Origin of the sequence: Paenibacillus physcomitrellae, assembly GCF_002240225.1 — a bacterium.
Lineage (GTDB): Bacteria > Bacillota > Bacilli > Paenibacillales > Paenibacillaceae > Fontibacillus > Fontibacillus physcomitrellae.
The window spans coordinates 1,441,787-1,499,457 of sequence record NZ_CP022584.1 but is presented as its reverse complement, the minus strand read 5'-3'; the positions used below and the strand labels follow the sequence as shown (position 1 = coordinate 1,499,457).

53 protein-coding genes (2 of these 53 running past the window's edge) are annotated in these 57,671 nt (G+C 49.8%); 49 read left to right on the top strand and 4 right to left on the bottom strand.

All coding sequences use genetic code 11. The features are described 5' to 3' along the window. A protein-coding gene (locus CBE73_RS06900) for a S8 family peptidase (protein WP_094096178.1) crosses the window boundary here: on the bottom strand, nt 1–1,420 show its 5' portion. 506 nt of this gene lie to the left of the window's left edge; 1,420 of the gene's 1,926 nt are visible here — the first part of the coding sequence; it begins with the start codon at nt 1,418–1,420; its stop codon lies beyond the left edge, outside the window. Between the two features lie 262 nt (nt 1,421–1,682). On the opposite strand from CBE73_RS06900, the gene CBE73_RS06895 reads away from it, so the two are divergent. The 6 genes from CBE73_RS06895 to thiI all read left to right on the top strand — a co-directional run bounded on the left by CBE73_RS06895 (nt 1,683) and on the right by thiI (nt 6,689). Continuing rightward, entirely contained in the window at nt 1,683–2,183 is a 501-nt protein-coding gene (locus CBE73_RS06895) for a DUF3907 family protein (RefSeq protein WP_094093605.1), read from the top strand. A gap of 222 nt (nt 2,184–2,405) precedes the next feature. Beyond that, nucleotides 2,406–2,633, top strand: a complete 228-nt coding sequence (locus CBE73_RS06890; protein WP_094093604.1) for a DUF1540 domain-containing protein — start codon at nt 2,406–2,408, stop codon at nt 2,631–2,633. A 29-nt stretch (nt 2,634–2,662) separates the two neighbouring features. Next, complete coding sequence (locus CBE73_RS06885; RefSeq protein WP_229752474.1) at nt 2,663–3,097, top strand: DUF4190 domain-containing protein; 435 nt, start codon at nt 2,663–2,665, stop codon at nt 3,095–3,097. Between the two features lie 212 nt (nt 3,098–3,309). Then, the gene (locus CBE73_RS06880) at nt 3,310–4,089 is read left to right on the top strand and encodes a lytic transglycosylase domain-containing protein (protein ID WP_094093603.1); all 780 of its coding nucleotides are present in this window, start codon (nt 3,310–3,312) and stop codon (nt 4,087–4,089) included. A gap of 159 nt (nt 4,090–4,248) precedes the next feature. Further along, on the top strand, nt 4,249–5,400 hold the full coding sequence (locus CBE73_RS06875) for a cysteine desulfurase family protein (protein ID WP_094093602.1): 1,152 nt from the start codon (nt 4,249–4,251) through the stop codon (nt 5,398–5,400). Between the two features lie 5 nt (nt 5,401–5,405). After that, on the top strand, nt 5,406–6,689 hold the full coding sequence (thiI, locus tag CBE73_RS06870) for a tRNA uracil 4-sulfurtransferase ThiI (RefSeq protein ID WP_094093601.1): 1,284 nt from the start codon (nt 5,406–5,408) through the stop codon (nt 6,687–6,689). A 195-nt stretch (nt 6,690–6,884) separates the two neighbouring features. Here the strand turns inward: thiI and CBE73_RS06865 are convergent, their stop codons facing one another. Next, entirely contained in the window at nt 6,885–7,592 is a 708-nt protein-coding gene (locus tag CBE73_RS06865) for a TerC family protein (protein WP_094093600.1), read from the bottom strand. 198 nt (nt 7,593–7,790) lie between these two features. Here CBE73_RS06865 and CBE73_RS06860 point away from each other — a divergent pair, with 198 nt between their 5' ends. From CBE73_RS06860 to CBE73_RS06845, 4 genes are all read left to right on the top strand, one after another. Further along, on the top strand, nt 7,791–8,450 hold the full coding sequence (locus tag CBE73_RS06860) for a TerC family protein (protein WP_094093599.1): 660 nt from the start codon (nt 7,791–7,793) through the stop codon (nt 8,448–8,450). A gap of 296 nt (nt 8,451–8,746) precedes the next feature. Then, nucleotides 8,747–9,241, top strand: a complete 495-nt coding sequence (locus CBE73_RS06855; RefSeq protein WP_094093598.1) for a hypothetical protein — start codon at nt 8,747–8,749, stop codon at nt 9,239–9,241. Between the two features lie 131 nt (nt 9,242–9,372). Continuing rightward, on the top strand, nt 9,373–11,214 hold the full coding sequence (typA, locus tag CBE73_RS06850; protein ID WP_094093597.1) for a translational GTPase TypA: 1,842 nt from the start codon (nt 9,373–9,375) through the stop codon (nt 11,212–11,214). Between the two features lie 181 nt (nt 11,215–11,395). Then, a complete protein-coding gene (locus tag CBE73_RS06845) occupies nt 11,396–12,502 on the top strand; it encodes an LCP family protein (RefSeq protein ID WP_094093596.1) in 1,107 nt (368 codons plus the stop codon). Between the two features lie 116 nt (nt 12,503–12,618). On the opposite strand, the gene CBE73_RS06840 is transcribed toward CBE73_RS06845, so the two are convergent. After that, nucleotides 12,619–13,305 (bottom strand): YhcN/YlaJ family sporulation lipoprotein, encoded by a 687-nt coding sequence (locus tag CBE73_RS06840; RefSeq protein WP_094093595.1) that lies wholly within the window; start codon nt 13,303–13,305, stop codon nt 12,619–12,621. A 125-nt stretch (nt 13,306–13,430) separates the two neighbouring features. Between CBE73_RS06840 and CBE73_RS06835 the strand changes: the two genes are divergently transcribed. Together CBE73_RS06835 and CBE73_RS06830 are read left to right on the top strand one after the other, a co-directional pair. Continuing rightward, complete coding sequence (locus CBE73_RS06835) at nt 13,431–14,768, top strand: PhoH family protein (protein ID WP_094093594.1); 1,338 nt, start codon at nt 13,431–13,433, stop codon at nt 14,766–14,768. Between the two features lie 149 nt (nt 14,769–14,917). After that, nucleotides 14,918–16,195 carry an ABC transporter substrate-binding protein gene (locus CBE73_RS06830; RefSeq protein WP_094093593.1) on the top strand — a complete coding sequence of 426 codons (1,278 nt, stop codon included), beginning with the start codon at nt 14,918–14,920 and terminating at the stop codon, nt 16,193–16,195. A gap of 63 nt (nt 16,196–16,258) precedes the next feature. Here the strand turns inward: CBE73_RS06830 and CBE73_RS06825 are convergent, their stop codons facing one another. Next, nucleotides 16,259–17,338 carry a coiled-coil domain-containing protein gene (locus tag CBE73_RS06825; RefSeq protein WP_094093592.1) on the bottom strand — a complete coding sequence of 360 codons (1,080 nt, stop codon included), beginning with the start codon at nt 17,336–17,338 and terminating at the stop codon, nt 16,259–16,261. 314 nt (nt 17,339–17,652) lie between these two features. Here CBE73_RS06825 and CBE73_RS06820 point away from each other — a divergent pair, with 314 nt between their 5' ends. From CBE73_RS06820 to ileS, 37 genes are all read left to right on the top strand, one after another. Continuing rightward, a complete protein-coding gene (locus CBE73_RS06820; RefSeq protein ID WP_094093591.1) occupies nt 17,653–18,303 on the top strand; it encodes an RsfA family transcriptional regulator in 651 nt (216 codons plus the stop codon). A 142-nt stretch (nt 18,304–18,445) separates the two neighbouring features. Beyond that, nucleotides 18,446–19,378 (top strand): ketopantoate reductase family protein, encoded by a 933-nt coding sequence (locus CBE73_RS06815; RefSeq protein ID WP_157739430.1) that lies wholly within the window; start codon nt 18,446–18,448, stop codon nt 19,376–19,378. Nucleotides 19,379–19,399: 21 nt separating this feature from the next. Further along, nucleotides 19,400–19,780: a DUF3397 domain-containing protein gene (locus tag CBE73_RS06810; RefSeq protein WP_094093589.1), complete on the top strand. Its 381-nt coding sequence runs from the start codon at nt 19,400–19,402 to the stop codon at nt 19,778–19,780. 249 nt (nt 19,781–20,029) lie between these two features. Further along, nucleotides 20,030–21,733 (top strand): peptide ABC transporter substrate-binding protein, encoded by a 1,704-nt coding sequence (locus CBE73_RS06805; protein ID WP_094093588.1) that lies wholly within the window; start codon nt 20,030–20,032, stop codon nt 21,731–21,733. Between the two features lie 172 nt (nt 21,734–21,905). Continuing rightward, nucleotides 21,906–22,838, top strand: a complete 933-nt coding sequence (locus tag CBE73_RS06800) for an ABC transporter permease (RefSeq protein WP_094093587.1) — start codon at nt 21,906–21,908, stop codon at nt 22,836–22,838. Nucleotides 22,839–22,841: 3 nt separating this feature from the next. Continuing rightward, a complete protein-coding gene (locus CBE73_RS06795) occupies nt 22,842–23,792 on the top strand; it encodes an ABC transporter permease (RefSeq protein ID WP_094093586.1) in 951 nt (316 codons plus the stop codon). A gap of 11 nt (nt 23,793–23,803) precedes the next feature. Next, nucleotides 23,804–24,799: an ABC transporter ATP-binding protein gene (locus tag CBE73_RS06790; protein WP_094093585.1), complete on the top strand. Its 996-nt coding sequence runs from the start codon at nt 23,804–23,806 to the stop codon at nt 24,797–24,799. Next, nucleotides 24,796–25,731 (top strand): ABC transporter ATP-binding protein, encoded by a 936-nt coding sequence (locus CBE73_RS06785; RefSeq protein WP_094093584.1) that lies wholly within the window; start codon nt 24,796–24,798, stop codon nt 25,729–25,731. Before CBE73_RS06790 ends, CBE73_RS06785 begins: the two co-directional genes overlap by 4 nt. 147 nt (nt 25,732–25,878) lie before the next feature. Then, nucleotides 25,879–27,504 carry a bacillithiol biosynthesis cysteine-adding enzyme BshC gene (gene bshC, locus CBE73_RS06780; protein ID WP_094093583.1) on the top strand — a complete coding sequence of 542 codons (1,626 nt, stop codon included), beginning with the start codon at nt 25,879–25,881 and terminating at the stop codon, nt 27,502–27,504. Between the two features lie 21 nt (nt 27,505–27,525). Further along, nucleotides 27,526–28,791 carry an adenosylhomocysteinase gene (locus CBE73_RS06775; RefSeq protein WP_094093582.1) on the top strand — a complete coding sequence of 422 codons (1,266 nt, stop codon included), beginning with the start codon at nt 27,526–27,528 and terminating at the stop codon, nt 28,789–28,791. Nucleotides 28,792–29,027: 236 nt separating this feature from the next. After that, complete coding sequence (mraZ, locus tag CBE73_RS06770; protein ID WP_068696449.1) at nt 29,028–29,465, top strand: division/cell wall cluster transcriptional repressor MraZ; 438 nt, start codon at nt 29,028–29,030, stop codon at nt 29,463–29,465. Nucleotides 29,466–29,526: 61 nt separating this feature from the next. Continuing rightward, nucleotides 29,527–30,486: a 16S rRNA (cytosine(1402)-N(4))-methyltransferase RsmH gene (gene rsmH / locus CBE73_RS06765; RefSeq protein ID WP_094093581.1), complete on the top strand. Its 960-nt coding sequence runs from the start codon at nt 29,527–29,529 to the stop codon at nt 30,484–30,486. A 52-nt stretch (nt 30,487–30,538) separates the two neighbouring features. After that, nucleotides 30,539–30,967 (top strand): hypothetical protein, encoded by a 429-nt coding sequence (locus CBE73_RS06760; protein ID WP_094093580.1) that lies wholly within the window; start codon nt 30,539–30,541, stop codon nt 30,965–30,967. Nucleotides 30,968–30,988: 21 nt separating this feature from the next. Then, on the top strand, nt 30,989–33,217 hold the full coding sequence (locus CBE73_RS06755) for a PASTA domain-containing penicillin-binding protein (protein ID WP_094093579.1): 2,229 nt from the start codon (nt 30,989–30,991) through the stop codon (nt 33,215–33,217). A gap of 130 nt (nt 33,218–33,347) precedes the next feature. Further along, complete coding sequence (locus CBE73_RS06750; protein ID WP_094096176.1) at nt 33,348–35,321, top strand: stage V sporulation protein D; 1,974 nt, start codon at nt 33,348–33,350, stop codon at nt 35,319–35,321. A gap of 53 nt (nt 35,322–35,374) precedes the next feature. Further along, nucleotides 35,375–36,865 (top strand): UDP-N-acetylmuramoyl-L-alanyl-D-glutamate--2,6-diaminopimelate ligase, encoded by a 1,491-nt coding sequence (locus CBE73_RS06745; protein WP_094093578.1) that lies wholly within the window; start codon nt 35,375–35,377, stop codon nt 36,863–36,865. Continuing rightward, entirely contained in the window at nt 36,865–38,286 is a 1,422-nt protein-coding gene (locus tag CBE73_RS06740; protein ID WP_308420914.1) for a UDP-N-acetylmuramoyl-tripeptide--D-alanyl-D-alanine ligase, read from the top strand. The genes CBE73_RS06745 and CBE73_RS06740 overlap by 1 nt, the downstream gene beginning before the upstream one ends. Before the next feature lie 16 nt (nt 38,287–38,302). Next, nucleotides 38,303–39,271, top strand: a complete 969-nt coding sequence (gene mraY, locus CBE73_RS06735) for a phospho-N-acetylmuramoyl-pentapeptide-transferase (RefSeq protein WP_094093576.1) — start codon at nt 38,303–38,305, stop codon at nt 39,269–39,271. A 3-nt stretch (nt 39,272–39,274) separates the two neighbouring features. After that, nucleotides 39,275–40,699: a UDP-N-acetylmuramoyl-L-alanine--D-glutamate ligase gene (gene murD, locus CBE73_RS06730; RefSeq protein ID WP_094093575.1), complete on the top strand. Its 1,425-nt coding sequence runs from the start codon at nt 39,275–39,277 to the stop codon at nt 40,697–40,699. Between the two features lie 53 nt (nt 40,700–40,752). Next, the gene (spoVE, locus tag CBE73_RS06725; RefSeq protein WP_094093574.1) at nt 40,753–41,850 is read left to right on the top strand and encodes a stage V sporulation protein E; all 1,098 of its coding nucleotides are present in this window, start codon (nt 40,753–40,755) and stop codon (nt 41,848–41,850) included. Between the two features lie 4 nt (nt 41,851–41,854). Then, the gene (murG, locus tag CBE73_RS06720; RefSeq protein WP_094093573.1) at nt 41,855–42,967 is read left to right on the top strand and encodes an undecaprenyldiphospho-muramoylpentapeptide beta-N-acetylglucosaminyltransferase; all 1,113 of its coding nucleotides are present in this window, start codon (nt 41,855–41,857) and stop codon (nt 42,965–42,967) included. Between the two features lie 274 nt (nt 42,968–43,241). Beyond that, nucleotides 43,242–44,147, top strand: coding sequence for a UDP-N-acetylmuramate dehydrogenase (murB, locus tag CBE73_RS06715; RefSeq protein ID WP_094093572.1), 906 nt, complete (start codon nt 43,242–43,244; stop codon nt 44,145–44,147). A gap of 16 nt (nt 44,148–44,163) precedes the next feature. After that, nucleotides 44,164–45,444 carry a UDP-N-acetylglucosamine 1-carboxyvinyltransferase gene (gene murA, locus CBE73_RS06710; protein ID WP_094093571.1) on the top strand — a complete coding sequence of 427 codons (1,281 nt, stop codon included), beginning with the start codon at nt 44,164–44,166 and terminating at the stop codon, nt 45,442–45,444. Nucleotides 45,445–45,505: 61 nt separating this feature from the next. Beyond that, a complete protein-coding gene (locus tag CBE73_RS06705; protein WP_094096175.1) occupies nt 45,506–46,270 on the top strand; it encodes a cell division protein FtsQ/DivIB in 765 nt (254 codons plus the stop codon). A gap of 220 nt (nt 46,271–46,490) precedes the next feature. Then, nucleotides 46,491–47,753, top strand: coding sequence for a cell division protein FtsA (gene ftsA, locus CBE73_RS06700; protein ID WP_094093570.1), 1,263 nt, complete (start codon nt 46,491–46,493; stop codon nt 47,751–47,753). Nucleotides 47,754–47,812: 59 nt separating this feature from the next. After that, nucleotides 47,813–48,922, top strand: coding sequence for a cell division protein FtsZ (ftsZ, locus tag CBE73_RS06695; protein WP_094093569.1), 1,110 nt, complete (start codon nt 47,813–47,815; stop codon nt 48,920–48,922). A gap of 241 nt (nt 48,923–49,163) precedes the next feature. Then, nucleotides 49,164–50,168, top strand: coding sequence for a sigma-E processing peptidase SpoIIGA (spoIIGA, locus tag CBE73_RS06690; protein ID WP_094093568.1), 1,005 nt, complete (start codon nt 49,164–49,166; stop codon nt 50,166–50,168). A 32-nt stretch (nt 50,169–50,200) separates the two neighbouring features. Then, entirely contained in the window at nt 50,201–50,923 is a 723-nt protein-coding gene (gene sigE / locus CBE73_RS06685) for an RNA polymerase sporulation sigma factor SigE (protein ID WP_068696417.1), read from the top strand. A gap of 105 nt (nt 50,924–51,028) precedes the next feature. After that, nucleotides 51,029–51,811, top strand: a complete 783-nt coding sequence (gene sigG / locus CBE73_RS06680) for an RNA polymerase sporulation sigma factor SigG (RefSeq protein ID WP_094093567.1) — start codon at nt 51,029–51,031, stop codon at nt 51,809–51,811. 216 nt (nt 51,812–52,027) lie between these two features. Beyond that, on the top strand, nt 52,028–52,372 hold the full coding sequence (locus CBE73_RS06675) for a YlmC/YmxH family sporulation protein (protein ID WP_094093566.1): 345 nt from the start codon (nt 52,028–52,030) through the stop codon (nt 52,370–52,372). 104 nt (nt 52,373–52,476) lie between these two features. After that, the gene (gene pgeF, locus CBE73_RS06670; protein WP_094093565.1) at nt 52,477–53,343 is read left to right on the top strand and encodes a peptidoglycan editing factor PgeF; all 867 of its coding nucleotides are present in this window, start codon (nt 52,477–52,479) and stop codon (nt 53,341–53,343) included. Between the two features lie 6 nt (nt 53,344–53,349). Then, nucleotides 53,350–54,048 carry a YggS family pyridoxal phosphate-dependent enzyme gene (locus CBE73_RS06665; protein ID WP_094093564.1) on the top strand — a complete coding sequence of 233 codons (699 nt, stop codon included), beginning with the start codon at nt 53,350–53,352 and terminating at the stop codon, nt 54,046–54,048. Further along, nucleotides 54,045–54,494, top strand: a complete 450-nt coding sequence (locus CBE73_RS06660) for a cell division protein SepF (protein ID WP_094093563.1) — start codon at nt 54,045–54,047, stop codon at nt 54,492–54,494. Before CBE73_RS06665 ends, CBE73_RS06660 begins: the two co-directional genes overlap by 4 nt. 2 nt (nt 54,495–54,496) lie before the next feature. Then, entirely contained in the window at nt 54,497–54,766 is a 270-nt protein-coding gene (locus CBE73_RS06655) for a YggT family protein (RefSeq protein ID WP_373286337.1), read from the top strand. A 1-nt stretch (nt 54,767) separates the two neighbouring features. Continuing rightward, nucleotides 54,768–55,556, top strand: coding sequence for a YlmH family RNA-binding protein (locus CBE73_RS06650; protein ID WP_094093561.1), 789 nt, complete (start codon nt 54,768–54,770; stop codon nt 55,554–55,556). A 166-nt stretch (nt 55,557–55,722) separates the two neighbouring features. Continuing rightward, entirely contained in the window at nt 55,723–56,235 is a 513-nt protein-coding gene (locus CBE73_RS06645; RefSeq protein ID WP_094093560.1) for a DivIVA domain-containing protein, read from the top strand. A gap of 475 nt (nt 56,236–56,710) precedes the next feature. Next, nucleotides 56,711–57,671: the beginning of an isoleucine--tRNA ligase gene (gene ileS, locus CBE73_RS06640; RefSeq protein ID WP_094093559.1), read on the top strand. 2,138 nt of this gene lie beyond the right edge of the window; only the first 961 of its 3,099 coding nucleotides appear in the window; it begins with the start codon at nt 56,711–56,713; the stop codon falls past the right edge of the window.

The following is a 57,671-nucleotide window of genomic DNA, read 5'->3' as shown; positions in this document are numbered from 1 at the left end:
TCACTACCACATCATGATCGAAAGCGTATTGGATCGCATCGTGCAGAAACTGGGCTTCGGCATAGTTGCCAAGGCTTAAGTTAATTACCTTCGCGCCATGATCTGTGGCCCAAATAATTCCCTGGGCAACAGAGTAAGTGGTGCCTGACCCGCTGCTGTCCAGCGCTTTGACCGGCAGAATTTTGGTGTTCCACGTCATACCGGCGATGCCTTCACGGTTATTGACATTAGCGGCTATAATGCCGGCTACGTGAGTACCGTGTCCGACATCATCCATCGGTTTTTCATCTGGATTAATAACGTTGTAGCCAGGCAAGGTGCGGCCGGCCAGATCCGGGTGATCGAGGTCAACACCGGTATCTACAACTGCGACGATAACATCGTTGGTTCCTTTGGACAGCTTCCAGCCTTGATTGGTGCTGGTGATTGGAAGATTCCACTGATATTCCGAAAATAAAACATCGTTAGGAATTTCGGTTCTTTCGTCCAGACCCGTTGTTTCATTGGTTAAATATAAATAGTGGGGCTCCACATACTTCGGATCCCAATTTTTACGGAAATAAGCGTCAAGCTCTTTCATCGATTTGTTATCGGCATGAAAGATATAAGTGTTTCTCAGCACCTTGGACGGCTTGCAGCCGTCAATCTCTTGTTCAATCCGCTGCAGGTCGTTTTTCGTTGGTGTGGTTTTGAAGGTAACGACGACTTCATTTTCGTAAAAATGACTGGCATTTTCGTTGTCGCTGCCGGTTTTGACGGTAATATCTCTAAGCGTGTCGGGGTGTACGGATTCGACGCTGTATTTTCCTTCTCTTGGATACGGAATCAAGCGCAGATTTTTCCGCTGGTGGTTCTCGACTTTCTCCAAAATGCCGCTGCTGAACACACCAATGACGCCGCGCCGCTGCTTGCTGTCGCCGGTGCTTGGAACCGCCGTGACAAAATATTTGGGACTACTTTGAGGAAAAGCCGGTGAGGCATAACTTTTCCCTCGAAGCAGTGAGCTTTTGGCAAAGCGGATATAGGAGGTCAGCTCTTTATTTTTGTCCGCTGAAGGTTTAAAGGATGGGCTCCGGACTTCCGCAGCTCCGTTAAAATCCCCATAAGGAAGCACGGCGAGCAGATGAGGATGCGTTTGGGTCAGATCTGCAGCATAACGGCTGGCTGCCTTGGGGTTCTGAACATAACGGGCGGACAGGTCCTGTAGATGCATGCGGGCGTCCCTGCGGGTCAGCTTGTCGGTCGCATTAATATCCTGCATAAGCATTTTTTGCTTCAGGCGATGTTCACTTTCCGGTCTGGACTGTTCCTGAACTTGCTGCGCCTTTTGTGAATTTTGAGCGGGGCCGGACGCGCAGCCAGGCAGAACCAAAGCGGACGCTACGGCGGCAGATAGGCTAAGCAAAGTCCATTTTTTCATCGTCACTATTAAGCACCTTCTTATAAGATAATATTTTGAAATCGGTTATCTGTTATCATTTATCAATATCGTGGGATCAGAACGTTTTTTTTATTCCGGTACAGGCCGGAAATGCCATTAGGAATTACTGGATTAAGGGCTTTTGCCCGGACAAGTCGGGATACCTTTGGCAAACAATTTATGGTAGAATAAAGCCAGCAGATCAATTCATAAACTGAATTGTGATCTTTTGCCTTGACAGAACGGAAGGAGAACTGACACTATGCATGAAGCGAATACCCGAGATCTATGTGAATCCGCTAGAAACAAACTCAAAACAGCCGCAGAAAGAATCGAAACATTTCTGAACCAGTATTCGCTGCCCCAGTTGGCGGAGGAGCAGGATGAAGAATCGGTACGTTTCTACAAAGGTTTCTTGAGCGATCTTCGTCATCTGCTTGTATTTACGGAGGCGAATTACGAGAAACTGGGTGTACTCCTGCGCCGGGCCAGTTTCGACAAAGAATCGGGAGAGAAGGCGCTGTACCATGTTTATCATGATTGCGTGAACCTTTTCTTCTACCCAAAAAGCGAAAGCTATGCGGAGGATGGCCGGTATGCTTATACAGGTCAGGATGCGATCCGTTTCCGCCGGAAGCCGGCAACCGCAGCCCGTGCTGTTATTTTGGATATCACCCGCATTTTTGAGGAACTGCGCGACGATTTGACTTATTACGAAAGTGACTATTTAACCCAATTGCGTATGCAGAAAACCGGCTGCTGAGAAGCTATGCTTGGTAACTGAATCTTAAAAAATGACAAGGATGCCATTCAGGGCATCCTTTTTTAATTTGGAACTAACTTTGGGTCGGCATAGATCAACTAATCGTCGTCTCTTGATCGCCCCGTACAGTCCCAATACGAAGTGGGCGGTTTACTGTTTATCCAATCTTTGAACAGCATACGTGCCTTATGTTTCGGCAATAATGTTTGCGAGGTGATAAACATGCCTAATGGCGATAAACCAATCGTAAAATGCAGCGTTTCAAACTGCACCTACTGGGGAGACCAGAACGTGTGCAAAGCCGATCTTATTATGATTGATATTGATAAACACGCCTCAGCCCATTATAACGAGGAATTTGCCGGGGAAAGTTTTGACACCGAACATCAGGATTATGCCAACAACTCTGCAGCAACCTGTTGTCACACTTTCAAACCGAAACAAAAGTAATCACGCTAAACAAAGAGGAGGTGGTTCCTGTGGGTTACGGCAGAGACGACGACCACAGACTGAGACCAAGGGTAAATCCTGATCATACAGGGGATCAGGGGACAAGAATTGATTATCCGCGCAGATCCCTGAATAATGAGGAATACGCGGCTGAATTTGCGGCGGTTCGTGAACGTAAGCTGCAAACCAGCACCCATAACAGGGAAGCAAATGTGAATCAACCACGCGAACAAGCCCGGGATCAAGAAGATAGCGATACCGGAGCTGGACAGATTGCCGGGGTGGCAGGGATTGTCCTTGGCGTATTAGCCTTATTTATGTGGACTATCGTATTAGGTCCAATAGCGGCTGTTCTTGGTTATTATGCTTATAGCCAGGGCAAGCGCAGAGTTGGAGCTTGGGGTCTTGCTCTTGGACTTCTGGCGACATTGAGCTACTTTGTATTGATGCCATTTGTAAGGTAGCTTGCTAAATGTCTCTGTATGGCATTAGGCATTAGAGTTTTTCTAGGAATTTGGGTTATTCATCTGACAAAGACCGATCTTCGCGATCGGTCTTTTTTCCTATTTCAGACAAAAAGGCTGGTACAAGTAAAGGAGAGCGTGTAAAATTGAGTTGAAGATAGGATGAATTTAGTAGCATTTTGTTGAAATTGCTTAGAATAAAGGGGTTAGCTATGCAAATCGATCCTCGTGTTGTCAAACAGTTAATTGAATATCAAATGATGAATAGTATCGACTTGACGGGAACAACGCTTCAAGGAGCCCAAAATGGCGATACGGATTCTCTTTTTAATGAAATGCTGCAGCAGCTGATGGCTGACGGGGGGAGTACCGATTCGGCATCTTCTCTGTTGAATGCATCGCTTAATACGTCTAATATGTCCCCCACTGCAGGCGCCGTTAATCTCGATTCCGGGAACAGTCAGCTGTGGTATCAAATGATAAGCCAGGCGATTACAGACGGCGACTCCAACCTTGCTGCCGCTGTCGGGAACGACGGCAATATTAATAGTTTGGCTTCCATTGAAGGAAGCGGCAACTCTACGGCTTATGATGGCCTGATTTCGGCAGCAAGTCAGAAATACGGCGTACCGGAAGCCCTGATCAAAGCTGTCATTGATACGGAATCTTCCTTCAAACCTAATGTGGAGTCTTCTGCAGGAGCTAAAGGTCTTATGCAGCTGATGGACGGCACAGCCCAAGGACTTGGTGTGAGCAATCCGTTTGATCCGGCCCAGAATATCGACGGAGGCGTCCGATATTTGTCTTATCAGTTAAAGCGCTACGGTGGAGAAATCAAGATGGCGCTGGCTGCCTATAATGCCGGTCCGGGCAAAGTGAACGGTTTAGGCGTCAACAGTGATGCCGAATTGATGGACAAGCTTCACCAGCTGCCGGTTGAAACACAGAATTATATTGGTAAAATCGAAACAGCTATGGCGAAATATGCCTAATTCCAAGCTTTGAACCTGGATAAAGACATACTTCTGATAGAGCGGAGCAATCGGCTGAAAGGCCGGTGAGCTCCGTTTTTTGTTTTTTTTGAGACCTGTTTCAGGTATGATAGAAGTTGCTGCTGTACAAGACACTGTAGGGATAGGGGGAGAATTATTATGAAATATTTTGATCATGCAGCATCCACCCCTCCTCATCCGGAGGTCATCCGAACGATTGCTGAAGTGATGCAGGCCCATTACGGCAATCCTTCCTCTCTGCATGCTTCGGGTGAATCCGGGTTTAAGCTGCTTCATCGAGCAAGGGAAGTTTGCGCGCAGGCGCTTGGTGTGGAGCCATCCGAAATTGTATTTACATCCGGGGCAACCGAAAGCAATAATATGGCGATTAAAGGAGCTGCTCTGCAGTATAGAACCCGGGGGAAACATCTGATTACATCCATGGTGGAGCATCCTTCGGTTTATGAGTCTTTTCGCCAGCTGGAAGGTTTGGGTTTTGAAGTTACTTTTGTTCCTGTTCAGACAGACGGAACTGTGGATATAGAAGCGGTGATGCAGGCTGTTCGCAAGGATACGGTGCTGGTCTCCATTATGCATGTTAACAATGAAACTGGCAGCATCCAGCCTGTTGCGGAAATTGGGCGTGAATTGAAACAGAAACATCCCCGTGTCTTATTCCATGTGGATGGCGTACAGGGATTTGGCAAGGTCCCTCTCCAGATTAAGGACAGCGGAATTGACCTATACAGCTTGTCGGCGCATAAAATACGCGGACCGAAAGGTGCCGGGCTGTTGTATGTCCGCAAAGGCGTTCAACTGTTTCCGCTGTTGTCAGGAGGAGGCCAGGAAGGCGGAGTGCGTTCCGGAACGGAGAATGTGCCTGCTTTGGTCGGCATGGCTAAGGCACTGAGACTGGCTAAGGAGAAAGAAGGGGAAAATATCCGCGGCTGGCGGAATGTGCGGCAGCGGCTTGTTGAAGGCATGGCTTCGCTGCCCGAACTTGTGCTGAATTCGCCGGCGGATGGAGCGCCGCATATTCTTCATTTTTCATATCCCGGTATGAAACCTGAGGTCGTGCTGCATTGTTTAGAAGAAGATGGGCTGGAGGTTTCAACCAAGTCCGCCTGCTCGTCGAAGACAAGCGAACCCAGCCGGGTGCTGCTGGCCATGGGGAAGTCCATGGAGGTGGCTCAGAGCGGCATACGGATCAGCCTGGGTGACGAGCATACGGCTGAAGATGCCGACTTGCTGATTGAAGCTTTAACCAAAGCCGTAAAGCGGCTTAGTGGATTGAAAGGTGGATTAAAATAACGATTATGAATGTCGATATGTTAATGCTGAGACTCGGGGAAATTATGCTGAAAGGCAGAAACCGGGCAAGGTTTGAACAAGTTGTGCTGAATCATGTTAAGAGACTGTTGAACGGTTTCCCTAAAGCGCAAATTACCAAGGATTATGGCCGGATTTATATTGATCTGGGCGGGGAGCCTGCCGATGAGCTGCTCAAACCTCTTAGCAAGGTGTTTGGCATTACGGCGATTATCCCGGTGGTGGTCTGCACTCCCGAACTGGAACAGATTCAGGAGAAGGCCCGGGAGTTTCTTGGCAGCTTGTCAATTGAGAAAGATACGACTTTTAAAGTGAGCGGACGGCGGGTGTGGAAGGCATTCCCTCATTCCTCACATGATCTCAATAGAATCATCAGTGAACCTTTGCTGGCTGCGTTCCCTTGCTTGAAAGTAGATGTTAAGAATCCTGAGCTGGATCTGCGCGTGGAGGTGCGCGACGACCGGGCCCTGCTGTATTGCCAGGTTCTTCCCGGTGCCGGAGGGTTCCCGCTGGGGACAAACGGTAAGGCCATGCTGCTGCTTTCAGGCGGCATAGACAGCCCGGTTGCGGGCTGGTCGGCGATGCGGCGCGGACTTGAAGTGGAATGCGTGCATTTCCACAGTTATCCTTTTACAAGCCGGAAGGCGGAAGAAAAGGTTATTGAGCTGGCGAAGGTGCTGTCGCAGTATAGCGGGCGGGTTAAAATTCATCTCGTTCCCTTCACCGATATTCAGACCTCTTTAGCGGGTGCCGGACAAGATAATCTGATGATTACGTTAATGCGCCGGGCCATGCTGAGGATCGCCACTAAATTGGCCGAAGCAAACGACGCGCTTGCTTTGGTAACCGGAGACAGCCTTGGACAGGTGGCAAGTCAGACGCTGGCGAGCATGAACGTGATTGGCCGTGTTACGGAGCTCCCGCTGCTGCGTCCTTTGGTCACGATGGACAAGCAGGAGATTATCGACTTATCCCAGCAAATCGGCACTTATGATTTGTCTATTCTGCCGTACGAAGACTGCTGCACCTTGTTTGTTCCTAAATCCCCGGCAATCAAACCCAATCTTCGGGTTGTCGAGAATGTGGAGCGCAGTCTGGAAGGGCTTGACGACATGCTGGAGAAGGCCGTACAGAACACCGTTACCATGGTCTTGAGACCGAATAGTCAAATCCATTATCAGGAGGACGAGATGACAGGTTCACCGGACTTTCCGCGCCATGATTTGGAGAAACCGGTGCAGGAGCAGGGTATTCGCGGAGATTGGTTTTAAGCGGGGTGTACGCACAAATAAGTATGCTGGTGCTGCTTGAACGTTTTCAAAGCATGCACAGAGTATACACAAGCCTGTACAAAGCATGATAAAGCATGCACAAGCACGTACAAAGCATGCAAAAAGCAAGAAGGCCGTCCTTTCGGACGGCCTTCTTGCTTTTTCAATAGATCCATTTCTGCTAATCCAACTCTGTTACCGGGTTGCCGGATGGGATTCCCGTTTTGCTTTCTTCTGTTCACGGCTGCGTCGTTTGGACATATATCCCGCGTAGAGAACAGCCAGCACAACCACAACGATAAAGCCGTACCGCAATACGGGCTTGTCCTCAAGGAACGGAACGAGTCTCGGTTCTTCTGTAATCATATGAGAAGCCGTATAAGCGAGTACTCCGGCCCCCAAATAAGCGATCCATGGAAACAAGGTGAGCAGCTTGATAAAGATAGTACTTCCCCATACGACGATTGGCACGCTGATCATAAGACCGATCACAACAAGCACCATATGCTGGTTTGAAGCGCCGGCCACAGCGATTACATTATCAAGTCCCATGGCGGCGTCAGCGATAATAATCGTTCTTACAGCGGCCCACAAGGAATCTTTGGCATCAACGTGTTCTTCCTTGTCATCGTCTGCCAGCACTTTATAGGCGATATAAATCAGCAGGATGCCGCCGACCGCAAGCAGCCAAGGCACTTTAAGGAGCCATACGACCACAAGGGTAGCAAGAATACGCAGCAGAACGGCGCCTCCTGTCCCGTAGAAAATCGCTTTTTTCTGAATAGAAGCAGGCAATCGTTTGGCCGCCATCCCTACTACAATAGCGTTATCGCCGGCAAGGATTAGATCAATAAAGATAATGTTAATAAGGGTGAGAAAAAAACTTGCGCTCAACCAATCCATGGATGTCACTTCCTAAGTAAGATTCAATAATAGTACGATTCGATAATAATCTAGTAAGATCCGAGTACCCTTCCATCTAAGGGTATACGTGTAAACAAGGCAGAAGGATTCATCTTTTTTACCCGGATTCCCTGTTTCGCAAACGGCCTGCATACCTTTGTCCCAAGGATCATAAATCTGGTATGGGGGGAATGTTGTGTGGAATCCATACTGCTGCTACTGCAAATTCTAATGATCAATCTGGTGCTGAGCGGTGATAACGCCGTCGTGATCGCTATGGCCAGTAAAAATCTGCCCCTTTCACAACGGAAAAAAGCAGTTTGGTGGGGGGCCATCGGGGCCGTATTGCTGCGCTGTCTGCTGACCTGGGTGGCGCTGCTGCTGCTGCAAATTCCTTTCATCCAGGCCTGCGGCGGCATCCTGCTTGCATTCATTGCGTATAAGCTCCTGACTCAGCAGGAGGATGAGACCCGCGTCGAAAGCGCGGCAACCCTGTGGAAATCGATCCGGACGATTCTGTTCGCCGATCTCATTATGAGCCTCGACAATGTACTGGCTATAGCGGCGGTAGCACAGGGCGACGTGGCCATTTTGGTCATCGGCATCGCCATTGGCATCCCGATTGTCGTTTGGGGCAGCAATCTTATAGCGGACCTGCTGCGCCGCTTTCCTGTGCTTGTGTACGCTGGTGCAGCCATACTTGCCTATACCGCCGGAAAAATGCTGCTGCATGATCCGAAGCTCGGCGGCCTTCTGAAGAGCCTTGTTCCCGAAGCGGTTCACTGGCTGCCAGGTGCGCTTAGCGCGGCCATTGTTATCATAGGCTTAATGAGGCAAAAATATTTTCGCAGCGCTTGATACCGCAGCCTGCGGCTGGTAAGCCCCGCCTGACTTGAGGCGGGGCTGTTTGCTCTGCTAGCGCAAACGAAAACGACGATTCTAACGTGGGGACATATATTTTTGTGATTATTCGGTAATGCTTCAGATAAAAAGCTTTTTCTACCGAAAATATTTTTCAGCAAGTTTTCTTGGTTGGATTCCACTTGCGTGAGTGGTTTTTTTCGGAAATTTCATTTAATATAAGATTTAAAGGGACTGTCGTAAATTGTAGGTACTTGTCCTGCTGATGTCAACCGTGAAAGGTGTGTGATCAAATGTCCGATCAGAATAAACTGACGACAGGGGTACTGATTCTGGCTGCCGGACTCATCATTTTACTCGGCAAATGGGGGGTCTTTTCGTTCATCGGAACGGTATTCTGGCCTTTGCTCCTGCTTGCTTTGGGCATTGTTCTTCATATCCTGTATGCGGGCAGACGTATTCCCTCGGTTGCACTTGTTCCGGGGGGAGCGTTGATTGTTTACGGCGTTGTGTTTCTAATTGCCACACTGTTCGGTTACGGAACTCTTCATTATTTGTGGCCGGGATTCATTTTTGGAATTGCCCTCGGTCTGTTCTTGTTTGATGCGGCCAGCACGCCGCGGCCGCCGGGGATTTTCCTTCTGGCTATAGTGCTTCTGGCTGTTTCAGTGCTGCTGTTCGGATTAACTTTGTTTGCCTTCTCAATTATTTACCTGCTGGCATTTATTCTGATTGTAGCAGGGGTGTGGCTGATTGCCTTTCGAGGCCGAAGCCGTTCCAAATGGTAATCTTAAGTAAATACCTTGAAATTTACTGAAATTTGCGTATAATGAAATGGATATGTGTAGCGTCGGCCCTTTTTGTGTTCCGGCGCTTATTTTGATGAATAGAGAACACAGAGAGGAAATGGAGATAAATCATGCAATCAAGAGATCAAATTCGCAACATTGCGATTATTGCCCACGTAGACCACGGCAAAACTACGCTGGTTGACAAACTGCTCCAGCAATCCGGCACATTCCGGGAGAACGAGGCCGTTCAGGAGCGCGCCATGGACTCCAACGATTTGGAACGGGAACGCGGAATCACGATTCTGGCTAAAAATACAGCTATCAATTACAAAGATAATCTGATCAATATTGTAGATACACCGGGACACGCCGACTTTGGCGGCGAGGTCGAACGGATTATGAAGATGGTTGACGGCGTTCTGCTCGTCGTTGACGCATATGAAGGCTGCATGCCGCAGACAAAATTCGTTTTGCGCAAAGCACTGGAATCCAACCTGACTCCTATTGTGGTTGTGAACAAAATCGACCGTCCGGCAGCTCGTCCTGCTGAAGTGATCGACGAAGTGCTTGACCTGTTCATCGAACTTGAAGCTTCGGACGAGCAGCTGGAATTCCCTGTTGTATATGCTTCCGCCCTTAACGGTACGTCGAGCCTTGATCCTGAGAAACAGGACGACAACATGCAGGCTCTGTACGAAACCATTATCGAAAATATCCCATCTCCAAAAGAGAAGGTAGACGAGCCGCTGCAGTTCCTCGTTACCCTGATGGACTATAACGAATATCTGGGCCGTATTGCAATCGGTCGGGTAAACCGTGGTATTATCCGTTCCGGACAACCGGTTACGGTTATCCAGCGTGACGGCAGTAAGAAATCCGCCCGCATCGAGAAGCTGTTTGGTTTCCAAGGCCTGCGCCGTGTAGATATCGAAGAAGCGGGTGCAGGTGACATCATCGCTATCGCCGGTATTAAGGACATCAACATCGGGGAAACGATTGCCGATCCGGCTAACCCTGAAGCGCTGCCGGTTCTGAAGATCGACGAGCCTACGCTGCAGATGACGTTCCTTGTCAACAACAGTCCTTTTGCAGGACGTGAAGGCAAGTGGGTAACGTCCCGTAAGCTGCGTGAGCGTCTGTTTAAAGAGCTTGAGACCGACGTCAGCCTTCGCGTTGACGAAACGGACAGCCCTGATGCCTTTATCGTTTCCGGCCGCGGCGAGCTTCACCTCGGTATTCTGATCGAAAATATGCGCCGCGAAGGTTACGAAGTTCAGGTTTCCAAACCTGAAGTTATCATTAAAGAAATCGACGGCAAGAAAATGGAGCCGATCGAACGTTTGATGATCGACGTTCCTGAAGAAAACATGGGCGCCGTTATGGAGAGCCTGGGTTACCGCAAAGCCGAAATGGTGAACATGATCAACAACGGCACTGGCCAGGTCCGCCTGGAATTCCTGATTCCGGCACGCGGTTTGATTGGGTACAGCACACACTTCCTGACGTTGACCCGCGGTTACGGGGTTATGAACCACGCGTTCGACAGTTATGGACCGCTTGTAACCGGCCAGGTTGGCGGCCGTCATGAAGGCGTTCTGGTTTCCAGTGAAAACGGCGTATCGACGCTTTACGGCATCTTGTCCATCGAAGACCGCGGTATCCTGTTCGTAGAACCGGGCGCCGAGATCTACGAAGGTATGATTGTCGGCGAGCATACTCGTGATAACGACATCGTTGTTAATATCTGTAAAGAGAAACAATTGACTAACGTCCGTTCCGCAACGAAGGACGACACTGTCAAAATGAAGACTCCTCGTCTGCTTTCGCTGGAGCAAGCGCTGGAATATCTGAACGACGACGAATATTGCGAAATTACGCCGAAATCCGTTCGCCTGCGCAAGAAGATTTTGAACAAGAGCGAACGCGAACGTGCCGAAAAACATCGCAAAATGGCGAACGCCAATCAATAATACGTTCTTTTTGTAACTTTAGGTCAGAATTGAACGTTATATAAATACCGGCGGTTATCCGTCAGAGAGAAGTCGGACGCTTAGGTGTCCGATTTTTTTCTGGCCTACCTTGGATGGTCGTTTCAAGGGACGGCCGTCTGGTGATTTTGTTATATATTATGAATGAAAAAGGTGTTTAAAAATGAGTCCATCTGATCATGGAAGTCTTCCTCCTAGACAGCAGACCCAGCGGAAAAGCAGCGGTGGGGCTTCTAAAGGAGCGCACGCAAGGAAAGGGAAGAAGAAAAAGGGTCCTGTCAAACGTTTTTTTCAAATATTGTTGATTATGATTATTGTTCTTGTAATAGGCGCAGGCGGATATGCCGCCTACCTGGCTTATAACGTCAATGAAACCATTAACCAAGCGGGTGCTGACCGACCGGTCGCAGCCGGGCAGGAAGCGAATGTTAAACCTCTTTCGATGCTGCTGCTTGGTACGGATTACCGGCCAGAAAGCGGCACTCATCTCAGTGATGTCATTATGGTCATTGCCATGAATCCAAAGACCAAGTCGGCAACCGTTGTATCGCTTCCGCGTGATACCCGTTTCTCGATGGAGGGTTATAAGACGAATAAGATCAACGCTTTTTATCCTAACTTCCTGGCTGCTGAGAAGAAATCCGGGATTTCAGCCGAAGACGAGATGAAAACGATGATGAGCAAATTTTTCGATTTGAACATTGATTACGTAACGGTGCTGAATTTCCAAGGCTTCCGGGATATCGTGGATGCGCTGCACGGCGTGGACGTCAATGTGGACAAGGACATGTGCTACAAGGATACGGCGGACGGCACGGACATTGATTTGAAAAAGGGCGAGCAGCATCTGAATGGTAAAGAAGCACTTGATTTTGTACGTTATCGTAAATCTAACTGTTCGCCAAGAACAGATGCTTCCGACGATTTTGACCGCAACCGCCGCCAAAACGATGTCCTGCATGCGCTGATTGACCAGGCGAAATCGCTGAATGGCGTTTTGGGTGCAGGCAAAGCGATTGAATCCGTTGGCGATAACATGGAAACTGATCTGGAGCAGGGGCAGATCAAGAACATGATCGCTGCCTACTGGAATATTTCCAAAGAGAATGTCCATTTCATGCCGATTACAGGGGACTGGAAGTCTCCATATGTATATCTGCACGATGATGAGCTGGAAGCGGCTAAACAAGCGCTTAAGGATGAACTGGCCGGCAAGACCGTTCAAACGACCGAGGACAGTTCCTCTTCGGACGGAAATTCGGGCAACTAATCCGATAGAGACAGACAAGAGCTTAAAATAAGAGCTGAAAGCTGTTTAGCTTACCCGCTAAAAATAAAGACGCCATTCCAACTCGGAATGGCGTCTTTATTCTTTTACCTAACGGCCTAGCGTGTCATTTGCTGATGGGGCTGCTGAGCCGGAGTTTCTCTCCGGGGCTGGTTGTTGTTCGGCACATTTTGGCCCCGTAAACGATCGCCTGGAGATGTAATCTGCTGGTTGTCCTCATTTTGTTTTACATCGGACGGCAGCTGCGGCACGATCCGTCCTACGAGATCCGCAAGCTCGTTAGCCATCCCTTCTATAGGTCTGCCTTCACGAATGCTTGAGCCTATTTCCGCCAAACGGTTGGATACATCGGCATCAGCGGTAACGATGGCATTGGCGCCGCGTGGGTCCTTATGAACAGCTTCGGCTACCGAATATTTGATGGTGCCGACACGTGAACGATCAAGTTTGCCGTCAACGTCGATGCCGATGATTGCCGTTTTCCCGAGCATCACCACGTGAGCGCCTTTAACGCCCGGAACCCGGGAAGCCAGCTGCTCCAGATGAGCATCAGCTGCCAATTGGCCAGTTTGATTCCCATTCCCGTTGCTCGCTGCCGCTCCGGGATTTGTTTGCTGCTGATGGATCTGCTGAGTCCTCTGTTGGGCGTTCAGTTGTCCCGTACTTTCCATCCGTTGAGTCTGGTTTCTGGCTTGGTCCGCCTGATTGGCCCCTTTATTAGCCCCGCATCCGGACAGAGCCGCGAAAGCAATGGCTGCCGCCAGTATATATGTCCAGCTTCGCATCTACATCTTTCCTTTCTTAAATGTAATATTATCGTTTTTTCCATCGAATTTACTGCTCTTATTCTGTCCGGGCATGAAGTCAAATATGTATAACATGTGGGGATGCAAAACCGGAGGGGATGCGAATGAAAAAGATATTTGTACTGGACACGAATGTGCTGCTGCACGATCCCAATGCGATTTTTGCTTTTGAGGAAAATGAAGTCGTCATACCAGCGATAGTGCTTGAAGAGATTGACTCCAAGAAGCGAAACGCCGATGAGATCGGCCGCAATGCCCGAGGGGTTTCCCGGCGTCTGGACGGATTGAGGGAGCTGGGGCATCTGCATGACGGAGTTAACCTTCATGGCGGCGGCAAGCTGAGAGTCGAGCTGAATCATCGGAGTTTTTTGAAGGTTCAGGAAATGTTCGGCGAAATTACAAACGACAATCGCATTTTGGCCGTAGCGATGAATTATCTCATTGAGCAGAAGGATCTCCCCGAAGCCGAGAAACGTTCAGTTGTCTTGGTCAGCAAAGACGTGCTGGTCCGCATCAAAGCGGATGTGCTGGGCATTCCGGCTCAGGACTATTTGACAGACCGTACGGCGGACCCGGATGAGCTGTATACAGGATACTCCACACTGATGGTGCATCCGTCCGTTATCGATCAGTTCTATACCTATCGGTTTCTGTCGATAAAACCGCTCAATTTAAACTTTCCGCTTTATCCGCATGAGTTTGTAATCTTGAAGGACGAAATGGGTACAGGAAAGTCTGCGCTGCTGAAAGTGAACAGCGAAGCAACACGCCTGGAGCCGTTATTTTTGAGCAATGATCCGGTTTGGGGAATAGGCGCCCGCAACGCGCAGCAGAGAATGGCTCTTGAACTGCTTCTGAATGATGATATTCCGCTTGTCACGATAACGGGCAAAGCCGGAACAGGCAAAACGCTGCTTGCTTTGGCGGCCGGACTATTAAAAGTGGAAGACGAACATCGTTTTAAAAAATTGCTGATTGCCCGGCCCGTCGTACCGATGGGGAAAGACATCGGCTATCTGCCGGGAGAAAAGGACGAGAAGCTGCGTCCCTGGATGCAGCCTATATATGATAATTTGGAGTATTTATTTGATACGAAAAAAGCCGGTGACATCGATAAAATCTTGATGGGACTAGGCAGTATTCAGGTCGAGGCTTTGACTTATATCCGCGGCCGTTCCATTCCGTCCCAATATATTATTGTGGACGAAGCGCAAAACCTTTCGCGTCACGAGGTCAAAACGATTGTTTCCCGCGTTGGTGAAGGCAGTAAAATTATTTTGATGGGTGATCCCGGACAGATTGACCATCCATATCTGGATGCGGCCAGCAACGGTTTATCTTATGTGGTGGACCGTTTTAAGCAGCAGAACATCAGCGGCCATATTACCCTGGAAAAAGGTGAGCGCTCCAAGCTGGCCCAGCTTGCCGCTGATCTGCTGTAAGGGTTATTCCATAATTTTCTGTGCTGCAGTCTGCTCTGACAACCTTATGGAAACTGGGACAAATAAGCGTGTTTTTTGTTACAATAACAAATAAACGCTGACCGGCGAATATACCGGGCCCGGCAAAGTCATGAGAGGAAGAACAGGCTGTGAAGCGTAAAAACCATTGGGTGCTTTTTGCCATTCTATTACTTGCCTTAATCAGTTTATCTCCGGGGGAAGACAGAGCTTATGTTCAGGATGACGAAACCGGATTTCTGGAAAGCCCTCCACTGCCTAATCAGGAAGTGGAGGAGGCGCCGGGTCATATTCGGGTAGCGGTTCAAATGGAACCGGAAGCTTTTAAACTCCTTCAGGATAGAAATCGGATTTTTATGGAAGGTCATCATGTGAGCGTCGATCTGGTGAACGAATACGGGAAAAATACTTATGACATCTTCCAGAAGGACCTGGCGCTCCATGATGCTCCGGATGTCCTGCTCGTTGATAATGCCTGGGTCCGGGAATTCGCCGTTAATGGATATTTGCTGCCTGTAGACAGTTATTTTACGGGTACGGCTGCCGGGAACTCTTTAAGCCGGCTTCAATCCTTCAGTGAATGGAACGGATATATATGGGCGGTTCCGAAGGATATGGATCCTTATGTTCTTGTCTATAACCCAGACATTCTGAACGGTCTTGGGTTTGAAGGGCTGCCTGCAGCGCCGGAAGATTGGGGTAAGCTGTACAAAGCTGTACAGGATCATAAGGACAAAGGGGACAAACCTTTGAAGCTGCTTGCCGCTGATTTTGACGATGCCCAGTCTGTGGTGACTTTGCTACACCGATTTGGTGCGAACCTGAGCCTGAAAGCTGGGGGGAAGAATGCAGTTCTTTCCGAAGAGGATCAATCTGCGATTCATTTGCTGGAGTCCGTTCGTTCGGGTCTGTCCGATTTGAAAGAGGGCAGTGCAGCGGAGGGATTGCAGCAAGTGGCCAAGGGGGCTGCGGCTATGGCTCTGGTTCCTTATTCGGAGTTCGTCACCCATCCCGGATTAGGACTCCATGCGGAGACACCGGCTGGCACAGGTGCCGCGAGCCGGATGACTTTGTTTGGCCACAGTTTTGTTGTCACGGCCGAAACGCTCGATACCGAAACGGCCGGCAGATGGATTACCGCAATGACGGAAGCGGCAGAGCAGAAGATTTGGTATGAGAAAGCAGGGGAGCTCCCCGCATTGAAATCATTGTATGATGCTTCTGGGGAAAAGGCGATTTCGCCATGGCTGGAGGCCAGCGGCGACAAAGACGCCTTTTGGTCCCTGCCGGTTGCGGAGAATACCCAAGAGGTGCTCACCTTAGTGTCGGGGCATACCGGGCAGTTTCTGCAAGGGAAAACCACAGCGGATACTTTTATGGGGCAGTTGGCCGCGGACTTGAATCGGTAATCAATTATTAATTTGAATGGGTACAAATTTGAATGGAATACCCTTAAAGCTTAAAGCTCGCCCTCATAGGGCGAGCTTTAATTTTACGGTCATCAATTGCGGCTCTAACTCAACGGATGTAGCTTTGATGAAAGGCATCATCTGCTGCGGATAAAATCCAAGGTCGAAATCCTGCTCCAGCTCTTTAGCTGTAGTATCAGGCAGGGTTAGGCCATTGAAGACCAGCTTGTCAACATGAAAGATAATAGCGTTCTTCGGATTGTCGGTGACCGTATAGTGCCCTTCCAGGCGTAATTTCAGGTCGCCTTCCTGGCCTTCGGCAATCACCTGATCGGATTGGAAATGGAAAGAAAAATTATTAAACAAAGCATTTTTAGAACGCAGGAAGGCATTCAAATTCTCTTCTTTAATCGTTAAGGTGTAGTTCAGACCATTGGTGGCCAGACTGCCGTTATATTGCTCCACATAATCAGGGAAATCCTTCATCGCTTGATCCAGCGCTTTAAAATATTTGCGGACTTCGGCAAGCCCTACATCATTCCAGAAAGTCCCCAGCTCATCGATCATTTGTTTTAATTTCTCAGGATCCTTGCTGCTTGCAACAGATCGGTCCACCTCCTCCTGAAGGGCGACAACCCGTGCCTTCTCCGATTGCAGATCCGTTTTCGTCTTCACCAGATCTGCAGACATTTTGTCGAGCTGTTGCTTGTTCTGCTTCAGCTTCGTATAAGCCTGCTGATAAGTTCCGATGATCTCCTGGTCGCGTTCAAAGATGAGACTGATATAGTCCACAACGGTCAGGAAATCATGGAAATTTTTGACGGACAACAGGGAACCCAGCAAATCCTCTCGTTCGCCCATATAATAAGCCCTTATTCGTTCCCCGGCTTGTTGTTTGGCCGTGACAATATCGTGTTCTTGAATTTGAAGCCGGGACGTATTCTCCTCGATAGATTGCTCAAGCTGCTGCTGCTGTTGTTCGATTTTTGCGATCTCACGGTCAATCTCCACAACGGACAAACTTTTCTCCAATACTTTCTGGGTTTCGTCGGAATCCGGATCGGCCAGCGTTAAGGCGGGAGTACAAATGGAGGCGGCAAGCAAAGCGGCGGAGATCCAAAGCTTCAATGTCCGATGAAACAAACGCACCCCTCCTTGATGTAAAAGTGAAAGATACATATAACTATATGATAAGTTGTTCAAAAATAAGACCAAACCTTCCAAATTGCCTTCACTACCGCAGGCTTGGCCCTTCTTACCGCGACAAGCCTTTGCTTCCTCCCCGGCAGGTATGGGGAAATGAAAAAATGGAAATACAAATAGCAAATAGATTCTATGAACTTTAAGAGAGGCATAGAGATGTAATAAGCAGTTTTTTCATTATCGAACAGCCGGGGAGGAGAAGCCGGTTGTTATAGACTGATCATTCAGGATGTCGTTAGGAGGGTTTATATCGCATGACAGCAGTGAGACAAGACGCATGGAGTGCCGAAGATGATTTGATTTTGGCGGAGGTGACACTTCGCCATATTCGGGAGGGCAGTACCCAATTAACAGCCTTTGAAGAAGTAGGTGAGCGGATCGGAAGAACGGCTGCCGCCTGTGGGTTCAGATGGAACAGCTGCGTCCGGAAGAGATACGAATCTGCCATTCAGGTTGCCAAAGCCCAGCGCCAGAAACGCAATTACTTGAAGAAGCAGCCACATTCCCCGGGAAATGTAGCCATTGCAGGTCTGGCAGCACCTGAGGCAGAAGAAAGCTTGTATAAAAATGAAAGCTTCAGTGAAGAAAGTCTATCCATTGATGCCGTTATCCGCTTTTTGAAAAACTGGAAAGGTTCCTTGCAGGATAATGGCCGTCAGGTCCGCCATCTGGAGAAGCAGCTTCAGGAGAAAGAACAAGAGCTGGCAATGCTGAGAGAAGAGAACGATCGACTCTCCCATCAGGTAAGCGAAGTTCAAACGGACTATAGAGTAGTAAATGACGATTATAAGGCCTTGATTCAAATCATGGACCGGGCACGCAGGCTGGCCTTCCTGAATGAGGAAGAAGAAGAAAAATCGAAGTTTAAAATGGATGCCAACGGGAATCTGGAACGGATTGAATAGCGCCGTAACACTTCTAAAGTGAATCCTGTTTATCCCGACATAAAGGGCCGCCTCTTGAGGTGGTCCTTTTGATTTTGTACAAACTCTGGTATAAAAGAAAAGAATCAAAGACATAGAAGGCATGCAAAAAGGAGTGAACGTATTGCGCATCGATATTGTTGGCGCCGGTGCTATCGGCCTGCTGTTTGCGGGAGAGCTTAGTGCTGCAGGACATAACGTACACCTATGGACAAGAACGGAGGAACAGGCAGATTGGATCAACCGGCACGGAATTGAACTGGAACATCACAATGGTCTCCGGAACACGGTTAAGACAGGAATCGAGGCTGGGGTCTTGTCCAGGGGCTGGGCGGAGAAGGCGGAGGGATCGGCATGGGTGCTATTGGCTGTCAAACAGCGTCATTTGACTTCGGGTCTGCTGGACTCTCTTGCTTTCATTAAGGAATCCCATGTCCCGGTTGTCTGCCTGCAGAACGGAATGGGACATCTGGACCGCCTTGCCAGCTATTTGAGTCGGGATCAGCTCTACGCTGCCGTCACTACAGAAGGAGCAAAAAAGCTTTCAGCTAATCAGGTCATTCGTTCGAATCCCGGACAAACACGGCTGGGTTCACCCTTTGAAGCCGATCCAGTCAAGCTTACAGAAATTGCGGATGTGCTCGGTCAGGCAGGATTTGGCGCCCAGGTGGCGAAAGATATCGAAAGAGAGATGCATAGGAAACTCCTCATGAATGCAGCCATTAATCCGTTGACTGCTCTTTGGAGAATTCCAAATGGGGAGCTTCTAACCTCAGAATACCGCAGGGGAGCCCTGGAAGGATTAATCAGCGAAGCTTTAGCCATATATGAGCGGCTGGGAATTCCTTACGATGCGGATATCGGAGAACAGATCAAGGAAGTCTGCCGAACCACTTCAGGCAATATATCTTCTATGCTGGCTGATGTGCAGCGGGGGGAAGAAACGGAAGTGGATTTTATTAATGGATATCTGGTTGAAATGGCAGGCAAAGCAGGTATGTCAGCTCCGGCCCATGAATGGGTATGGCGGTTAATCAAAGGTTTAAGCAATACGTAAAATAGAAAGGGAGGTGGAGACATGGCAATCCTTGAGCCTTTTATCGCTTTAAGCGTTCTCCCGATTATTCCTTTTTTGCTTGTCTATGGAGGTTACTATCTCTGGAAGCGGGATAAGAGAAGGTCGCTGCTGCTGGCTATGGACGTAACAACCCTATTTTTGATCCTCTCCGTATCGGCTTTGTTTAACCAGATTTTCGGGACAGGTTTTGGATTTTATCTGGTCCTGCTGTTTATGCTTGTGTGCGGCGGGTTGATCGGCGGCGCCCAGAACAGGCTTAAAGGGAAAGTGAATCCTAAAAGGCTGGTAAAAGCGGTATGGAGGCTTTCTTTTCTGCTGACCAGCGTTGCTTATTTGATATTTTTTATTGTCGGATTATTTCCTTACATATGGGCAGTATAATAATTAAATCTTGTTCTGAGAAATGGGGACAACCAGGGAACAAGAGCAGTTTAGCAGAACAGGAAAATAAAGACAGGAAGACTAACAGCTCGTGTCAGGTTACACTTGGGAAATGGAAATTAAAGCACTTTCATGTGAGATTACTTCAGAAAACTACGGGATTTATTAAAATTAATGATAGATTTTTTCAACCATCGGTTGTATAATCTGAAAAATAAACCACACTAAATATGTAGGGGGAAAAGTTACATGAAGAAGCAAAGATGGCTTGTCCTTCTGACGCTGGTTCTTGCTGTAAGCTTTGTATTGGCCGCTTGCGGTTCCAATAATAACAACTCTGCAGCAAACAGCGGTAACGAAGGAAGCAATACTGGCAGCAGCAATGCTGGCGGCGAAGAGAAATTGGCAGCAGACCAAACACTCCGCATTAACTTTGCGGCTGATGTGCCGACATTTGATCCTGCACAAGCACAGGACAACCAGGCGCACACAGCATTGAACCTGATGTATGAAGGTTTGGTTCGTGTTGATGAGAACTCCAAAGAAGTTCCGGGCGTTGCGGAAAGCTGGAAATCGGATTCTACCGGTAAAATTTACACTTTCCAACTTCGCAAAGATGCTAAATGGAGCAACGGCGACCCTGTAACAGCAAATGATTTCGTATTTGCTTGGCAGCGCGTTCTTGATCCTAAGACTCAACCAGCTCCAGCCTATGCTTACCAATTGTACTACCTGAAGAATGCTCAAGCTTACAATGAAGGCAAAATCACTGATTTCTCCCAAGTCGGCGTAAAAGCAGTTGACGATTATACGCTGGAAGTTACTTTGGAGAACACAACGCCTTACTTTATTAACTTGACTTCTTTCTACACTTATTTCCCAGTGCATAAGTCCGTTGCGGATAACGACAAATGGGCAACTGATCCAAGCACAATGATTACAAATGGTCCATTCACGCTGACTGGTCTGGTAACAGGCCAATCGATGGAATTTACTAAAAACCCTAACTATTGGGATAACAAAGACATTAAGCTGGACAAAATTAAAGCTACTGTTGTAAACAGTGCAGCAACTGAAGTTTTGTCTTACCAAAGCGGTGAGCTTGATCGTGCAGGTCAGCCAAATGGTAACATCCCTGCCGACCAGATTCCAATTTTGAAAGATCAATTTAAAGACGAGTTCCACATTGATCCAGTAGCGAGCCTTTACTACTACGAGTTCAATACAAAAGCTAAACCTTTTGACAATGCTAAGATCCGTAAGGCATTTTCGATGGCAATTGATCGTCAATCGATCGTTGACAACGTAACTAAAGCGGGTCAAGTTCCTGCATTTGGTTTGATTCCTCCGGGCATCAACGGTGCTGAGAAATCGTTCCGTGAAGAGTACCCAGAAGATTACTTTAAAGAAGATGTAACTGAAGCTAAGAAATTGCTTCAAGAAGGTATGGCTGAAGAGGGTATTACTTCCCTGCCTCCAATTACATTGACTTACAACACCGATGACAACCACAAGAAAATTGCCTTGGCAGTTACTGATATGTGGAAGAAAAACCTTGGTGTAGACGTTAAAATCGAAAACCAAGAATGGGGCGTATTCATCAAAAACCGTCAAAGCGGTGACTATCAAGTCGCTCGTGCCGGATGGGTGCCTGACTACAACGACCCTATGACCTTTATCGATATGTGGACCACTCAAAGTGGTAACAACGATATCAAATTAAATGATCCTACTTACGATGCACTTGTTGCGGATGCGTACAAAAACTCCGACAACAAAGCTCGTATGGAAGACTTCCGTAAAGCCGAACAAATTCTGATCGGCGACCAAATGGGTATCATGCCGATTTACTATTACACAAACCCGGCTTTGATTAAACCATATCTGAAAGGCGTAACTTTGGATTACAGCGGTTCCGTTGACTACTCCAGAGCTTACCTGCTTGAACACTAAGAACTTCAATCTTCATTGAAGAACTTGCTTTAACTTTATAACCTATGGGATATATGTGTGGATATCCACATATATCCCGTTTTTTTATGTATTGCCAATAGACAAAGTTGGTGCATTTAGGTAAAATTTTTTTGTGTTGTTTTTATTCGACAAAGGAGGTGCAAATTCGGGCATGTTTCGTTATGTATTGAGTAAAGTCTTCTATTTGCTGGTCTCCCTGTTTATTTTGGTGTCGGCCACTTTCTTCCTGATGAAAGCCATTCCGGGTGACCCGTTTCAGTCCGAGAAAAAAGTTCCGCCCGAAATTCGAGCACGTCTGTTTGAACAGTACGGATTCGATAAGCCGCTATATGTACAATATGGCAAATATTTGGGCAACATTGTTCAAGGTGATCTTGGTATTTCGATGAAACACGTGAACCAGGATGTCACAGGTCTAATTCTGAAAACCTTCTCAGTATCCCTTAAACTGGGGATTATCGCCATCGTGGTGTCGCTTATTGTCGGTGTTCTGCTGGGGATGCTCGCGGCGCTTTACCACCGAAAGCTGATCGATAACGTGGCCATGGTACTGGCTGTATTGGGAATTGCAGTACCAAGCTTTGTTTTGGCAGCTTTGCTTCAGTTTTTCTTTGCCTTTAAGATGCATATCTTTAGGGTTGCGGGCTTTGAGACGCCGCTCGATTACGTACTTCCAGTAGCGGCGTTGTCCGCACAGCCAATAGCCTTTATAGCCCGTTTGACGCGTTCCAGCATGCTGGAGGTCCTACATGCGGATTATATTAAAACCGCAAAGGCTAAAGGTTTGAACTGGTTTACCATCATGTTTAGACACGTAGTGCGCAACGGCATTATGCCGGTCATTACGTATATGGGACCTATGACTGCCAACATCGTTACAGGTTCGGTAGTTATCGAACAGGTCTTCGGGATCGGCGGGATCGGTAAACAATTTGTCGAATCCATTACGAACCGGGACTATCCGCTCATTATGGGGATTACCATCTTCTATGGCGTACTGTTGATGCTTGCTCGCTTGGTTTCTGATCTATTGTATGTCGTGGTCGATCCACGCGTGAAATTAAGTTCAAGGAAGGAGGGCTAACCGATGTCTTTAGATTCCAACTCAGCTGTTAAACAAAACGTGGCATTGACGCCCGATGATTTCCGTAAATTGGACACATCAGAGAAAAACGCTGAGATTATTCAGCGCGAGAGCGTTTCCGCCTGGAAAGACGCCTGGCGGCGGCTTATCGAAAACAAGGTAGCTATGGGGGCTTTGATTCTTCTGGCGTTAATTGTAATTATGGCCATCGTTGGTCCTTGGATTTCGAAATTTAACTATTATACAAATGATTTGCTGGCCACCAACCAGAAGCCTTCGGCTGAGCATTGGTTCGGCACGGATGATCTGGGACGGGACATGTTTGTCCGTACCTGGATGGGCGCCCGGATTTCCTTGATCGTTGGCCTTGTAGCGGCTCTGATTGACCTGCTGATCGGCGTTATTTACGGCGGTATCATGGGTTACTTCGGCGGACGTGTCGACGAAATCATGAACAAATTTTCCGAAATCCTATATGCGATTCCTTATCTTCTTGTAACGATTCTTCTCTTGGTTGTCTTTGAGCCAAGTTTGGGGACTATTATTTTAGCTTTGACGATTACAGGCTGGATCAATATGTCGTGGATTGTCCGCGGTGAAATTATGCAGCTCAAGAACCGTGAGTTCGTACTTGCTTCCCGTTCGATGGGTGCCGGCTCCGGACGTTTGTTGTTCCGCCACCTGCTGCCGAATGCGGTAGGTCCAATTATCGTTACTTTGACTTTGTCCGTACCGAATGCGATTTTTTCGGAAGCCTTCCTTAGCTTCTTGGGTCTGGGTGTACAAGCACCGGTTGCTTCCCTCGGTTCGATGGTCAACGACGCTTTGACAGGCTGGATGTATTATCCTTGGCGTATGCTGTTCCCGGCCATTCTGATCAGTGTAACGATGCTTGCATTTAACATTTTTGGCGACGGTCTTCGCGACGCGCTTGATCCTAAATTGAAAAAATAGGAGGTGAAACTATGGAACCGATTTTGCAGGTTAAAGATTTGCATGTTTCCTTCAAAGTAAGAGGCGGAGAAGTTCAGGCTGTCCGCGGCGTTAATTTTGAACTTGGCAAAGGTGAAACCATTGCCATCGTAGGTGAATCCGGTAGTGGTAAAAGTGTTACCGCGCAATCGATTATGCGTCTTATTCCTTCACCGCCTTCTTTTGTGAAGAATGGCGAAATTATTTTCCAGGGCGAGAACCTGCTAAATAAAACGAACAAACAAATGGAAGCTATTCGCGGTAAAGATATCGGAATGATCTTCCAGGATCCTATGACTTCCCTTAATCCTACTATTAAAGTAGGGCGCCAGATCACGGAAGGTTTGATCAAACACCAGAACCTGTCCGGTCAAGAGGCAAAGGATAGAGCCATTGAAATGCTTAAGATGGTTGGCATCAAAAACGCTGAAGCTCGTTATAACCAGTATCCGCACGAATTCTCCGGCGGCATGCGTCAACGGGTTATGATCGCGATTGCACTGGCCTGCCGGCCGGCGCTGCTCATCGCCGACGAACCAACGACCGCGCTCGACGTTACGATACAAGCTCAAATTTTGGATGTCATGAGAGACATGCAGGAAAAATTGGGTACGTCAATCATCTTGATTACGCATGACCTCGGCGTAGTAGCTGGCATGTGTGACCGCGTTATTGTTATGTATGCAGGTGAAGTGGTGGAGACAGGAACGAAATGGGAGATCTTCAAGAACCCTAGCCATCCTTATACGCAAGGTTTGCTTCGTTCCCTTCCGCGGGTTGACCAAAGCAAAGACGAGCCGCTGATCCCGATTCCGGGTACGCCGCCGGATTTGATTAAGCCACCTGTCGGCTGTCCGTTTGCGGCACGCTGTCCGCATGCCATGAAGGTTTGCGAACAAATTGATCCGGATCCGACTGAATTCAGCGAAACACATATGGCTCGCTGCTGGCTGCATCATCCAATGGCACAGGAGGTGAATCCGTCTTGAGTCAACCATTAATTGAAGTAGACGGTTTGAAGAAGTTTTTTAACGTTGGTCAAGGCAAAACCTTAAAGGCCGTTAACGATATCAGCTTTTCGATTCAAAAAGGCGAGACTCTGGGCCTTGTAGGTGAATCCGGCTGCGGTAAATCGACCGCTGGTCGTACGATTCTCCGCTTGTATGAGCCGACCGCGGGAAGCGTCCGTTTCGAAGGAACTGACATTTACAAGCTGTCCCCGGGTAAAATGAAAGCCATGCGCCGCGACATGCAGATGATTTTCCAGGACCCGTACGCCTCTTTGAACCCGCGTTTCACGGTTATGGATATTATCGGCGAAGCGCTTGATATTCATGGTCTTGCAGGCAGTCGTATGGAACGGAAGAAACGGGTTGAAGAACTGCTGGATCTGGTAGGTCTTAAATCCGATCATGCTTCCCGTTATCCGCACGAATTCTCCGGCGGTCAGCGTCAGCGGATCGGGATTGCCCGCGCGCTTGCGGTAAATCCGAAGTTCATCATTTGTGACGAACCGATTTCGGCGCTTGACGTATCCATTCAGGCTCAGGTCGTGAACCTGCTGACGGAACTGCAGAACAGACTCGGACTTACGTATTTGTTTGTTGCCCATGACTTGTCTATGGTTAAACACATCAGTGACCGTGTGGCGGTTATGTACCTGGGTAAAGTGGTAGAGCTTGCTCCAAGTGATGAGCTTTACTCCAACCCGCAGCATCCTTACACCAAAACGCTTTTGTCCGCCATCCCGGTTCCGGATCCGGAAGTGGAAGCGAACAAAAAACGGATTTTGCTGGAGGATGATGCATCCGGTCCAATTTCCGGCAAAAACGACTCCGGCTCCGGCGGTGCTTTCGATTTGGAAAACTCCGAGCTGGTTGAGGTATCCAAAGGCCACTTCGTGGCTATGCCTCGTAAATAAGAGCAATAAACCTGCAGGTTCGCCTGCGGGTTTATTTGTTTTTCGAAATTTTATGAAAATAATTGAATAGCTTTGACGGATACGGGCTGCTCCGGTACAATCAAGAAGAGTTTGCATGCAATAGGAAACAGGAGGACTGACTTAAAGATGAAGATTATGGATAAACCGCTATCTGCAAGGCAGCCTCTGGCGGCTGCGTTAACAGCGGATTTTTCGAGTGTCGCTCATTTGTATCAAAGCGATGCCTCGAAGCCGGCCAACTGGCAGGAAAGATTAGAATGGCTTGATCATAATGAGGACAATCGAATCAACCGTCAAAACGTTGTGAATGTTCTCCGCTCATATAATAAACTGCATAATTCCCATCCACAGGTTTGCGACTCGCTGGACCGGCTGGAGCAGAAGGGAACGGCAGTCATTGTAGGCGGTCAGCAATCAGGTTTATTTACGGGTCCGCTGCTGGTTATCTATAAAGCGGCTACGGTTATCCAGGCAGCAAGGAAAGCTGAAGCGGAACTTGGCCGGCCGGTAGTGCCTGTCTTTTGGATCGCCGGGGAAGATCATGACTGGGATGAAGCGAATCATACATATGTCCTGTCTACAGAATTGAAAGTAACCCGAATCCGTATGTATCGTGAGGACGATCTGCGCACGCCGGTCAGCTATACAACTGTTCAAGCTGGGGAATGGGACCGGGTGCTGGATGAATTAAACGAGCTGCTTCCGGATACGGAATTCAAACCTCAGCTGATGGCTGATTTGCGTGAATCGGTTTCGGAAACGTTATCCTTAAGTTTTGCCAAACTGCTTGGGAAGCTGTTTGGACAATATGGTCTTATCCTGCTGGATTCTGCCGATCATGAGCTGAGAAAGCTGGAGAAAGATATGTTTGCTTCTATTATCCGTGAAGGCGACGCCCTGACTGCTTCTTATATTGATGCTGCCCGCCAAATCCGGGAAATGGGGCTGGAAGAACAGGCTGAGGTGGCCGAAGATGGGGCTAATCTATTTTATCTCCAGGATCAGAAGCGTCTGCTGTTGTTCCGCAGTGGCGACCGGTACCAGGACCGGAGCGGGCGGGTTTCTTTTACCCGTGAGGAATTACTGGAACAGATTGAGCAGCACCCGGAACGTTTCAGTAATAACGTGTTAACACGGCCTTTAATGCAGGATACGCTGCTGCCTGTGCTGGGATTTGTGCTCGGCGACGGGGAAATTGCTTATTGGGCGCTGCTCAAGAAAGCTTTTGGCGTAATGAATCTGCAGATGCCGCTGCTGCTGCCGCGGATGTCCTTAACGGTAGTGGAGGGAACGCTGCAGAAATATATGGATCAATACGGGCTGACGTTTGAAGAGGTCAGAGATCATTTTCAGGATAGAAAGGCAGCTTGGCTCAATCAGCAGGACAATGTTCATGTCGATGAACGTTTTGACGAAGTGAAAGAAGCTTTCACCCGTTTATATGAACCGCTTATCGAACAGCTGGGGACTATTGAAAAAGGATTGATCCGGCTGGGAGGCGCCAATAAAGAGCGGATCCTGGCGCAGATGGATTTTCTGCAGGGCAAAGCCAAAGATGCGCTGGCTACGGCAAACGAAGCAACGCTCCGGCATTGGGACCGGATTTATTTATCTTTAATGCCGCAGGATAAATTGCAGGAACGTGTGTACAATATCTTCTATTATTTGAACCGTTACGGTACGGAATTTATGGATCAATTGATGGAAATCCCTTATGAAACAAACGCGTGTCACAAGCTGATTTTACTTTAATGGTTGAAGGAGACTGCATATATGGCAGCAAATGCACAAGAGAACAGCATTGTCGCTGATCTCGCTTTAGCTCCGCAGGGGCATCTCAAGATCGATTGGGTAGAAGCCCATATGCCGGTGCTGAACCGGATCCGCAAGCAATTCGAAGCTGAACAGCCTTTCAAAGGACTTAAGGTAACCATCTGTCTTCATCTGGAAGCGAAAACGGCTTATTTGGCCAAAGTAGTTCAGGCCGGAGGAGCGGAAGTAACGATTACCGGCAGCAATCCGCTGTCTACGCAGGATGATGTATGTGCGGCGCTTGTTGAAGACGGAGTTACGGTATTTGCCAAATACAATCCCGATCCTGCCGAATATAAGCAGCTGGTCCGCAAATCGCTGGAGTCGAAGCCGGATCTGATTATTGATGACGGAGGAGACCTCGTCACTCTGCTGCAGTCCGAATGCCCGGAGCTCGGGGAGAACATTCGCGGCGGCGCAGAAGAGACAACGACCGGCATTATCCGGTTGAAGGCGCTGGACAAGCAGAATCTGCTCAAATTCCCGATGGTGGCGGTAAATGATGCTTACTGCAAATACTTGTTCGATAACCGTTACGGCACGGGACAGTCGGCGTGGGACGGCATTATCCGCACCACCAACCTGGTTGTAGCCGGCAAAACAGTGGTTGTCGTTGGTTACGGCTGGTGCGGCAAAGGGGTAGCGATGCGCGCCAAAGGATTGGGCGCCAACGTCATCGTTACGGAAGTGGATGCGATCAAAGCGGTCGAGGCTCACATGGATGGCTTCCGCGTCATGCCGATGATGGAAGCTGCCAAGCTGGGTGATTTCTTCATCACCGTTACAGGCAACAAATACGTGATCAACGGAGAACATTACGATGTGATGAAGGACGGCGCCATTTTGTCCAATGCGGGTCACTTTGACGTCGAGTTCAGCAAACCGGATCTGGAAGCAAGAAGCGAATCGATTCGGACCGTTCGGAAAAATATCGAGGAATACCGTCTCAAGGACGGCCGCAAAATTTACGCGCTGGGCGAAGGCAGACTGGTCAATTTGGCGGCCGCGGACGGACATCCGGCGGAAATCATGGACACCACCTTTGCGCTGCAGGCGCTTGGCTTGAAATACGTGAATGATCATTACAAGGAAATGGGCAAAACGGTGATTAACGTTCCTTATGAAATCGATGAGCAGGTAGCCAGATACAAGCTGGAAAGCCTGAATATTGCGATTGATACCTTAAGCGACGAGCAACGAAAGTATTTGGAAAGCTGGCAGGCTTAAGCGGGGAGGGGGGCATTTCCCCCTGCCGTCTGCATGAAAAACAAGTGCGTGTAAGGTGAAGGAATCCTCTCCCTGCATAATCAGGGGGAGGATTTTTTTGTTATTTGTATGAAATTACCACAAACTTTTTTTAACGATTTAGCAGGAAAAACAAAAAGGGTGCAGAATAGTAATATTTCATGAGTGGTGGAAAGTGGGTTAAAGTGGGGCAAAGAGGTTAAGGAGTGGGTAGTCCGATGTTTATGGGGGAATTCCAGCATAGCATTGATGACAAAGGCCGGATTACGATCCCGGCTAAATTCCGCGACTCTTTAGGGACCACTTTTGTTGTCACCCGGGGTTTGGACCACTGCTTGTTTGTTTACCCCTTGTCGGAATGGGAAGTGCTCGAGACTAAGCTTAAGGCGCTTCCGCTGATGAAGTCCGATGCGCGGGCGTTTACCCGCTTTTTTTTCTCCGGGGCAACGGAATGCGAATGGGATAAACAGGGAAGGGTAAATTTACCGGCCAATTTAAGAGATTATGCGAAGCTGGAGAAGGAATGTGTCGTGCTTGGCGTATCCAACCGGGTAGAAATCTGGAACCGTGAAACCTGGAATCAGTATTTCGATCAGTCGGAGGATACCTTTAACGAAATTGCCGAGAAACTTGTCGATTTTAATTTTGATTTGTAAATACCGATAAACGTCTTTGTAGAGAGAAGTCGAATCGGATTGAATTTGGAGGTTTGCAGCTTTGTTCCATCACATCACAGTGCTTAAAGAAGAAGCGACAGAAGGGCTGCATATTAAGCCGGACGGCATTTATGTGGACTGTACGCTTGGAGGCGGCGGCCACAGTTCAGTTATTTTGTCCAAGCTGGGTCCTGAAGGAAGGCTTATTGCTTTTGATCAGGACGACTGGGCGCATGAGAATGCCAAAGAACGGCTTAAGGATTTTGCGGACAGATTGATTCTCGTCAAAAGTAATTTCCGCCATTTGGAGGAACAGCTTAAGAGGATTTCTGAAGTCCCGCAGGTCGATGGTGTACCGCAGGTGGACGGCATTTTATATGACCTCGGCGTATCTTCTCCCCAGTTTGATGAAGGGGAACGAGGTTTCAGCTATAATTCGGATGCCCCGCTGGATATGCGGATGGACCGTTCGACGGACCTGACGGCTCGAACGATTGTGAACGAGTGGCCGGAGAAAGAAATCGCGAGGGTATTGTTTCAATATGGGGAAGAAAAGTTCTCCAGACGGATTGCCAAGGTGATTGTCGAAAGCCGTCAGGAAACGCCGGTTGAAACAACCGGGCAGCTGGTAGAACTGATTAAAGCGGGGATTCCCGCAGCCGCCAGGCGAACAGGAGGGCATCCTGCCAAACGAAGTTTCCAGGCGCTCCGCATTGCTGTCAATGATGAGCTTGGTGCTTTTGAGGACGGTCTGCACCAGGCTGTGAACTGTTTGGCTCCCGGCGGAAGAGTTTCGGTGATCACGTTCCATTCTCTAGAGGACCGGCTGTGCAAGCAGATTTTTGCAGGATATGTGAGCAAATGTATCTGTCCGCCGGACCTGCCGATGTGTGCCTGCGGCGCAAGCGAGAACGGCAAGCTGAAATTGATTAACCGGAAGCCCATTATACCTTCCGAGGAAGAATTGGAACAAAACCCGCGTGCCCGTTCAGCTAAGCTGCGAGTCGCGGAGAAACTGTAAATGACCAGATATGCCAAGAGCATAAAACAACAAGTAGTGGAGGGTAATGAATATGGCTTATATGCGGGGCAACCTTGCAGTTCAAGAGAAAACAGCTGAAAGAGTACACGGAGCGCCCAAATATAGGGAAACTACAAAGGTTGTGACCCGCAAATCGCATCTTCCGATGCGGGAGAAGCTGCTTTATTTGATTACCATTGCCTGTGTAGTCGGGATTGCAGGTCTCCTGATCTGGAGAAATGCTTATCTTTATGAATTGAAAATGCAGGTGCATACTGCGGAGAACAACATCAAGACCTTTAACACCCAAATCACCGAATCCGAGGTGCAGAAGCAGAAATTGCTGGATCAAGTGCCGCAAAGAGCACAGGATGAGCTTGGTTTTGTGGTTCCTGACACAGATGGAATCAGAATCAATGGAGAGAATGGAACCGTTACGGATGACACGTCGGAGGATCTGCCTGCTACGGCTAAGAAATAAGTTGCAAGGAAGGTTGAGCGCATGACCAGAAGAATAAAAATGCGGACGCTGCTTATAGGGGGACTAACCACCCTCTTTTTTATTGTCTTAATAACACGCGTGTTCTGGATTCAGGTGGTTAACGCCGGATTCTGGCAGGATTATGCAGAGCAGCAGTGGTCCAAGAAGGAAGTCATCAAAGCGACCCGCGGAACGATTACGGACCGGAACGGCGATACGCTTGCCGTTGATATCCCGGCCTATACCGTTGCTGTTAATCCGCGCATCATCGACAAATATAACATTCAGTCTGACGTAGTAGAAGGCCTTCATTCGATTTTGAACAAACCGGAGTATGAGCTGCTGGCGCTTGTCAGTGCGAAGGACAAGGATGGCAATTTGTACGCCCAGCGTGAAGTGCGTCTTGAAGGTTGGAAGGTCGATCTGGAAGTGAAGAACAAGGTCGAGGATTTGCAGAAGAAGATCAAGGAAGAGCATCATATCAGCGATTCCGGCATCTCTTTTGTCAACGAAACGAAACGTTATTATCCGCAGCAAACCCTTGCTTCCCACATCCTCGGTTATATGAATCGGGAAGGCGCGCCGGTGAGCGGGCTGGAAGCTTATTATAATAAGCAGCTTGAAGGACAAGACGGAGAGCTGCAGTATGAGGCGGACCCGAAAGGCATCGAGGTGCCTAAGGCGGACAAGATGTATACGCCGGTCAAGAACGGCGACAATATTCAATTAACGATCGACAGCACTATTCAATATTATATCGAAACAGCTATGAAGAAAGCCTATGATGACCTGAAACCGATCAGTATGACGGTCATTGCGGCCGATCCGAATACGATGGATATTTTAGGGATGGCCAATATGCCGACCTTTAACCCGAACACCTATTGGGAGGATTATAATCCGGAGAATTTTACCAACCATGCTTTGACTTCGGTTTATGAGCCGGGTTCGACGTTCAAGATCGTGACATTGGCCGGAGCCGTGCAGGAGGGTTTGTTTAATCCTAACGAAACCTACCAATCCGGCAGCATTCGGGTTCCGGGACGTACGATTCACGACATCAACCGGTCCGGCTGGGGCACCATCAGCTTCCTGGAAGGCGTCAAACGCTCGAGTAACGTAGCTTTCGTCAAGCTGGGGTATGAGAAGCTTGGGCCTGAGAAGCTGAAGGATTATATTGAGAAATTCGGCTTCGGCCAAAAGACAGGAATTGAACTTCCCGGTGAGCTGAAAGGTACCGTAAACATGCAGTATCCGGCAGACTATGCAGCCGCCTCTTATGGACACGGACAACTGCTCGTTACACCGATTCAGCAGGTTGCCGCGGTATCCGCGGTTGCCAATGGAGGAAAGCTGCTTGAGCCTCATATCATCAAGTCGATCACAGATCCGAATACGGGAAAAACGACTGAAACCAAACCGAAAGTGGTCAGACAGGTTATTTCCCCGGAAAATGCCAAAAAGGTAGGCAGTTATTTGGAGCAGGTCGTAGCGGACCAGAAGATCGGTACCGGCCGTCATGCCTATATAGACGGTTATCGGGTAGCGGGCAAAACCGGTACAGCCGTCAAGGTTGTAAACGGAGAATATGATTACTCCAAATCGATCGTATCCTTTATTGGTTATGCGCCGGTGAATGATCCGAAAATCCTGATGCTGGTGGTCATTGACCAGCCGCAGAACTCGGAGCTGGGCGGCAGTACGGCCGCCGCGCCGATCTTTAAAGATATTGTCAGCAAAGCCCTGCCTTATATGGGGGTACCTAAAGCGAATGTGACGACCGAAAAAGCAAATGCCAAAACCACGTCCTCTGATCCGACTCCGGCTTTGACAGGAAAAGCGTTGAAGGACGCTACGAACCAGCTGATCAAAAGCGGAATCGCTTATGAGACGCTTGGCAAAGGCAGTAAGGTCATCTCTCAATTCCCGAAAGAAGGGACGCCAATGGAGGCGGGGCAGGTCATCTATCTGCTGACAGAGGAGAGCAAGACTATGGCCGTCCCGGATCTAACCGGTGAATCGCTCAGGGATGCGGTAGAGGTGCTGTCGCTGATGGGCATCTCGGTGACGGCCGAAGGAGAAGGGTATGTAACGAGTCAAACTGTAACCTCTAACAAGGACGGATCCAGAAAGGCGCATCTCAAGCTGGCTCCGCCAACGACGATGGAATCCGCCTCTTCGGACGATAATTCCGATCCGGACGGCGGTATAACAACGGAAACCATTAAGGACAGTGAGCCACCAGGCTAGCTTGTTCTAACCCCTCGAAGCTCTGAATAAGCATGGTACTACATGACAGCTGACAAGCCGCAATGTGCGGCGTGTTCCCCAAAGCTGTCTTTAGCACCCGGCGTTCAGGGAAGAAAGGGGAAACGCAATGATGAAGATTTCCGGATTAACCATCCGCAAACGGTTGCTGTGGCTGTTGTTGATTTTATGCGTGCTGTTTGCCGCACTGATCGTCAGGCTGGCTTATGTCCAGCTGGTCAAAGGGGAAGAGCTGTCGGCGAAAGCCGAAGATAACTGGCGCAGAAATATCGCCTTCGCGCCCAAACGCGGAGAGATTACGGATCGCAACGGCACCGCCCTTGCTTACAACGTAACCACTCCGACCATTTTGGCGATTCCGGTCCAAATTAAAGACAAGCCGGGAACGGCCCGCAAGCTGGCTCCTCTTTTGGATATGACGGAAGATCAGGTGCTCAAGCTGATTTCCAAAAAGGAATCTTCCGTGTACCTAAAGCCCGGCGGGCGCAAAATTACGATGGAGAAGGCGCAGCAAATTCGTGATTTGGCGCTGCCGGGCATTGTTGTTGCCGAAGACAACAAAAGGTATTATCCTTATGGTGGACTTGCGGCCCATATCCTCGGGTTTACGGGGATTGACAATCAGGGCTTAACAGGCGTGGAGAAAAAATATGATTCTCAGCTCAGCGGGATTCCCGGCAGTATTTCTTTTCTATCGGATGCGGCAGGCAGGCTGATGCCAGGCTCGGATGAGAAGTATTCTGAGCCCAAGGACGGTCTTACGCTGCAGCTCACGATCGATAAATCGATCCAGAGCATCATGGAACGTGAGCTTGATAAAGCCATGACGGACTTAAACGCAGACGGGGCCTGGTCTATCGCGATGAATCCGAAGAATGGTGAAATTCTCGCTATGGCTTCTCGTCCGGGATATGAACCCGGCTCGTATCAAGACTATTCTTCAGAGGTCTACAACCGGAACCTTCCGATTTGGATGACCTATGAGCCCGGTTCAACCTTTAAGATTATTACGCTCGCAGCTGCTTTAGAGGAGAAGAAGGTCGATTTGCTGAATGACCGTTTCTTTGATCCGGGATATGTCAAGGTAGGAGGAGCCACGCTTCGCTGCTGGAAAAAAGGCGGCCACGGCAGCCAAACCTTCCTGCAGGTCGTTGAGAACTCCTGCAACCCGGGATTTGTTGCGCTGGGACAGAAACTTGGCAAAGACACACTTTTCAAGTATATTAAGAACTTCGGATTCGGCAGCAAAACCGGTATTGATCTTGGCGGTGAAGAAAACGGCATTTTGTTCAAGCCTTCCCAGGTCGGTCCGGTCGAGCTGGCCACAACGGCATTTGGCCAAGGTGTCTCCGTAACGCCGATCCAGCAGGTAGCAGCTGTATCGGCTGCCATTAATGGCGGCAATTTGTATAAGCCGCATGTTGCGAAGGCCTGGATTAATCCGGATTCCGGCCAAACGGTGCAGGATGTGCAGCCTGAGCTGGTGCGTAAGGTTATTTCCGAAGGAACTTCCGCCCAGATCCGATCCGCGCTGGAAAGCGTCGTGGCTAACGGTACTGGCGGCAACGCCTTTATTGACGGATACCGGGTCGGCGGCAAAACAGGGACGGCGCAGAAGGTCGTGAACGGACGTTACTCGGCTAACGAGCACATCGTGTCGTTTATCGGTTTCGCGCCGGCGGACGACCCGCAGATCATTGTTTATACCGCGGTAGATAACCCGCAAGGCATTCAGTTCGGGGGCGTAGTAGCTGCTCCGATCGTCAAGAACATTTTGAAGAGCTCACTGGAATATATGGGCGTTAAGCCGAGAGCTGATCAGCTCAACAAGAAATACAAATACGGAGAAACCCCGACCGTTACGGTGCCGGACCTGGTCGGTCAGTCAGTTGATGATATTTACGAGGATATGAATTCGAACTTTATGCTGACGAGATCGGGCTCCGGCAACTACGTGATCAGTCAGGCTCCCAAGGCAGGGGCGCGCGTGCAGAAGGGTTCAACGATCCGGATTTATATGGGCAGCGAGAAAGAAGCCGACTCTGCGGTAGAAGAACAGGAACAGAAAGACAAGAACGGCAGTTAAACCACGTAAAGATGACTATACTACTAGTGAAATGGAACATGGAGGGGTATACAATGCAGCTAAAAGATCTTGCGGCCTGTCTGGCCGGTTCGGTAATTATCGGTGACGGGAGCTCCTCCTGCCAAAATATTCAGATCGATTCCCGGAAAGTGGTTTCCGGGGATCTGTTTATCTGTTTGCCGGGACACACCGTGGATGGACATGATTTTGCCGCCCAGGCCGAAGCGAAAGGAGCTTCGGCACTTGTTGTTGAACGGCATTTGCCGGGCAGCCGGCTGCCGCAGCTGCTGGTGAAGGACTCACGCCTTGCCATGGCGGTTCTGGCCAATGTGTATTTTCATTTTCCAAGCCGGAAATTAAAGGTCATTGGCATCACCGGCACAAACGGTAAGACTACCACTACCTATCTCATTGAGAGTATTCTGGAGCATGCCGGCAAGAAGACGGGGCTGATCGGCACGATTCAGCGCAAGGTGAACGGCACGGCTTACCCCATGTCCGGAACGACGCCGGAGGCTCTTGTTCTGCAAAGCTATTTACATGAGATGGCTGAAAGCAAAACGGACTATTGCGTCATGGAGGTTTCCTCCCATGCGCTGGAGCAGGGCCGCGTGAAGGGCACCGAATTCCGTGCGGCGATCTTCACCAATTTGACTCAGGACCATTTGGATTATCACAAGACGATGGAAGAATACAGGGCGGCCAAAGGGTTGTTTTTCTCCCGCCTCGGCAATGGTTATGCCGAGCAGGAGGCAGACCGCAAATACGCCGTATTAAATGTGGATGACGAAGCGTCCGCTTATTTTGCCAAACAGACAGCTGCAGAAGTTCTTACATACGGAGTCGACCGGAAAGCGGATGTACAGGCTTCCCAAATCAAGGTGACGGCGCGGGGCACGGAGTTCCATGTCGATACATTTGCTGGAGCAGCGGACATTACGCTCCAAATGGTAGGGAAATTCAATGTTTATAATGCACTGGCCGCTATTACGGCAGCCTTGCTTGAAGGAATACCGCTGGAGCTGATTAAGGAAAGCCTGGAAGCGGTCAAAGGCGTGGACGGCAGGGTCGAAGCTGTGGTGGAAGGCCAGCCGTATGCGGTCATTGTTGATTATGCGCATACGCCGGATGGACTGGAGAATGTATTAAAGACAGTCAAAGAGTTTGCAGAAGGAAAGATTATTACCGTATTCGGCTGCGGAGGAGACCGCGACAAGACGAAACGCCCGCTTATGGGCGGAATCGCCGCGAAATACAGCGACTATGTGGTCGTAACCTCCGATAATCCGCGGACCGAGAATCCGCACCAGATTATGCTGGACATTGAAGCGGGGCTTAAAGATCCTCAAACGGCCGGGGCACCATACGAACTGATTGAGGACCGGCGTGAAGCCATTCACAAAGTTATTGAAATGGCAAGCCCCGGAGATGTAGTATTGATTGCGGGAAAAGGCCATGAAACCTACCAGTTAATCGGCGGTCAGGTTCATGATTTTGACGATCGTATCGTTGCCAAAGAAGCTATAAGGGGTTTGACAAAGTGATAACAAGAACTTTACAAGAAATTGCCGCGATGTGCGGTGGACAATTAAAAATGCCGGCCGGCCGGGATGCGGAAGCAGATGCTCTCCTTCAGGGCGTTACGACAGATTCTCGTAAGCTGACAGACAACGTTTTGTTCGTTCCTTTGGTCGGGGAGAACTTTGACGGCCATGATTTTGCAGCCGAGTGCCTTCGTCAGGGAGCGGGAGCCGTGCTCTGGTCCCGCAGCCAAGACGATTATCCGGCTGAAGGTCCGGTAATCCTGGTGGAGGACACGTTATTGGCCCTCCAGCAGCTTGCTAAAGCTTATCTGGAGCAAAGCGGGGCCCGTGTCATTGGCATTACGGGCAGCAACGGCAAAACGACAACCAAAGATATTGTAACGTCCCTTCTGTCTACCACCTATAAGGTGCATAAAACACAGGGCAATTATAATAATCATATCGGCTTGCCGATCACAATCCTCTCCATGCCGGAGGATACGGAAATGGCCGTGCTGGAGATGGGCATGAGCGCCCGCCGTGAAATCGAGCTGCTCTCTTCTATTGCGCATCCGGAAACGGCGATCGTGACTAATATCGGCGAGTCCCACCTGGAGCATTTGGGATCCCGAGAAGAGATCGCCCGAGCGAAGCTGGAAATTCTGGCGGGGATGAAGCCGAACGGCTTGTTTGTTTACAACGGAGATGAGCCGCTGATTCCTCAGGTTCTGGGCGAACGGGAAACCGTAAAGCCTGAAGGGCTTCAGACCTTGACCTTCGGGTTAGGCGAGAACAATGATCTTTATCCGACCGGCATGATGTTCCAGGAGGCCGGAACAACCTTTACAGCCAGCCGTTATTATCCGCAAACCGCCTATACGCTGCCGCTGCTGGGCAAACATAATGTGGCCAACGCGCTGGCAGCAATGGCCGTAGCAGCCCATTATAAGGTGAACGCCGAGAATATCCGTCAAGGGCTCGAACAGACGAAATTGACCGGTATGCGAATCGAACTCCTAAAGGGGACGAGCGGCGTTACGATTCTAAATGATGCTTATAACGCCAGTCCAACCTCGATGCGGGCGGCTTTGGAAGTATTGGCCTCCATGAACGGGTATAGCCGCAGAATCGTTGTTCTGGGCGATATGCTGGAACTGGGCGCGGATGCGGAGCACATGCACCGGGAGGTAGGTTTGTTTATTACACCGGATAAAGCGGACCTGATATTTACTTACGGAGCGTTAGGTGCATTTATTGCAGAGGGAGCTGCCGAGCAGCTGCCGGCAGGGACGGTGCAGGCTTTCAGCGACAAGTCGAAGCTGATTGAGGCGCTTGAGGCCATAATCCAGCCGGATGACGTGGTGCTTGTCAAAGCTTCAAGAGGCAACCGGCTGGAAGAAGTGGCGCAGGCCATTCAACATTTTACAAGAAATCAATCATAGCGAAAGGGGACCCATTATGGATTTTCAACTTATACTGTTAACGATCGGCGTTTCCTTTATTCTCGCCGTGATTGCTGCACCGCTGTTCATTCCCCTGCTGCGCCGCCTGAAGTTCGGACAGCAGATTCGGGGCGAAGGCCCGCAAAGCCATTTGAAGAAGGCCGGTACCCCAACGATGGGCGGCATCATTATTATGGTGGCTTTTACCATTGCCTTTCTGAAATTTACGAATAAAATGGATACCGACTTTTATGTGCTGCTTATCGCTTCTCTAGGATTCGGCCTGGTCGGCTTTCTGGACGATTACATTAAGATCGTGTTTAAACGCTCGCTGGGTTTGACGGCGAAGCAAAAACTGTTCGGCCAGCTCCTGTTTTCCGTTATTATTTGCATTCTCTTGATCCGCAATGGCCACAGCACGGCTATTGGCATTCCTGGCACGGATTATTCCTTTGACTGGACCGGCTGGTTTTATTATCCGTTTATTGTGGTTATGATGCTGGCCGTCAGCAACGCGGTGAACTTTACAGATGGTCTTGACGGGCTGCTGTCGGGCGTGAGCGCAATTGCTTTCGGCGCTTTTGCCGTCGTAGCCATTCAGGCGACTTCACTGCCTGCAGCTGTATGTGCGGCCGCAATGATTGGTGCTGTGCTGGGCTTCCTGGTCTTTAATGCGCATCCAGCCAAAGTGTTTATGGGGGATACCGGATCCCTTGGCATCGGAGGAGCGATCGCGGCGATTGCGATTGTCACCAAAAGCGAGCTTTTGTTCCTCGTGATCGGCGGTATTTTTGTGATTGAAATGCTGTCGGTGGTGCTGCAGGTCGGTTCCTTTAAACTCCGCGGCAAACGGATTTTCAAAATGAGCCCGATCCATCATCACTTCGAGCTGTCCGGCTGGTCGGAATGGCGGGTTGTCGTGACCTTCTGGGCGGTTGGGCTTGTGCTTGCAGGTATCGGACTTTATCTCAATAAGGGGTTGTAGGTTATGAATCATCCTGAACATTATCGCGGACAAGATGTCGTTGTCCTGGGCCTCGCAAGAAGCGGGCTCGAAGTAGCGAAGGTTATGTTTAAGCTTGGAGCCAATGTCATCGTTAACGATAAAAAAGACAGGTCCGAATGTCCCGAAGCATCCGAATTGGAGGCTTTGGGAATTTCTGTTGTTTGCGGCGGACATCCTGAGGGGCTGATTCACAAGGGGACATCTTTGGTTATTAAAAACCCGGGTATCCCCTATACGGCACCTCCTGTACAGACAGCTCTGGAGCTGGGGATTGAGGTTGTAACCGAGGTGGAGGTTGCTTACTGGCTGTGCAAGGCTCCGATGATCGGCATCACCGGCTCGAACGGTAAGACGACTACGACCACCTGGACGGGAAAAATGCTCGAAGCAGCGGGGTTATCGCCGATCGTTGCCGGCAATATCGGCATTCCGCTGACGGAGGCTTCGCTGAAGGCGACGGAGGACGACTATATGGTCGTTGAGCTCAGCAGTTTTCAGCTCAAAGGCACGCAGGCGTTCCGCCCGCGGGTCGCTTGTCTGCTTAATGTGGTCGAGACGCATCTGGATTATCACAAAACGATGGAGGACTATATTGCCTCCAAAGCTAAGCTGTTCGCTAATCAGCAGGAAACCGATACGGCGATCCTGAACTGGGATGACCCGGTCTGCCGTGAGCTTGTGCCTTATATCCAAGCACAGCTGCTGCCGTTCTCCATGACGGAGCGGCTGCCTCAGGGCGGTATTTACGTCGAGCCTCCTTATGCCGATAAAGAAGATGACAACCTGGACCGGCAAGTCATTTACCGTAAAGCTGATGGAGAAGCGATCACATTGGTGCACACTTCGGAGATTGGTCTCCCGGGACGTTTCAATGTGGAGGACGCGCTTGCGGCTGCAGCCTGCGCTATCGCTGCTGGAGCCGAACCAGCCAAGCTGGCCGAGCCGCTCCGCAGCTTCCGCGGTGTTGAACACCGTCTGGAGTTTGTGGAAGAGAAGAACGGTGTTGTCTATTACAACAACTCCAAAGCTACCAACTCCAAAGCAACTGCTATGGCGCTAGGCGCCCTTAGCGGACCTATCGTATTGATTGCGGGCGGGCTGGACCGCGGATCCGATTATATGGATCTCCTGCCCTCTCTGCAGGATAAAGTGAAAGCTGTTGTTACCCTGGGGCAGACCAAAGAGAAAATCGCGCAGGTCGCCAAGCTGGCGGGGATATCCTCCGTGATCGTCGTCGATAATGAAGAGGACGCCGCCGAAACGCTGCGCCGCGCGATCCGGGAAGCCGAAGGGCTGGCGGGTACAGGAGATGTGGTATTGTTGTCTCCGGCCTGTGCAAGCTGGGATATGTTTGATTCCTATGAAGAGCGTGGACGCATTTTTAAAGAGGCGGTGCATAACCTTTAAGTAGGGGGGTGTCTGACAAGCCCCTACTTCTGCATATGAGGTGGCTTCCGCTTATGAGCAAGTTGCGCCGTGCGCCGGACATTTGGCTTCTAATCTGCATTTTGAGCCTGCTGGCGATTGGAATGGTCATGGTATACAGCGCAGGGTCCGTGCTGGGGTTTCATGATCACGGGGACTCTTTTTATTTCTTGAAGAGACAGCTCTTGTTTGCTTTCCTAGGTTTGATTGCTATGTTCTTTATGATGAACTTCGACTATCGGCGGCTGCGGAAATATGCCAAGCTGGGTCTGCTGGTCTGTTTCGGTCTGCTGGTCATCGTGCTGATCCCCGGCATCGGTGCGGTCCGCGGCGGTGCACGCAGCTGGCTTGGCATTAGTTCGTTCGGGATCCAGCCCTCGGAGTTTATGAAGCTGGGCATGATCTTGTTTCTGTCGTATTGGCTCAGCAAGGATACTTACGACATTAGCCGTTTCGTGAAAGGTTTGCTCCCTCCGCTCGGTGTCAGCGGACTGGCCTTTGGCCTGATCATGCTGCAGCCCGATTTGGGCACAGGCACGGTCATGATGGGGGCAGCTATGCTGATTATTTTTACGGCGGGCGCACGTTTCCAGCATTTGGCCGGACTAGCCCTGCTGGGGGTAGCTGGGTTTGTGGGCCTCGTTCTGGCGGCTCCTTACCGGTTGAAGCGGATTACCGCTTTCCTGGATCCATGGTCGGATCCGCTTGGCGCTGGTTATCAAATCATCCAGTCGCTTTATGCGATCGGACCTGGCGGACTGGCTGGGCTTGGACTTGGCATGAGCCGGCAGAAATACAGCTATGTTCCGGAGCCGCAGACGGACTTTATATTCTCAATCTTGTCGGAGGAACTGGGCTTTATAGGCGGTACGCTGGTGCTGCTCCTGTTTCTGATTCTCGTCTGGAGAGGCATGCGGGTAGCGATGACGATCGACGATAAATTCGGCAGCTTTCTGGCCGTCGGCATTGTGGGCATGGTAGCTATACAAGTAATTATTAATATCGGGGTAGTCATTGGGTTGATGCCGGTGACGGGGATTACGCTCCCGCTCATCAGCTACGGCGGTTCATCGCTGACGCTGATGCTGACGGCGCTGGGCATCCTGCTGAATCTATCCCGGCACGCGAGGTGATCTTATGCGAATTGTGCTCACGGGCGGCGGCACGGGCGGTCACATTTATCCGGCGCTTGCCGTAGCGAAGCAATTCAGTGAAGAGGTTCCGGGAACGGAATTTTTGTATATCGGAGGAACCAAAGGGCTTGAAAGCAAGCTTGTTCCGAAGGAAAATATCCGGTTTGAAGCTATCGAAATTACGGGCTTCCGCCGCAAGCTTTCATTGGACAACGTTAAGACGGTTATGCGGTTTATTAAAGGGGTTCGCACATCAAGGCGGCTGCTTAAAGAATTTAAGCCGGATGCGGTGATCGGCACAGGGGGTTACGTGTGCGGTCCTGTTGTGTATGCCGCAGCAAAGCTGGGCATCCCGACGGTCATTCACGAGCAGAATGCGGTTCCAGGGCTGACCAACAAGTTTTTAAGCAAATATGTAAATACGGTGGCTGTAAGCTTTGAAGGAACAGAGCAGGCTTTTCCGGCGGCCAAAGCGGTAGAATACACGGGGAATCCCCGGGCGACGACTGTCTTTAAAGCCGATAAGGAGCGCGGATATGCTTCCCTAGGACTTCCGGCTGGCAGTGATCTGGTATTGGTAGCTGGAGGGAGCAGAGGCGCTAAAGCGATTAACGACGCCATGATTGACATGGCTCCCTTAACCGAGAAGCTGCCGAATGTCCATTTTGTATATGTAACAGGAGAAAGCTATTATGAGGCAACCGTAAAGGAAATTCGCAAAAAAGCGGGCAGGATGCCATCGAGGCTTCATGTACTGCCTTACATACACAACATGCCTGAGGTGCTGGCGGCTACGAAGGTGATCGCCGGCCGTTCCGGGGCTTCGTTCCTGGCTGAGGTAACGTCGCTCGGCATTCCTTCGATCCTGATTCCTTCGCCAAACGTAACGAACAATCATCAGGAGAAGAATGCTCGCAACCTGGAAGCCGCAGGAGCAGCTTCCGTCATTTTGGAAACAAATCTCTCCGGACAAACGTTATTTCAGGAGATCCAGCGGCTGATGAAGGATGAACCGGCCAGGGAAGCGATGGCTGATGCAGCCCGGAAGCTGGGCAAGCCGGATTCGGCTCATGTTATCGTGGAGCTTCTGCGCGGTTTGGCTGGAAGTAAAGGCTGAAGACAGGTAAGCAGCGAGTAAAGCCAGGGAATACCTAAGGGCAGCAAAACAGAAGCGGGGAGCCTTTGGGACTTGGGGCGGAGGCCGAAGACCTTACTGCTCATACGGGCAATTGTCACACTCTGTAAGAGGTTTTCATAAGATACCCTATAATCGTGACAATCACCCGAAGAGAATGCAGCCAGCGACATGAACGGGATGGCAGACGGCATCGGCCCGAAGCTACTGGGATCTGCGGAGCAAGGCAGCCGAAGCTCATAGGAGGGGATTACGCTTGCAGCAATGGATCTCACAGTTAACCGAACATGAGACCGGTGCCGTCCTGCCGGACGAACCGATGTCCAGACATACTACTTGGAAGATCGGCGGACCAGCGGATGTTCTAGTAATCCCCGAGCATAAAGGCCAGCTTCAGACGTTGATCCGGTTCCTTCACGAGCAGCGCGTGCCCTGGATGCTGCTGGGCAAAGGCTCCAATCTGCTTGTCTCTGATAAAGGAATCCGCGGAGCTGTGATCAAGCTTGGCAAGTCTTTTGAATTTGCCGAGTTCCGGGGCAGGGAAGTGCAGGCCGGCGGAGGAACCTCGTTCGTCAGTCTAAGTATAATGGCCGGCAAACGAGGGCTTACGGGACTGGAATTTGCTTCGGGAATTCCTGGCACTGTCGGCGGCGCCGTTTATATGAACGCCGGAGCTCACGGGTCTGATGTGTCGCGAGTATTTAAGTCTGCTGAAATTGTACTGGAGAACGGTGAATTGGTAACCTGCGGGGCTGAGGGAATGGGCTTTCAATACCGGCATTCTTTCCTTCATGGCACGAAAGGGGCTGTAGTCGGGGCTGTATTCGAGCTGGAGGAAGGCAATGCGGAATCCATCAGAGCTTCCATGGCCGCCTTTAAGGAACGGCGCAGAAATACGCAGCCGCTTCAAATGCCGTGCGCCGGCAGTGTGTTCCGGAATCCCCCCGGCGATTTTGCCGCAAGGCTGATCGAATCGGCGGGTTTAAAAGGAACCCGGGTAGGCGGCGCCGAGATTTCCGGGGTTCATGCCAATTTTATCGTCAACACTGGGCAAGCGAAAGCGGAGGACGTTCTCACTCTCATGAATCAAATCAGGAGTACGATTGCAAGCCATTACGGAGTTGAACTCGTTCCTGAAGTATTTGTGGTGGGTGAGCGGTAAACTCGGAGGTGATACATTGGACAAATTGGTGATTGAAGGCGGGAAACCCCTCTCAGGAACCATTAGAATCCATGGAGCGAAGAACGCGGCTCTGCCGATTATGGCGGCCAGTTTGCTGGCCGATGGGACAGTACGTCTTCGCAATGTTCCGCGCCTGCTGGATATTGAGGTCATGTTGGGCATATTAACCCGTCTTGGATGTGAAGTCGTAAGAAACGGCGATGAAGTGACGATTGATTCTTCCAAAGCCGATTCATCCCATGTGCCTGAAGATTTGATGAAGCTGATGCGATCCTCCATCTTTCTGATGGGACCGCTGCTCGCCAGATTCGGAGAAGTGTTTATCTATCAGCCTGGAGGATGTGCAATCGGGGAACGCAAAATTGATATGCATCTAAGCGGTCTGGAAGCGCTTGGGGCCGTCATTGAGGAATCCGGCGGCCAAATTCGCTGTGCTGCAGCAAAGCTTAAAGGAACGGATATCCATCTGGATTTTCCAAGTGTCGGGGCAACCGAAAATATTATGATGGCCGCCGTGCTGGCAGAAGGAAGGACAACGCTGACCAATGCGGCACGTGAACCGGAGATTCAGGATTTGCAGAATTTCCTGAACACCATGGGCGCATCCATCAGCGGTGCCGGAACGGATACGATTACGATTCAGGGCGTGAAGAAGCTTGTTCCCTGCGAATACGAAATCATTCCTGACCGCATCGTAGCCGGAACTGCGCTGATCGCGGCAGCAGCCACGCGGGGCAGCATTACGCTCCGGAACAGCAACCCGTCGCATCTGGTGTCACTGCTGCATGTGCTGCGCCGGGCCGGTATCCAAATCAGGGCTTACGATGATATAATTAGTGTCAACGGATTGACGCGTCCCAAAGCGGTAGACCGTATCGTGACATCGCCTTATCCGGCTTTTCCTACGGATCTGCAATCTCAGATTATGGTACTGCTCTCTTTGGCGGACGCAACCAGCATCATCAAAGAAACCGTATTTGAAGGACGGTTTAAGCATGTGGGTGAACTGGTGCGGATGGGAGCCGATATTACGGTGGATCTGCATTCGGCGATTATCCGGGGTGTCCCTCGTCTATACGGCGCTACCGTTGAGGCCACGGATCTTAGGGCCGGTGCAGCGTTAGTGATAGCAGGTCTTGCTGCCCAAGGGAAAACGACGGTAGAACAGATTCATCATATCGACCGGGGATATGAACGTATTGAAGAGATGTTCCAATCGCTGGGCGCCGTGGTTTATCGTGAAACACCCCTGCTGAAGCAGCTCGACCCGGCTTGAATATACGCCTCTTGTCATCCCCTCCTGCTGGAGGGGATCAAAGGCTTTTTCGGAGATGATTATGCCTAAATCCAATATTCCCGTTTTAAAGAATCCTAAACCGAAGAAGAACACGAGCAGGAAAGTAGTGCTGCTGCTGATCATCTTGTTTATTGTATTGCTCAGCGTTTTGTTTTTCCGCTCATCCCTGAGCAAAATCTCGGAAATCGACTTCCGAGGCAGTACCTATTCCACCAACGAGGAGCTGCTTAAACAAAGCGGACTCCAGGTCGGGGAAAGTTTCTTTGGGACAAGCGCAGGGACGATCATCAAACGAATTTCGAAGATCCCTTCGGTTCAAAACGTAACAGTGGACAAGCGGTTTCCCGGTGTTGTGGACATTACGATCAAAGAATATCCTTCGGTCGCATATGAACTATCCAATGACGGCAAGCTGACGGCTTATCTGTCGAACGGCAGCAAGGTGCTGGTCAAACAGGGAACTTCGCTGGAGAAACCGATGCTGACCGGCTGGGAGAAAGATCAGGTTAACCTGCTCAAGCTTTGCTCGACGCTCGCTAAAATGCCCAATGACCTGACTTCCGATTTCTCGGAGATTCTGCCGTCGCCGACGCTTTCCTTTGCGGATCGGATCAAGCTGTACACGCGTTCCGGTTTTGAGGTTTTGACAACCGTCTCTTTACTGCCTGAGAAGGCCGAATATTTGAACGATATTATCGAAACACAGCAGCCGGGTCTGATTACGATGCTGGAAGCCGATACTTATGTGCCTTTTGTGGATCCTTCCCAGGATGAAGAAGGGGAAAATGGCACTACTCACGAGTAGAAATCAATGGTAGAATACATTTTATGGACTATCTGCCAGTCTACCTCTCTTTTAACTGCCCAAAGCGGCCAACTCGCTTTAGTTGGTTGAAATTGGCATGCCTTTGATGGTAAAAAAAATGTAGAAAAAAGAGGGAACGGGTTAGTGACGTTGAATATTATAGTTTAGTATATGTACTCATAAACAATTATTATTACTGATTACAGGAGGTGCCAAGGACTTGAGCAACAATGACATCATTGTTAGTTTGGACATCGGTACATCCAAAGTTCGGGCTATTATCGGGGAAGTAAGCAACGGAACCTTTAATATTATTGGAGTTGGATCTGCCGACTCGGAAGGCATTCGCAAGGGCGCGATTGTTGATATTGACCAAACTGTGCAGTCTATCAAAAATGCTATAGATCATGCAGAACGTATGGTGGGTATTCAAATATCCGAAGTTTATGTTGGCATTTCCGGGAATCATATCGGACTTCAGACGAGTCACGGAGTTGTGGCCGTTTCGAATGAGGATCGCGAAATCGGTGAAGAAGATATCGAACGCGTCCTGAAAGCATCCGAAGTGATTGCTGTTCCGCCGGAACGCGAAATTATCGATGTAGTGGCCAAGCAGTATGTAGTGGATGGCCTGGAGGAAATTCAGGACCCGAGAGGGATGATTGGGGTTCGCTTGGAAGTGGAAGCGACGATTATTACCGGATCCAAGACAGCAATACATAACCTTTTGCGTTGTGTAGAAAAAGCGGGGCTCAAAATTAAGGATTTGGTTCTTCTCTCCTTGGGTGCCGGCCAATTGGCTCTTTCCAAAGACGAGAAAACAATGGGGTCGGTTCTGGTTGATATCGGCGCAGGCGCTACCACCATTGCCGTTTTTGAAAACGGCACAATTGCCGCAACATCCACACTGCCGATCGGCGGCGAGTTTATTACCAACGATATCGCCTATGGCCTTAGAACGTTGACCGATCAAGCGGAGAAAGTGAAGCTTAAATACGGCTGTGCTTGGATTGAAGCTGCTGCTCCGGATGTAACCTTCAAAGTAACCCGGATCGGAAGCAATGTCGATAAGGAGTTTACCCAGGAGGATCTGGCAGCCATTGCGGAGCCGCGTGTTCAGGAGATTTTCCAGCTTATCCGCCAGGAAGTGAAACGTCTTGGTTATACCGAACTTCCGGGAGGTTATATCCTTACGGGGGGAACGGTATCCATGCCGGGACTTCTTGAGGTGGCGCAGCAGGAGCTGGCGACCTCGGTACGCATTGCGGTGCCTGATTACATCGGCGTAAGGGACCCGGGCTTCACAAGCGGCGTAGGGATTTTGCACAATGTGATTCGCGGCCTGCGGGTACGCAGCACGACAGCTGCAGCGAGTGCTCCCAAGAAGCCGGCGAATCGGAGCAAACCTGCCCCTTCCCCGGAGAATCCGCGCAAGACGGGATTTGTGGAACGAATCAAGAATATTTTCAGTGAATTTATATAGTGACAGCGTCTTAACGATGGACGGGCCGTCCAGGCACACACGAGGGGGATTGGAAGAGTATGTTGGAATTTGATTTCGAAATGGAAAGTTTAGCAAAAATTAAAGTGATTGGCGTGGGCGGAGGTGGCAGTAACGCGGTCAACCGGATGATTGAAAACGGCGTTCAAGGCGTCGAATTCATTACGGTGAACACGGATGCTCAGGCGCTGCATCTGGCTAAATCCGAACACAAGCTGCAAATCGGCGATAAGCTGACTCGCGGCCTTGGCGCGGGCGCTAATCCTGATGTCGGCAAGAAGGCTGCAGAGGAATCTCGCGAACTGATCGCGAATACGCTGAAAGGCGCGGACATGGTGTTTGTAACTGCAGGCATGGGCGGCGGAACCGGAACCGGTGCGGCTCCTGTCATCGCTGAGATTGCCAAAGAATGCGGAGCGCTCACTGTAGGCGTCGTGACTCGTCCGTTTACTTTTGAAGGCCGCAAACGTTCTTCTCAAGCCGAGCTGGGTATTGAAGGCTTGAAGGAGAAAGTCGATACCTTGATCGTAATCCCGAATGACCGCCTGCTGGAGATCGTGGACAAGAAAACTCCAATGCTGGAAGCGTTCCGTGAAGCGGATAACGTTCTTCGTCAAGCTGTGCAGGGGATTTCCGATCTGATCGCCGTACCGGGCTTGATCAACCTTGACTTTGCAGACGTCAAGACGATTATGACCGAACGCGGTTCTGCCCTGATGGGGATTGGTCTCGCTACAGGCGAGAACCGTGCAGCTGAAGCGGCACGCAAAGCGATCATGAGCCCGCTGCTCGAAACTTCTATCGAAGGCGCACGCGGCGTTATCATGAACATTACCGGCGGCTCCAACTTGTCGCTGTATGAAGTCAATGAAGCTGCGGAAATCGTAATCTCAGCATCCGATCCGGAAGTGAATATGATTTTTGGTGCCATCATCGACGAAGACCTGAAGGAAGAAATTAAAGTTACGGTCATTGCAACAGGCTTTGAGAATAAGTCTAACGCAGCTATTCCGTCACGCAAACCGGCAGCAGGTGTAAGTGAGCAGGTGGACAACCGGAATTCTTCGTTGCGTCCTTTCGGCAACCAAGCTACACCGGATCAGCTCGACATTCCTACCTTCCTTCGCAACCGCCGCAACAATAACGAATAAGCTCTCATTACTAGTTTTCATTAAAGTCGAACCTTGGATCTCCGGGGTTCGGCTTTTTATTTTCCCCTGCTTGTCCCCTCCACAATTCCAAATCGTCCGACAAAAAAAGTCTGCTGTTCGCCTTCAATGTTTGACAGACTTCCTGTCAGAATCTCTTTATACTTAAACACATCCCTGCCGGCTCCATTGATGTTGAACTGCCGTGCGCACCTAGTTGCAGGGAATATGGGCAGGTGAATAGATGGTAGTTTATATCGATTTGATTTTTTTGACCAATCTGCTTATCGATGGTGCGCTGCTGCTGACTACTGCCTGGATGCGCAAGCAGAAGCCGAAGATCTGGCGAGTCAGTTTATCGGCCGTCGTAGGGGCGCTTTACTGTTTGATGATGTTTTTACCTCAGCTGTCATTTATGTATACGTTCCTCACTAAATTTCTATTCTCTGTTGTGATGTTGTGGCTGGCTTTCGGATTTGGCAGCTTGCAGAATTATATGCGCAATCTGGGAGCCTTTTATGTGGTGAATTTCGTTGCCGCCGGCGGCATCCTGGGCATTCATTATTTGCTGATGAGCTCCAGTGAGCTGTGGAACGGAATCATGTTTACCCAATCGGGCGGGATGAGCTTCAGGCTTAAGGTAGGTTCCATCTTCTCGCTTGTCGGGTTTGCGGTCGTCCTCTTGGGCTTCAAAGCCGTTCAGAACAGTCGTCAAAGGCAGGAAAGATTGGCTGCCTACACCGGTGAAGTTGAGGTTTTGATTGAAGGCCATTCGATTCATTGTCAAGGTCTTATCGACACCGGCAACCAGCTGACGGATCCGCTGACCCGTATGCCGGTTATGGTGATGGAAGCACTGCTTTGGCAGGATGTGCTGCCTTCCGGCTGGAAAGAGAAGCTCGCCCAAGGTCAAGCGGACAACCTTCTGCTCGAGCTTGGGGAAATGGACGTGTTCCCGTGGAGAGATCGTCTGCGCCTCGTGCCTTACCGGGGGATCAACAAAAGCTCCCAATTTATGCTTGCTATGAAACCGGACGAAGTCCGGATTAGAGTCGGAGAACAAATGCATGTATCCCGCCGGGTGCTGATCGGTTTGGATGGAGGAAAGTTGTCAGCCGAAGGGGCATATCAGGCCATCATCCATCCTGCGCTCGTAGAGCCGGGCACAGAACAGGAAGGTTCACAAGTTTCTTTTGCTAAGGAATTGTCTACTCAGACAGGTCTTGAAGCAGAGCGGAAAAGCAGTTGACCACATGATGCAAACTTGGGAGGAAAACAGGCATGGGTGTAAAATTAAAGCTGCGCCTGCAGCTTCAGTATTATCGGTTTCTGTTTATGTTCGGGCTCAAAAGCGAAGAGATCTATTATATTGGGGGCAGTGAGGCGCTTCCGCCTCCTTTGACCCGTGAAGAAGAAGAATATTTACTGCAGAAATTGTCTTCCGGGGATACGGCTATCCGGGCGATGCTGATTGAACGTAATCTGCGGCTTGTCGTTTATATTGCCAGAAAGTTTGAGAATACAGGCATTAATATCGAGGATCTGGTTTCGATCGGGGCGATCGGTCTGATCAAAGCGGTTAACACCTTCGACCCGGAGAAAAAGATCAAGCTCGCTACATACGCTTCGCGTTGTATTGAGAATGAAATTTTGATGTATCTGCGCCGTAATAACAAAATCCGCACCGAGGTCTCCTTTGACGAACCGCTGAACATTGACTGGGACGGCAATGAGCTGCTGCTGTCCGACGTGCTGGGTACGGAGAATGATACGATTTACCGGAACATCGAAGAGCAGGTGGACCGCAAGCTGCTGCACAAAGCGCTGGATAAGCTGTCCGACAGGGAGAGAATGATCATGGAGCTCCGGTTCGGCCTGCAGGGAGGGGAGGAGAAGACGCAGAAGGATGTGGCCGATCTGCTCGGTATTTCACAGTCCTACATCTCCCGCCTGGAGAAACGGATCATCAAGCGGCTGCGCAAGGAGTTTAACAAAATGGTTTAGGTACAAGGAGGGAAGGCTTCCCCTTCTTTAAACTTTTTCAGGAATAAAAAGACAGCCCAAGGAGATAATGAACATTAATGTTTCACCTTGGGAGGTTATGACACGATGGCTCGAAACAAAGTCGAGATTTGCGGTGTGGATACCGCGAAACTGCCAGTGCTAACGAATGCGGAAATGCGTGAACTATTTGTGTCTTTGCAGCAGGACCACGTGCGAGCAGCAAGAGAAAAGTTGGTCAATGGAAATCTGCGGCTCGTGCTCAGCGTTATCCAGCGCTTTAACAACCGGGGCGAGTTCGTCGATGATTTGTTTCAAGTCGGATGTATCGGTCTCATGAAGGCAATAGACAATTTCGATCTGTCCCAGAACGTCAAATTCTCAACTTATGCTGTGCCGATGATCATCGGTGAAATTCGCAGGTATCTGCGGGACAACAATCCGATCCGGGTATCCCGTTCACTGCGGGACATTGCTTACAAGGCGCTGCAAATGCGTGACAGCCTGACGAATCAGAATTCAAGAGAACCAACTGTGCTTGAAATTTCGGCAGCGCTTGGTCTTCCCAAGGAAGACGTTGTTTTTGCACTTGATTCCATTCAGGACCCTGTCTCATTGTTTGAACCGATTTATAATGATGGCGGGGATCCGATTTATGTCATGGACCAAATCAGTGATGACCGGAACAAGGACGTTTCCTGGATTGAAGGCATTGCGCTCCGCGAAGCGATGCAGAGATTGGGCAGACGGGAGAAAATGATTTTGTCTATGCGTTTCTTTGAAGGCAAAACACAGATGGAGGTCGCCGATGAAATCGGCATTTCCCAGGCCCAGGTTTCCCGCTTAGAGAAATCCGCTATTGTACAAATGCAGAAACATGTGAAGTCATAAACGATCCTTTTTGGATCGTTTTTTTTATGCGCAGGTTTGTCTAAAGGATAGGGCTAAGAGCCGCGTTAAGAGCCATGTTAAGACCACACTTAGGGGCACGCTGCGGCGGGTAATGTCCCGGCTTTTATTCTCTGGCGACTTGAGTTTTTCGGCTATATCGTCCAATGCGCACATATATTAGACCAAGCAAAGGATGATGGAGAGCGGGGGATACAAGTGAAAATTTCCGATTTTCAAACCAAAGATGTTATTAATGTTGTGGACGGACGCCGTCTGGGGCAGATCAGCGATTTGGAGCTTGATTTGGGCCGAGGGGTGATTGAAGCGATCGTCGTTCCCGGTTACAGCAAATTTATGGGACTGTTCGGCGGGGGGAGCGATCTCATTATTCCTTGGAAAAATATCGTCAAAATCGGCTCCGACGTCGTCCTCGTCAAAATGGAAGAGCCGAAAGCCAGCCCGCCGAGCGGGTCTGAAGCGGACCGGATGGCTTATGCGGAGCGGGACGCCCGCGAATATCGGGAAATGAAAGAAGGGCGCGGGGATCGCCGGAACTATTAAAAGGTTTTTTGTCATGTCGCGGGAAAAGCTCTTCGGAAATATGATACACTGGTCACAAACATCAGCTGCGGAAAGTAAAGCAGGCTTTATGACGAGGTGAGCATATGGAACCGTTTATCGGGACAACGTATAGAGAAGGAGAACCACAAATTTTGGAACTCCAAACATGGACGGCGGCTGAACCGCTGCTTGCGGCAGGGTTCACAGGACGAAGCGGCGGGGTTTCGCAGGCGCCCTACAGCAGCTTGAATCTGGCGCTGCATGTGGGGGACCGGCCGGAAGCCGTGCTGGAGAACCGCCTGCGCCTTGTCAAGGCGCTTGGCTTTGAACCGGAGGCCTTGACCTGCGGTGAGCAGACACACGGTTCACGTGTAGCTGTCGTCACTGCGGGGGACCGTGGAAAAGGCAGACTGGACCGCGAGAGCGCGTTCCAGGAGACGGATGGCCTGGTGACGGATGTTCCCGGCATCCTGCTGACTTCTTTTTATGCGGACTGTGTCCCCTTGTATTTCTTCGACCCGGTACACCGGGCCGTCGGGCTGGCTCATGCTGGCTGGAAGGGCACGGTGGCGGAAATTGCCGGGCAGGTGGTAGAGAATATGAAAGAGACCTACGGAACGCAGCCCGAACAGCTGCTGGCGGCAATTGGGCCCTCAATCGGTGAGGCGGCTTATGAGGTCGATGACAACGTGATGCAGCGGGTGTGGCCGCTGCTTGAACGGTTGAAGAATGGAAATGCGAACCCGGATGGGACGGTTCTTCCCTACAAGGAATCCCCCAATGCCGGACGCTGGCTGCTGAACTTGAAAGAATTAAATCGAATAATTATGATAAAAGCAGGAATTATGCCGAGTCATATCGAATGTACAAGTTGGTGCACCAGCACCCATGTGGAGAATTTCTTTTCCCACAGGAAAGAGAATGGTAAGACAGGGAGAATGGCCAGCTTTATCGGCCTGAAGGAGAGGTGATCTCTTCTGTCGCTCAAAGAACGGATAGAGCAGGTTGAAGCGCGGATTCAGCGCGCCTGCGAAGCAAGCGGACGAAAGAGGGAAGAAGTCAAGGTTGTGGCGGTGACCAAATACGTATCCATGGCAGAGACAGCAGCTGTTCTGGAGGCGGGTTTGGATCAGATCGGGGAGAACCGGATCGAACACGCCGCTCCCAAGTGGGAGGCGCTCGAAGGACGCGGAACCTGGCATTTCATTGGGAATTTGCAAACGAAGAAAGTCAAGGATGTCATCCCCAAATTCGAATATATCCATTCCTTGGACCGTATGTCTTTGGCGGAAGAGCTGGAGAAGAGGTGTTCAGCCGCCGGGTTTACGGTTAAAGTGTTTGTGCAGGTCAACATTTCGGGCGAAGAGAGTAAGTCGGGTTTAACTCCTGAAGAAACGCCGGAGTTTATCAGGGGATTAGCCTCATTTCATCATTTGCAGGTCGTTGGCCTGATGACGATGGCTCCCTTTGAAGCGCAGCCGGAGGATACCCGGCCCGTCTTCAGGGAGCTTCGGGAATTGAGGGACAAGCTGAATGGAATGAAGGTGAGCCGCGAACCGCTGACTGAATTATCCATGGGCATGTCGAACGATTTCGAAATCGCAGTGCAAGAGGGCGCGACCTGGCTGCGCCTGGGGTCTCTTTTGGTAGGGAAAGGAGAGGAGGAGTCGAAATGAGCGTGATGAACCGATTTATGAACTTTCTGGGGCTCCAGGAGGAAGAGGAAGTCGTAGAACGCGAGAAAGTTTTTGAGCCTGAACAGCAGGAAATTGAAACCCCAAGCTTTGAACAACGTAAAAATCAGAGGGGGAGCAATGTGGTCAGCATTCATTCCCAGAAAAATGTCAAAGTTATTCTAAATGAGCCCCGCTCATACGATGAAGCTCAGGAAATTGCCGATCATTTGCGGTCACACCGCACAGTTGTAGTGAATCTGCAGCGTGTTCGCAAGGATCAGGGCATGCGTATCATTGATTTTCTAAGCGGAACCGTTTATGCGCTTAATGGCGGTATTTCCAAGATCGGCGAGAACATTTTTCTGTGTACGCCGGATACCGTTGAAATTACAGGGTCCATCACGGAGATTTTGACCGAGGAACAAGACTACAACAGAATGAGGTGACCGTGGAATTGATCTTTAGTATAATTGATATTTTAAGTTCGATATACTACTTCATGATTATTATCTATGTGCTCATGTCCTGGCTGCCGAATGTTCGCGAGAGCTTCGTTGGCGAATGGCTGGGCAAGCTGGTGGAGCCGTATCTTTCCGTCTTCAGACGTTTTATCCCGCCTATTATGGGGATGATTGATATTTCGCCGATTATTGCATTGATTGCGCTTCGATATGCGGTATTGGGGCTGAAATATATTTTGAGTCTGGTGTTCTATTGAAATGGCAAGAACGGACGATATTTATGTGCATTTTCTGCCTGAAGAGAAACCGTTTATCGACCGGGCATGGGAATGGGTAGTGAATGCCGGCGACTATCATGAAGTGAAGCTTACCGGGTTCCTTGACCCCCGGCAAAGCCTTATTCTGACGAGTCTTGCCAACCGTCATCCGGACGTTGCTGTTCGGCTTGACGGAGGTTACGATGGGGCAGAGAGACGGCGGGCATTGATTGCGCCTGATTACCGGGATCTGAACAGCGAGCCGATGGACATGAAGGTGATTAGCGTTACATCGGAAGATGAACGGCTTGCCGAGCTGGATCACGGGGATTACATGGGAGCTATTCTGGGGCTTGGACTCAAGCGCGATGTGATTGGCGACTTCCATGTGCGGGAAGACGGCTGTCATGTGATCGTAACGGCCGACATCGCGGACTTCCTTAATCTGCACCTTCGGCAGGTACACCGTGTGTCCGTATTAACGGACATTCTGGAGCTGGAACAGCTTAAGATGGCTGATTCGGTTCAGGAGCCGCTGGACATTACGGTGGCTTCTTTGCGTTTGGACGGAATTGCCGGCGATGTTTTCCGGCTTAGCCGCAGCAAGATCCTTGCGCCGATTAAGGCGGGGCGCTGCCGGGTGAACTGGAAGACGGAAGAGGACCCTTCGAAGCCGCTCAAAGCAGGGGATGTTGTTTCACTGCAGGGGTTTGGCCGGTTTAAAGTGCTGGAGCTTGAAGGCATGACGAAAAAGGGAAGGTACCGGGTGAAAATCGGGAAATTTGTATAAATCCTTTGCAGGAGTTCGAGATTTCTTGTCGAATAGTTTGATTTACCCAATCTGTGAAGGAATACAGGCTGTACCGATTTTCAGCGTTAAACGCTTATCGATGCATATATTTAGAGGAATAAGCGTGTGTATATTCACGGTTTAAATCATTCAGGAGGTGCTTCCCATGCCATTAACACCGCTGGACATACATAACAAGGAGTTCTCTAGAAGACTTCGCGGTTATGACGAAGATGAAGTGAACGAATTCCTTGATCAGGTCATTAAAGACTATGAGATCGTGATTCGCGAGAACAAGGAATTGCAGAATCAGCTGCTCGCTGTGCAAGAGAAGCTGGATCACTTTGCCAATATTGAAGAAACTTTAAGCAAGACGATCATCGTAGCCCAGGAAGCTGCGGATGAAGTCAGAAACAATGCCAAGAAGGAAGCGCAATTGATCATCAAAGAAGCAGAGAAGAATGCCGACCGGATCATCAATGAGTCGTTGTCCAAATCTCGCCGCGTTTCTTTGGAGGTAGAAGAATTGAAGAAGCAGGCTTCCATTTATCGTGCCCGTTTCCGGACACTGGTAGAAGCGCAGCTTGAATTGTTAAGTCAAGAAGGGTGGGAGTCTTTAGAGGACCGCGCTTCGGACAAGGAACAACAACGTGAGCGGGAAGTAAGAGAAGTTTATTAATTGCTTTTTCAGGTGATACTGCTTGAAACGGGCTTTTAATGGTTGACATTTAAAGTAAGTGTTATACAATATACATTACATTTAATTGTCAGTCTTATATTGAAATATTGATGATGGGAATTCGTACGCTGCGGGGTTGTTCCCCAGAGAGTCGGCATGCCGCTGAAAGCCGATGTTCAGCACGCAGAAGGTATATCATCCCGGAGATGTGAAGCTGAAAATTCAAGGTATGGTGTGGGTTATAGGCCTGTTAGGCCTCCGTCTTTGAATGTGTAAGCTTGACCGGCCAGCCTACCGTTACACAGGCCCCGTGTGGAAGTCATGCGGGCTATGAGAGTCATAATGGGCTTATTTCTTCGTGGTAAGAATCAGCCGCATTATGGAATTAGGGTGGTAACGCGAGCATAGTTCTCGTCCCTTTGGGGCGGGGGCTTTTTTTGTTGTTTTCAATTATTCATGAGAGGGTGTCTTTCAAGTGCAAAAAGTCGATGTGAAAGAGAAAGCGCGGGCACGCGAACAGCGGATTCTCGCTAAATGGCAGCAGGAGAATACGTTCCAGAGAACGATCCAAAACCGGGAAGGCCGTCCGAATTATGTCTTCTACGAAGGACCGCCGACTGCTAACGGCAAACCGCATATCGGGCACGTGCTGGGCCGTGTAATCAAAGACTTTATCGGCCGTTACCAGACGATGAACGGTTACCGCGTCGTGCGCAAAGCCGGATGGGATACACACGGTCTTCCGGTCGAGCTTGGCGTAGAGAAGCAGCTGGGTATTTCCGGCAAACAGGAAATCGAGAATTACGGCATCGAAGAGTTCGTCAAGAAATGTAAGGCGAGCGTGTTTGAATATGAGAAGCAGTGGAGAGAGCTGACTGAAGCGATTGCTTACTGGACGGATCTGGACCACCCTTATATCACGATGGATAACAACTATATTGAAAGCGTGTGGAACATTCTCGGCACGATTCATGAGAAAGGGCTGCTGTACCGCGGTCACCGCGTCAGCCCGTATTGCCCTAGCTGTCAGACGACACTCAGCTCCCATGAGGTTGCACAGGGTTATGAAGACGTGAAGGACCTTAGTGCCACAGCCAAATTCAAACTGAAGAACAGCGGCGATTATGTTTTGGCCTGGACGACAACGCCTTGGACCTTGCCGGCGAACTCTGCGCTTGCGGTGAATCCGGATCTGGAATATGTACGTGCCATCCAAAACGGTGAAACTTACATCGTGGCTAAAAATTTGGCCGAAGACGTACTGAAGGGTGACTATGAAGTGCTTTCGAGCCTGAAAGGCTCTGAATTGGTCGGTCAATCCTATGACGCCCCATTCGGCTATATCCATCCGGAGAACGGCCTGAAAATTCTGGGCGCTTCTTTCGTAACGGAATCCAGCGGTACAGGGATTGTTCATATCGCGCCTGCCCACGGCG

What these genes read in the sequence shown, in the direction of transcription:
- sigE (WP_068696417.1), top strand. Translation starts at nt 50,201, where the DNA reads ATGGGTGTAAAATTAAAGCTGCGCCTGCAGCTTCAGTATTATCGGTTT.
- CBE73_RS06650 (WP_094093561.1), top strand. Translation starts at nt 54,768, where the DNA reads ATGGCAAGAACGGACGATATTTATGTGCATTTTCTGCCTGAAGAGAAA.
- spoIIGA (WP_094093568.1), top strand. Translation starts at nt 49,164, where the DNA reads ATGGTAGTTTATATCGATTTGATTTTTTTGACCAATCTGCTTATCGAT.
- CBE73_RS06855 (WP_094093598.1), top strand. Translation starts at nt 8,747, where the DNA reads ATGTCCGATCAGAATAAACTGACGACAGGGGTACTGATTCTGGCTGCC.
- CBE73_RS06760 (WP_094093580.1), top strand. Translation starts at nt 30,539, where the DNA reads ATGGCTTATATGCGGGGCAACCTTGCAGTTCAAGAGAAAACAGCTGAA.
- spoVE (WP_094093574.1), top strand. Translation starts at nt 40,753, where the DNA reads ATGAGCAAGTTGCGCCGTGCGCCGGACATTTGGCTTCTAATCTGCATT.
- CBE73_RS06845 (WP_094093596.1), top strand. Translation starts at nt 11,396, where the DNA reads ATGAGTCCATCTGATCATGGAAGTCTTCCTCCTAGACAGCAGACCCAG.
- mraZ (WP_068696449.1), top strand. Translation starts at nt 29,028, where the DNA reads ATGTTTATGGGGGAATTCCAGCATAGCATTGATGACAAAGGCCGGATT.
- CBE73_RS06875 (WP_094093602.1), top strand. Translation starts at nt 4,249, where the DNA reads ATGAAATATTTTGATCATGCAGCATCCACCCCTCCTCATCCGGAGGTC.
- CBE73_RS06645 (WP_094093560.1), top strand. Translation starts at nt 55,723, where the DNA reads ATGCCATTAACACCGCTGGACATACATAACAAGGAGTTCTCTAGAAGA.
- mraY (WP_094093576.1), top strand. Translation starts at nt 38,303, where the DNA reads ATGGATTTTCAACTTATACTGTTAACGATCGGCGTTTCCTTTATTCTC.
- ftsZ (WP_094093569.1), top strand. Translation starts at nt 47,813, where the DNA reads ATGTTGGAATTTGATTTCGAAATGGAAAGTTTAGCAAAAATTAAAGTG.
- CBE73_RS06880 (WP_094093603.1), top strand. Translation starts at nt 3,310, where the DNA reads ATGCAAATCGATCCTCGTGTTGTCAAACAGTTAATTGAATATCAAATG.
- CBE73_RS06865 (WP_094093600.1), bottom strand. Translation starts at nt 7,592, where the DNA reads ATGGATTGGTTGAGCGCAAGTTTTTTTCTCACCCTTATTAACATTATC.
- CBE73_RS06810 (WP_094093589.1), top strand. Translation starts at nt 19,400, where the DNA reads ATGGCAATCCTTGAGCCTTTTATCGCTTTAAGCGTTCTCCCGATTATT.
- CBE73_RS06800 (WP_094093587.1), top strand. Translation starts at nt 21,906, where the DNA reads ATGTTTCGTTATGTATTGAGTAAAGTCTTCTATTTGCTGGTCTCCCTG.
- CBE73_RS06775 (WP_094093582.1), top strand. Translation starts at nt 27,526, where the DNA reads ATGGCAGCAAATGCACAAGAGAACAGCATTGTCGCTGATCTCGCTTTA.
- CBE73_RS06790 (WP_094093585.1), top strand. Translation starts at nt 23,804, where the DNA reads ATGGAACCGATTTTGCAGGTTAAAGATTTGCATGTTTCCTTCAAAGTA.
- CBE73_RS06705 (WP_094096175.1), top strand. Translation starts at nt 45,506, where the DNA reads ATGCCTAAATCCAATATTCCCGTTTTAAAGAATCCTAAACCGAAGAAG.
- CBE73_RS06835 (WP_094093594.1), top strand. Translation starts at nt 13,431, where the DNA reads ATGAAAAAGATATTTGTACTGGACACGAATGTGCTGCTGCACGATCCC.
- murD (WP_094093575.1), top strand. Translation starts at nt 39,275, where the DNA reads ATGAATCATCCTGAACATTATCGCGGACAAGATGTCGTTGTCCTGGGC.
- CBE73_RS06895 (WP_094093605.1), top strand. Translation starts at nt 1,683, where the DNA reads ATGCATGAAGCGAATACCCGAGATCTATGTGAATCCGCTAGAAACAAA.
- bshC (WP_094093583.1), top strand. Translation starts at nt 25,879, where the DNA reads ATGAAGATTATGGATAAACCGCTATCTGCAAGGCAGCCTCTGGCGGCT.
- CBE73_RS06820 (WP_094093591.1), top strand. Translation starts at nt 17,653, where the DNA reads ATGACAGCAGTGAGACAAGACGCATGGAGTGCCGAAGATGATTTGATT.
- CBE73_RS06755 (WP_094093579.1), top strand. Translation starts at nt 30,989, where the DNA reads ATGACCAGAAGAATAAAAATGCGGACGCTGCTTATAGGGGGACTAACC.
- CBE73_RS06750 (WP_094096176.1), top strand. Translation starts at nt 33,348, where the DNA reads ATGAAGATTTCCGGATTAACCATCCGCAAACGGTTGCTGTGGCTGTTG.
- CBE73_RS06795 (WP_094093586.1), top strand. Translation starts at nt 22,842, where the DNA reads ATGTCTTTAGATTCCAACTCAGCTGTTAAACAAAACGTGGCATTGACG.
- typA (WP_094093597.1), top strand. Translation starts at nt 9,373, where the DNA reads ATGCAATCAAGAGATCAAATTCGCAACATTGCGATTATTGCCCACGTA.
- CBE73_RS06745 (WP_094093578.1), top strand. Translation starts at nt 35,375, where the DNA reads ATGCAGCTAAAAGATCTTGCGGCCTGTCTGGCCGGTTCGGTAATTATC.
- thiI (WP_094093601.1), top strand. Translation starts at nt 5,406, where the DNA reads ATGAATGTCGATATGTTAATGCTGAGACTCGGGGAAATTATGCTGAAA.
- sigG (WP_094093567.1), top strand. Translation starts at nt 51,029, where the DNA reads ATGGCTCGAAACAAAGTCGAGATTTGCGGTGTGGATACCGCGAAACTG.
- pgeF (WP_094093565.1), top strand. Translation starts at nt 52,477, where the DNA reads ATGGAACCGTTTATCGGGACAACGTATAGAGAAGGAGAACCACAAATT.
- murG (WP_094093573.1), top strand. Translation starts at nt 41,855, where the DNA reads ATGCGAATTGTGCTCACGGGCGGCGGCACGGGCGGTCACATTTATCCG.
- CBE73_RS06660 (WP_094093563.1), top strand. Translation starts at nt 54,045, where the DNA reads ATGAGCGTGATGAACCGATTTATGAACTTTCTGGGGCTCCAGGAGGAA.
- CBE73_RS06805 (WP_094093588.1), top strand. Translation starts at nt 20,030, where the DNA reads ATGAAGAAGCAAAGATGGCTTGTCCTTCTGACGCTGGTTCTTGCTGTA.
- CBE73_RS06890 (WP_094093604.1), top strand. Translation starts at nt 2,406, where the DNA reads ATGCCTAATGGCGATAAACCAATCGTAAAATGCAGCGTTTCAAACTGC.
- CBE73_RS06840 (WP_094093595.1), bottom strand. Translation starts at nt 13,305, where the DNA reads ATGCGAAGCTGGACATATATACTGGCGGCAGCCATTGCTTTCGCGGCT.